Below are 54,270 nucleotides of genomic sequence, written 5' to 3'. Positions count from 1 at the left end.
CACCCTCGGCCGGGCGCTGCGCGCCGCCGAGCGCCCGCCGGTCGCCGTGGACCTCGGCTACGGCGCGGCGCCGTGGACCGCCGTCGAGCTGGCCGGGCGGCTGCGCGCGGTGCGGCCGGACGTCCGGGTGGTCGGGATCGAGATCGAGCCGGAGCGGGTCGCCGCCGCGCTGCCGTACGCCGAGCCGCCGCTGCTCACCTTCCGGCGCGGGGGCTTCGAGGTCCCGCTGGACGGCGGGGCGCCGGCGCAGCTGATCCGGGCCGCCAACGTGCTGCGGCAGTACGAGGAGTCGGCGGTGGCCGCCGTGTGGGAGCGGCTGTGCGCGCGGCTCGCCCCGGACGGACTGCTGGTCGAGGGCACCTGCGACGAGATCGGGCGGCGGCACGTCTGGGTCGCGCTCGGCCCCGAGGGGCCCCGGACGGTGACCTTCGCGGCCCGGCTGGGCGGCCTAGGCCAGCCCTCCGACCTGGCCGAGCGGCTGCCGAAGGCGCTGATCCACCACAACGTGCCGGGGCGCCCGGTGCACGCCTTCCTGACCGACTTCGACCGGGCCTGGGCCGCGGCCGCGCCGTACGGGGCTTTCGGGGCGCGGCAGCGCTGGGTGGCGGCCTGCACGGCGCTGGCGGGCAGCTGGCCGCTGGTGGACGCGCGCGGGCGGTGGCGGCAGGGCGAGGTCACGGTGCCCTGGTCGGCGCTCGCGCCGTAGGCGGCGGGAGACGGCGGGGCGGCGGGAGACGGCGGGGCGGCAGGGGCCGGCGCGGGGAGGCTCCCGGCCCCCGTGCGGGCTGGCGAGCGACCTTATGGATTCACTAGAACGAGTTATCGAATAACTCTGGCGTGTTGACGCCCCGACAGGCCACCATGGACCCACCCGAGCGGCGGCGCCACACCCCGCCCGGTCCGCACCGCGCCGAGCCCCGCCACCGGGCCTGCCGTCAGCCCGCCCACCCGGGCAGCTCCCGCCGGGCCTGTTCGAACACCTCGTACATGTCCGACCCGAACAGCACGAACAGCACCTCCGCCAGCTCCGAGCCCGCCTCCGCGTCACCGCTGTCCAGCACCTCCGCGACGGTGCCGAGCGCGATCCGGGCCGCGTCCGCCGGCGGCCAGCCGTAGATCCCGGCCGACACGGCCGGGAAGGCCACCGTGCGCGCGCCGAGCCCCGCCGCGGTGCGCAGCGACTCGCGATAGCAGGAGGCCAGCAGCTCCGCCCGCTCCTCGTACTCCTCCGCCCGGTACACCGGCCCGACGGTGTGCACCACCCACCGGGCGGGCAGCCGCCCGGCCGTCGTCGCCACCGCCTGACCGGTGGCCAGCCCCTTGCCGTAGTGCGAGGCACGCAGTCGGCGGCACTCCTCCAGGATCTGCGGCCCGCCCTTGCGGTGGATCGCGCCGTCCACCCCGCCACCACCCAGCAAGGACGAGTTGGCAGCGTTCACCAGGGCGTCCGCGGGCTGCGCCGTGATGTCACCCTCCACCAGGGTGATCCGGTCCACCGCGGCCACTTCCACCACTCCCCTTCCAGGAGCCGGCCGGCACCGCCGGGGCGGGAACCGAGCCATCGTCCGAATCCGTCCATCACACCGCCATCGTCGTGGCAATGACCACAACGGCCCGGTCGGCCACAGAAATCCCCGGAGATCACGTTATGGTCGCGAGAAGTTCCCCGACGCCCGGTCGGGCACTGCGGACGGGCGCCGACCGTTCAGCAGTCGGGGAAAGGGAGGAACCACCGATGCCCGCAACGGGAGACGGGCGGGCACCTGGTGCCGCGGACCTGCCGGGCGCCCATGGCGGCGCCCCCGTCGGCCATGCCCGCAACCGCACCACGACCGGCCGGGCCACGGCGGTCTCCCCGATACCCCACCCCCGCTCACGGGCCGCGCACGCCGGCCACCCGTCCCACATCTCCGAGCCGGGCAGCGGTCCGGCGGAGGGACCGGCCGACGGCGGGCCGCTGCGGTTGCTGGTCATCGAGGACGACGCCTCGGACGTCCAGCTGATCAAGGCCGCGGTGGCCGACAGCGGCACCTCGATCGAGATCCACTGGGCCCGCGGCCTGGACCAGGCCACCGAACTGCTCGCCCCACCCGCCCCCTGGGCCCGGCGCGGGCGCTCCCGCACCCCCGAGTTCGACTGCGTGCTGCTCGACCTCGCCGCGCCCGCCGACCTGCCGAACCAGCCCTGGGGGCAGCTCCCGGCCACCCAGGCCGGGGGGAGCCCCGACGGGCTGGAGGGGCTGCACGAGCTGCTCCGCCGGGCCCCGCACGCCCCGGTCGTGGTGCTCACCGACGCCGCCGGGGCCGAACTCGGGGCTGCCGCCGTCGCGGCCGGCGCCCAGGACTTCCTGCTCAAGCACGACACGGACGGCCCGCTGCTCGCCCGCGCCCTGCGCTACGCCGTCGAGCGCAAGCGCGCCGACGAGTCCCAGCGGCGCCTGGTCGAGGCCGAGCTGCGCGGCCAGGAGAACGCCCGCCTCCAGCGCCACCTGCTGCCCACCCCGCTGCTCGACGGCGCCGGGCTCTCCTTCACCCGCCGCTACCGCCCCGGCCGCCGGCGCGCGCTGCTCGGCGGCGACTTCTACGACGCCGTGCGCACCGACGACGGCACCGTCCACGTGGTGATCGGCGACGTCTGCGGCCACGGCCCGGACGAGGCCGCGCTCGGCGTCGCGCTCCGGATAGCGTGGCGCACCCTGGTCTTCGCGGGCCTCACCGGCGAGGCCCTGCTCGGCACCCTCCAGCACGTGCTGGAGCACGAGCGGCGCAGCGACGAGATCTTCGCGACGCTCTGCATGCTGGTCATCGAGCCCGGCGGCAGCGGTGCGGCCGACGGTTCCGGGGGCGGTGCCGCTGACGGTTCCGGGGGCAGTTCCGGCAGTTCCGGCGGCAGTTCCAGGGGCGGCGGCCTCGACCCGCTCGGCGCGGGCGAGCGGGCCCGGCTCTACCTCGCCGGGCACCCGGCCCCCCTGCTGCTCGGCCGCGACCACGCGCCGATCACCCTGCCCTCCGACCTCGCCGGGCCCGCGCTCGGCCTGCTGCCGTGCCACGACGGACAGTCCACCTGGCCCGCCCAGGAGATCGAACTCCGCCCCGGCTGGCGGCTGTTGCTCTACACCGACGGGCTGATCGAGGGGCGGATCGGGGCCGGGTCGCGCCGGCTGGGCCAGGACGGGCTGGCCGATCTGATCGGTGATCACCAGGCCGCCGGGCTGACCAGGGGGCGGCTGGTCGACAGCGCCATCGCGGAGGTCGAGGAGCTGAACGGCGGCGCGCTGACCGACGACGTCGCGGTGCTGCTGCTGGAACGCAGCCCCGCGCAGCTGATCCTCGGCTGAGCGGCCCCGGGCCCTCTCCCCCGCCGGACGTGCGGCGGCCCGGGCAGACGTGCGGCGGCCCGGGCAGATGAACTCCCTGCCCGGGCCGCCGTGTTGTCCGCTGCCCCGGTCACCAGGGGCCGTACGGGCCGGTGTTGCTCCGGCCGCCCCGGCCGCCGCCTCCGGTCAGCGCCCGGATCGCCGGGCGGACGTCCACCACGTAGACGATCGAGGCGACCAGGCCGGCCAGGGTGCCGATGCCGGTGAAGAAGTTCACCCCGAACAGGAAGTCCCAGCCGAAGGAGATCGCCAGGATCGCCACCCAGAAGCCCTTGGTCTTCTTGTCGGCCGCCCGGTAGGCGTCCTCGCGGCGGGTGACCGCGTCGACCAGGGCGAACAGCTTGTAGACGAGGATGGCGACCGTCGCCCACCAGATCGGATTCAGATAGGAAAAGGCCAGAATCTGCAACACTCCGACCATTTCGATCTCCTCTGCTCTCTGCTCCGACGCTGCGACCGCCGTCCATCCTGGCATGACGACCGCCCGCAACCGGGTCAACGTCCCGCGGTCACCGGATGTGCCCCGGGCCGGACCCGGGGCCCGGACTCACTCCGCGGTGTCGGCGCCGCCCTTGCGCGCCCGGCCGGACTTCTTCGGGGCGGGCTCGGTCTCCGCCGGCTCCACCTCGGCCGGCTCGGCCGACTCGGCCCTGACCGGCTCGGCCTGGCCCGACTCGGCCTCGACCGGTTCGGCCTCGACCGGCTCCGGCTCGCCGGCCAGTTCGCGGGCGCCCTGCTCCGGGCCGCCCGGACGGGCCTTCTCCACCACGACCTTGCCGCGCTCGGCCAGCTCGTCGTACGTCTCCTTGGCCTTCACCGCCAGCTCGACCGCGCGGGCCACCTGCTGGAGGGCGAAGCCCTGGGCCCGCTCCTGGAGCGCCTTGAGGTCGGTCGGCAGCGTGGTGACGGTGTCGGCGACCTTGGCCTGGGCCCCGGTCAGCAGCGACTGCGCCTCCTGGAGCTTGGCCGTGGCCTTCTCCTGGGTGCCCTTGCGGTCCGCCGCCAGCGCCTCGACCTTGCCCGGCACCTCGCGCAGCTTCTCGTAGGCGAGGTCGCCGGCGCCGGCCAGGGCGTACAGCGGGGTCGGGTCGGTGAGGGTCTTCTTGATCTCGTCGGTGATGGGCATCGTTACCGGTCCTCCCGGTGGGTGTTCTGGGTGGCTGGGCCGTCGGTCGCCGAACGGGGGGCCGACGCGGCGTTCTCCTTCAGGAAGGCGTCGTAGACCGCGAGCAGCGCCTGCTTCTGCTGCTCGTTGATCAGCGGATCGGCCAGGATCGAGGCCCGCAGTTCCAGGCCCTCGCCCCGCCGCTCCTCCAGGATCCCGGCCTGGACGTACAGCGTCTCCGCCGAGATCCGCAGCGCCTTCGCGATCTGCTGGAGGATCTCCGCGCTCGGCTTGCGCAGCCCGCGCTCGATCTGGCTGAGGTACGGGTTGGACACGCCGGCGGCCTCCGCCAGCTGCCGCAGCGAGTACTGGGCGTTGCGGCGCTGCTCGCGGATGTACGCGCCGAGCGAGCCGACGTTCAGTGAGGCCATGCGGCCAGCGTGCAACACCCTGCTTGCAAATGCAAGCAGGGTGCTAGCGGGAGCAAACGCGCGACCCGGGGCCGGGCGGGCGCGGCCCAGGGAACCGGGGGGAGCCGGGGGAGGCGGCTAGGCCAGGTGGGTGAGGAGGAGGTCGGTGAGCCGTTCGGGGGTGCGCAGCGGGAGGTAGTGGTCGGCGTCCGGGACGAGGTGGCCGCGGGCGCCCGGGATGTCGGCGGTCAGCCGCCGCGCGATCGCCGCGATCTCCGGGTGGTCGCGGTCACCGTGGACGACCAGGGTGGGCGCGGTGACCGTGCCGAGCAGCGGCTCGGCCGCCCGGGCCGGGGCGCCCGCGAGGTAGTGCTCGCTGACGATGCGGCGGGCGGAGTTCTCCTCGACCATCGTCGCGATCAGCTCGCCGCCCGGTGCGCCGCGGCCCATCGCGGCCCAGACGGAGAGCTCCAACTCGGCCAGCGCCGCCGCGTCGCCGCGCCGCCGGGCCTCGGCGTAGGCGGTGGTCTCCGGGGACGGCGGCCAGTCGTGGCCGCTGACCGAGGCGCCGACCAGGCCGAGCGCGACGACCCGGTCGGGGTGGGCCAGGGCGAAGTCCAGAGCCGTCTCCCCGCCCATGCTCAGGCCGACCAGCGCGGCGCTGCCCAGCCCGAAGTGGTCCAGTACGGCGCTCAGATCCGCGACGTCGTCGAACGGCTGCGCCGGCCCGCCGGAGCGGCCGAGGCCGCGCGCGTCGTAGCGGATCACGTCGTGGTGCCGGGCGAGGGCCGGGGCGACGGCGTCCCACAGCCGGGAGTCCATGCCGGCGCCGTGCAGCAGCACCACCGGAGTGCCGGAGCCACGGCGCTCCGCCCACAACAGGTCACCGCCGGAGACGGGGACGTGGACTTCGGTGGCGGGGGGATCGATGTGCGGGCTCATTCGGTGATCATCGCAGGCGCGCCTCGGCGGGCCGGACGGGCGGGCGGGCGGGCGGGCTCGGGCCGAGGACTCGGACGGGCTCGGGCGGGCTCAGGCGGACTCGGGCAGCCGGACCGGCATCAGGACGGAGAAGGTGCCCGTGCGGCCGGGGGTGCGGACGGCCAGCGGGGCGATCGGGCCGCCGAGTTCGAGGAGCAGTTGCCCGGGCTGTCCGGGCCGCCCCGCGTCGAGGGCGTCGAGCAGGAAGTCCCGGTTGACGGCCAGCCGGTAGCCCTCGGGGGCCGGGTCGTCGGCGACGGTCAGGCGGCCGTCGCCGGTCAGGGTCAGGACGGTGACCTCGCAGTCGGCGCCGTCCGGGCCGGAGGGCAGGGTGCGGGTGGCGCCGGACTCCACGGCGGCGCGCAGTTCGGCGGCGGAGAGGGTGATCCGGTGCTCCGGTTCGAGCCGGGTGAGGGCGCGGTGGTCGGGGTAGTCGAAGTCCAGCGCGGCGCCCTCGATCCGCTGCTCCCCGAGGTCGGCGCGGACCAGCCCGCCGCCCAGGGTGAGCGCGACCGCGGGGGCTCCCCCGCCGAGCAGCGCGCGCAGCGCGTCCACCAGCGCGGTCGGGACGACGGTGCCGGCCACCGGCGGGCCGGCCGGGTCGGCGGCGACAGCCGGGTCGGCCGGGGCGGCGGGGTCCGCCGGATCCGCGGCGACGGCGGGCACCTCGGCGAGGGCCATCCGGTAGCGGTCGGTGGCGACCAGGCGCAGCACCGGGCCGTCCGGCTCGAAGAGCACCCCGGCGAGCGAGGGGAACCCGGGGTCGCCGCCGACCGCGAAGCGGACCGCGTCCAGGGCGGCGGCGAGGCCCTCGGCCCGTACGGTGAGCCTCAGTTCGGCGGGGGTGGTGGTCATCGGCTGCTCCCTCTGGTCGATCATCGCGTGGATCAGGGAGAGCTCGCGGCGGGCGTCGGCGAGGCCGTCCTCCAGCCGGCGCAGGTGCGCGTCGAGCACCCGTCGGGCCTCGCCGCCGCCGGGTTCGGCGCCGAGGACGGCGCGGATGGCCGGCAGCGGCAGGCCGACCCGGCGCAGCCGGGCCAGCAACCGGGCGTCGGCGAGCTGGCCGGGCCGGTACCAGCGGTAGCCGGTCTGCGGATCGACCCAGGCGGGGGTGAGCACCTCGGCGCCGTCGTAGTAGCGCAGGGTGCCGACGCCCAGGCCGCTGGCGCGGGCCAGCTCACCGATGCTGTGCAGCTCGCTCTCCATGGCGGTGACTCTGCGGGCTCGACCTGGTCGAGGGTCAAGCGGAGCGGTCGGCGGGGCGGTCGGCGGGGCGGTCGGCGAGGTGGGTCAGCTTCCGAGGGTTGCGGACGGCGCGGATCTCGGAGATCCGCGCGGTGCCGTCGGGCTGCTCCTCGAACTCGAACACCGAGACGGAGTCGATCGCGCCGCCCACGGTGATCAGCAGCCCCGGGTCGCCGTTGACCAGGACCGGCCGGGCGCCGGCGGTCTCGCCGAGCCGGCCGAGCACCCCGAGGATGAAGCGGGCGACGTTCTCGGCGCCGGTGATCGGCCGCAGCGCGGCGCGGATCACGCCGCCGCCGTCCGTCCAGCCGGTGACGTCGGGGGCGAGCAGTTCGAGCATCCGGTTGAGGTCGCCGCCGACGCAGGCCGCCAGGAACTCGTCGGTGGCCCGGCGCCGCAGCTCGGGCGGGGCGTCGTAGCGGGGCCGGCGGGCGCGCACGTGGGCCCGGGCCCGGCTGCCGACCTGGCGGCAGGCGGCCTCGGTGCGGCCCAGGGCCTCGGCGATCTCCTGGTAGGAGAAGCCGAAGGCCTCCTTGAGCACGAACACCGCCCGCTCCAGCGGGGACAGGCTCTCCAGCACCACCAGCAGGGCGACCGAGACGGTCTCGGCCTGCTCGACGCCGTCGGTCGCGTCCGGCTCGGCGACCAGCGGCTCGGGCAGCCAGGGGCCGACGTAGGACTCCCTGCGGACGGCGGCCGAGTCCAGCTTGTTGAGCGCGAGGTTGGTGACCGTCCGGGCCAGGAAGCCGCCGGGGCTGGCGACCGGGCCGGTGACTCCGCTCCAGCGCAGCCAGGTGTCCTGGACCAGGTCCTCGGCGTCGGCGACGCTGCCGAGCATCCGGTAGGCGATGCCGAAGACCATCCGCCGGTGCTGCTCGAAGTCGGCGAGGCGCGTGTCAGGGGTGTCCGTCACGCCCGGGACGCTACCGCACGGTAGGGGTCAGGAGCGGAAGGCCCGGTACGCGGGGGCGAGCACGGTGGCGAGGTCGCGGCCGTACGCGGTGATGCCGGCGCGGCCGAGGCGGCGCAGCGAGGGTTCGTCCTGGTCGTCCTCCCGGGGAGGGGCGGGGCGCAGGGTGAAGTCGCCGCGCCAGTAGGCGGCGACGTTCACGACGGGTGCGGGCTGTTCGGTCACGCGTCCTCCTCGTCGACGGTGTCCTCCTCGGTCACGGTGGCGTCCTCCTCGTCGAAGGCCTCCTCCTCGGCCACGGCGTCCTCCCGGGTGAGGGCGACCAGTTCGCGCAGCGCCTCGACCGGCAGGTCGGTGAGCCAGTGCTCCCCCTCCCCCACCACCGTCTCGGCCAACGAGCGTTTGGCGGCGAGGAGTTCGTCGATCCGCTCCTCGACGGTACCGACGCAGACCAGCCGGCGGACCTGGACGTCGCGGCGCTGGCCGATCCGGAAGGCCCGGTCGGTGGCCTGCTCCTCGACCGCCGGGTTCCACCAGCGGTCCAGGTGGATCACCTGGTTGGCGGCGGTCAGGTTGAGGCCGGTGCCGCCGGCCCGCAGCGAGAGCAGGAACACCCTTGGCCCGTCCGGGGATTGGAAGCGATCGACCAGCTCCTCGCGGCGTGCCCGGGGGAGGCCGCCGTGCAGGTACAGCACCTCCTCGCCAAGCCGGCGCTCCAGGTACGGGCGGAGCATCGCGCCGAACTCGGCGTACTGGGTGAAGACCAGCGTCCGGTCCCCCTCGGCCAGCGCCTCCTCCAGCAGTTCGGCCAGCCGGGCGACCTTGCCCGAGCGGCCGCCCACCGCCGAGCCGTCGTGCAGCAGTTGGGCCGGGTGGTTGCAGACCTGCTTGAGCTTGCCGATCGAGGCCAGCACCGTGCCGCGCCGCTCCACGCCTCGGATGCCCTCGACCCGCCGCAAGAGGTCGGCGACGACGGCCTGGTAGAGGCCGGCCTGCTCGGCGGTGAGGTTGCACCACACCGTCATCTCCTGCTTGGCGGGCAGTTCGGCCGCCACCGCCGGGTCGGACTTGACCCGGCGCAGCACGAACGGGGCGGTGCGGCGCCGGAGTTCGGCGGTGCGCTCGGGGCTGCGGTGCAGCTCGACCGGGATCGCGTAGCGCTCCTTGAAGCGCTCCGCCGGGCCGAGCAGACCGGGGTTGGCGAAGTCCAGGACGGCGTGCAGCTCGGAGAGCCGGTTCTCCACCGGGGTGCCGGTGAGGGCGATCCGGTGGCCGGTGACGGGCAGGGAGCGGACCGCCCGGGACTGCGCGGTGCCGGTGTTCTTGATGTGCTGGGCCTCGTCGGCGACCACCCGGCGCCAGCGGATCGCCCGCAGCGCGGCGTGGTCGCGCTGGACCAGGCCGTAGGTGGTGATGACGAGGTCCACGCCCCGTACGGCTTCGGCGAGTCGGTCCGCACCGAGGCGGCCGGCGCCGTGGTGGACGTGGCGGCGCAGGCCGGGGGCGAAGCGTTCGGCCTCGCGCTGCCAGTTGCCGACCAGGGACATCGGGCAGACGAGCAGGGTGGGGCCGGGGGCGTACCCGGCGGGCCGCTCGGTGGGCTGCTCGGTGGTGTGCTCGGCGGCCTTCTCGGCGGCCAGCAGGGCGAGGGTCTGGACGGTCTTGCCGAGGCCCATGTCGTCGGCCAGCACGGCGCCGAGGCCGAGCCCGGCCATGGTCCACAACCAGGCCAGCCCGCGCTCCTGGTACGGACGCAGCACGGCCCGGAAGTCCTCCGGCAGCTCCGGTGCCGGGGCGGCACCGGCCCGGCCGGCGAGCAGGTCGCCGAGCGGGCCTTCCGCGTGCACGGAGGTGACGGGCAGCCCGCCGGCCGTCGGCTCCGGATCGAGGGCGAGCCGCAGCAGCTCGGAGGCGGCGAGCACGCCGTCGCGCCGGTCGGCGAGGAAGGCGAGCGCGGCGGCGATCTGCGCCGGGTCGGCCTCCAGCCAGGTGCCGCGCACCCGGACCAACCCCTGTTTGGCGGCGGCGAGTTCGGCGAGCTCCTGGTCAGTGAGCGGCGCCCCCTCCGGGTCCAGCGCGGCCTGCCAGCGGAAGGCGACCACGGTGTCCCGGTCCACCTGGCTGGTGACGGCGAGCGAGCCCGGCGCGGGCGGGGTGGTGGCGCGCAGCGCGAGCCCGAGCCGGGGGCGGCGCCGCCACCAGGCGGGCAGCAGCACCCCGAAGCCGCCTTCGGCGAGGGCGGGCGCGGCGGTGCGCAGGAAGTCCAGGGCGCCGGCCCGGTCGAGCGGCAGGGCGGAGGGGCGGGAGCGGTGGCGCAGCCCGTCCAGGGCGGGCCAGCGGTGGGCGGCGCGGGCCAGTTCGGCGACCAGGACCTCGACCGGGTCGGCGGCCTTGCGGGCGAGCGCGGCGTGGGCGGCGCCGCCCTCGTGCAGGTCGGCGGCGCGGACCAGCAGCGAGGGTTCGTCGACGGCCTGGAGCAGGAACTCCAGCTGCCAGGCGTCGTCGGAGGGGCGGCCCTCGGGGTCGTCCGGGTCGGGGCCGAGCGGCTCGACCAGCCGGAAGCAGAGGCGCAGCGCCGGGTCTGCGGGCTCGGCGGCGGCGTACCAGGCGCCGATCCGGTCGCGCAGGTCGGCGAACTGCTCCGGCGGGGCGCCGTCGAGCCGGCCGTCGGGGGTGGTCAGCGCGTGCAGCCAGCGCTCGGCGAGGGCCTCGCCCGGCTCCGGGAAGGGCGTGTCGGCGAGGGCCGCGCGGGCCTCGGCGTCCACCAGCGCGCCCAGCGCGGCGCCCAGCAGCGCCTCCCCGCCGCCGGGGCCGTGCGCCCCTTCCCCGCCGCCGGGGCCGTGCGCCCCTTCCCCGCCGCCGGGCCCGTGCGGCCACTCCCCCAGCAGGACGGGCGGGCAGCCGGCCGCCAGGGCGGCGGCCTCGCGGCGCCCGGCCGGGGTGGGGTCGGGCCGCCACCGGGCCTGCGGGCGCCCGTCCGCCAGGACCGGCAGCGGCAGCACCCGGCCCCGGCCGACCGCCCGCCAGGCGAGGTCGTGCACCGCGGTGAGCCAGCGCAGCGAGGGGCCGTGGACCACCTCGACCTGCCCCGCGCCGGGCAGGTCGGTGCTGGTGACGGCCCAGACCGGGTCGAAGACCTCGCCGAGCAGCTGGGCGGCGGCCGCGGCGTCGAAGAGCAGGGCCGGCACCCGCCAGGGGGTGAGGACGGCGCTGCCGCGCGGCGGGGTGACGGGCAGGTCCGGCGAGGGCGCGGGGACGGTGCCGACGGTGGGCAGCAGCAGGGTGGCCCAGCGCTCGGGGGCCTGCCCGGCGAGCCAGCCGAGGCCAGGGCCGATGCCGCCGAGCACGGCGGCCAGCTCGCCGGCCGGACAGGCGTAGGGGTGGGCGCGCGGGGCGGGCCGGCCGGGGCTCGGTTCGGCGGCGCCGGGGTGGGCGCGGGCGTCCTCGGCCCAGAGCGCCAGCTGCCCGTCCGCCCGCCAGAGCGCGTGCAGGACGAACATCGGGGGCCTTCCGGGCGGGGTGGGACCGTCCTTCGCAGCCTAACCGGGAGGACCGACAGGGCCGGTCCACTGAGCCGTTCGGGGGAAGCCCCGGGAGCTGTGGTTGAAAGTTGAACGAAGTTGCCCTACGCTGGAGCCAACAAGTTGAAGCCTAAACAACTGGCTTCGAACCAAGGAGGAAGCCATGGGCCTGTTCAACCGCACCAAGACCGTCACCGCCCCCGCCGCGACCGCCGTCAAGGCCCCGGCCGGCCCGGACCTCGCCCACCTGACCGGTGACTGGACCATCGACAGCACCCACAGCGAGATCGGCTTCTCGGTCCGCCACGCGATGGTCACCAACGTCAAGGGCCGCTTCACGGAGTACGACGGCAAGCTGCACCTGGACGGGACCCACCCGGGCAACTCCTCGGCCGAGCTGGTGATCAAGGTCGCGAGCGTCGACACCAACCAGGCCCAGCGGGACGAGCACCTGCGCACCGGCGACTTCTTCGCCATCGACACCCACCCGGAGATCCACTTCCGCAGCACCTCCGCCGAGCTGGTCCACGGCGACTCGTACCGGATGACCGGAGACCTCACGATCAAGGGCACCACCCGCCCGGTCGTGCTGGAGCTGGAGTACACCGGCAGCGCCACCGACGCGTACGGCGCCGACCGGGTCGGCTTCGAGGGCAAGGCCGTCGTCGACCGCACCGAGTTCGGCCTGACCTACAACGCGGCGCTGGAGACCGGCGGCGTGCTGATCGGCGAGAAGGTCAAGCTCAACTTCGACATCTCCGCCGTCAAGGCCGGCTGAGGCCGCCCCCACGAGCACCGCCCCTGCCCACCCCCGGGGCAGGGGCGGTTCCGGCGGTCCGGGGCGGTCCGGGCGGTCCGGGGCGGCCCGTCGTTTCGGCGGCCCGGCGTTTCGGCGGTCCGGCGTTTCGACTTCGGGCGTCCGGGGCGGTCCGGCGGTCCGGCGTTTCGGCTCGGGCCGGCCGGGCGTCACCCCCCGGGCAGCAGCGCCGCGTCCGCCGCGGGCAGCCAGCTGCCGGGCGGGCGGCGCAGCCAGCCCTCGGCCGCACCGAGCGCCCCCACCGCCCCGGCCAGCGCCCGAAGCCCCGGGTGACGCTCGCCCGGCCGGTGCACCAGGCTGACCAGGCTCAGCGGCACCGGCTCCACCAGCGGCACCGTCACCGTCCCCGGGATCCGCGGCCCGCCGACCGTGGTCATCATCGGATCGCCGTGCCGGGCGAGGTAGCGGGCGGTCTCGTCCACGCCCACCGGCGGCACGTGCGGCGGCGCCGCCGTCAGGCCGTGCTCGCGCAGCAGCCGGGCGCCGAGGTCGGCCCACTCGGTGGTGGCCGGGTTGCCCGCGCAGACGTCGACGGGGTGCCCGGCCAGGTCGGCCAGGCGCAGGACGGAGCGGCCGGCGAGCGGGTGGGTGTCCGCCATCATCACCGAGATCCGGTCCAACCGCACCGGAATGTGGGCGAGTTGGCCGCGCACCGGGGCGGGCAGCCCGGCGAAGCGGCCGAACGAGGCGTCCAGCCGGTGGGCCAGCAGTTCGGCGGCGGCCGCGGCCAGCCCGCCGTGGAAGCGGGCCAGCAGCTCGCCCTCCGGCCAGTCGGCGCGGGCCCGTTCGAGCACCCGGTCGGCAGTCAGGTCCGGGCCGGTGACGTCGCTGTTGAGGTCGACCAGCAGCGGCCGGGCGGCGGCCCCGGTGCCGGTCGCGGCCTCGGCGAGGATCTCGTCGTGCAGCGCCAGGAACCGGCGCGCCCGGGGCAGCAACCGCCGCCCGGCCGGGGTGAGTTCGACGCTGCGGGTGGTGCGGGTGAACAGCGCGTCGCCGAGCAGCGCCTCCAGCGCCCGGACGTCCCGGCTGAGCGCCTGCTGGGCGATGTGCAGCCGCTCGGCGGCCCGGCCGAAGTGCAGGGTCTCGGCGGTCGTGACGAAGCCGCGCAGCAGGCGGGGGTGCAGGTCGCGGGGCATGGGCGGCAGACTAACAACAGCGCGTTGTGAATGCGGCGAACCAGGTGTTGGACGGCCCCCTACGGGCGGCACCAGGCTGGGGGCACGCCCTCCGCCCCGCTCAGCCGGGCGCTCCCTTCTGCCCCGCTCACAGGAGCCCGATGTCCCCCCGCGCCCTCCTCACCTCCTACCGGCGGCTGTTCGCGGCCCCCGGCGCCGTCGCCTTCACCCTGACCGGCCTGCTCGGCCGACTGGCGCTGTCGATGTACGGCGTCTCGCTGGTCGTGCTGCTCTCCGAGCGGCGCGGCTCGTACGGGCTGGCCGGGGCGGTCTCGGCGGTCGGGCTGGTCACGGGCGCGATCGGGATGCCGCTGATCGGACGGCTGGTGGACCGGTACGGGCAGGCCAGGGTGACGGTGCCGGCCGCGCTGTACAGCGCCGTCCCGATGGCCGCGCTGCTGCTCTGCGTCCGCCTAGGCGCACCCGGCTGGACGCTCTTCCTCAGCTCCGCGGCCTGCTCGGCCATGCCCAACCTCGGCGGCATGGCCCGCTCCCGCTGGGCGCACCTGCACCGGGACGACCCGGCCGCCCGGCACCTGGCCAACTCCTTCGAGCAGGCGCTGGACGAACTCTGCTTCATGGCCGGGCCGGTGCTCGCGATGCTGCTCTGCACGACGCTCGCCCCGGAGGCCGGACTGATCGCCACCGGCGCCCTGGGCACCGCCGGCGCCCTGCTGTTCGCCGCCCAGCGGCGCACCGAACCGCCGCTGCCCGTCCGGGAGTCCGCCGAGCCGCGGCACGGATCGCCGCTGCGGACGCCCGGGCTGCGGGTGCTGGTGCTGACCTTCCTGGCGACCGGCATGGTCTTCGGCGCGACCGAGATCACCACCGTGGCGTACGCCGACGCGCTCGGTCACAAGGCCTCGGCCGGCCTGCTGCTGGCCCTGGTCGCGGGCGGCTCCTGCGTGGCCGGGCTGCTGTTCGGCCTGCTGACGCCGCGCCGGGCGCCCGGCACCCGCTTCCTGATGTGCGCCGCGGCGATGACCGCGGTGCTGCTGCTGCCGCTCGCCGCCGGGCTGGGCGAGGCCGGGCTCGGGGTGCTCGGGGTGGTGCTGTTCACGGCCGGGACCGCCACCGCGCCGACCATGGTGACCGGGATGACGCTGGTCCAGGAGCTGCTGCCGCGGCGGCAGTTCAACGAGGGGATGGCGATGGCGGTGTCGGGCATCGTGGTCGGCATCTCGGCGGGGGCGGCGATCGCCGGGACGGTCGCCGAGCGCGCCGCGCCGGGGACCGGGTACGCGCTGCCCGCCTCGGCGGCCGGGCTGGCGCTGCTGATCGCGCTGGCGGGGCGGCGGCACCTGGCGAGGCGGCCTCGCTCGGCGAGGCGGCCTCGCTCGGCGGGGCGCGGGGCGGCGAACGGGCTGGCGGACGGGCCGTCGGGCTGGTCTGCGGGCGGGGCGCCGGGCGGGGCCGGGGAAAATGGCGAGCCGATTGTCAGTGGCACCCTCTAACGTCGAGGCATGGGGGAAATCACCTACGTCCGAGGCGATGCCACCACGCCCCAGGGCAAGGGCGTGAAGGTGATCGCGCACGTCTGCAACGACCTCGGCGGCTGGGGCAAGGGCTTCGTGCTCGCGCTCTCCAGACGCTGGCCCGAGCCCGAGGCGGCGTACCGACGCTGGCACCGGGAGCGGGCGAAGAACGACTTCGGCCTCGGCGCCGTCCAGCTGGTGCCCGTCGATCCGCACACCTGGGTGGCCAACCTGGTCGGCCAGCGCGGCATCCGCACCGGGCGCTCCACCGGGGTGCCGGTGCGGTACGAGGCGATCGACACCGGACTGGCCGCGCTCGGTGAGCACGCGCTCCGGCTCGGCGCCTCCGTCCACATGCCGCGGATCGGCTGCGGCCTGGCGGGCGGGCGCTGGGAGAAGGTCGAGCCGCTGGTCACCGCCCGGCTGACGGCCCGGGGCGTCCCGGTGACCGTCTACGACTTCGACTGACCTGGCCTGACCTGACCGGCCCGGACCACGTTTCGGGCTTTCCTTCCACCGACCTCCTACCGGCCCGCCGTCGGCCTCGTGCCGGCTACCGGCCTCCTACCGGCGCCTGCCGATCCGCCGGCTCCGGCCGGTCGGATCCGACCGCGACCCGCCCGGCCGGCCAGGCGTACACGTACTCGGGCAGCAGGAACCCGCCGGGGAACTCCCCCACCTGCGCCCGAACCCGCTCGGCGCCCTCGCGCTCGTAGAAGGCGATCGCGCGGGTGTTGTCCCGGAGCACCTCCAGGGAGAGTCCGGCCCCGGGGTGCCGCTCGGCGACACGGGCACGGGCCGCCGCCAGCAGCTCGCGACCGATGCCGCCACCGGTCAGGCCGGGGCGCACGTGCAAGTTGTCGATCAGCACCCCGCCGTCCGGTTGCGGGACGAGGTAGATGAACCCGACCGCCTCACCGGCCCGTTCGGCTACCAGGAGCTCGGGCGTGTTCTCCGGCTCCCCGTAGTCGGCGGCCAGGCGCAGACTCCACAGTTCACGGCGCTGGGCGACCATCCCGTCGCCCAACCCCTCCTCCGGGACGATCCCCCGGTAGGTGGTGCGCCAGCTGTGGGCGTGCAGCTCGGCGACGGACTCGGCGTCCCGTGCGTCGCCACGCCGAATGACGGTCTGCCCTGAACTGATCATCTGACCAGCCTCCCACAGAGAGATGGAGTTGAACATGTTCAACCGATGCGACTACAGTTCCGTCCAACTTTTGAACGCGTTCGAATCGATGGGGGTGGTGTTCGTGGCACCGAGTGCGGAGGGGGCATCCGGTAACACGAACACCGACACCGGCTGGAACGTCGTCTCCGACTAGGCTCGTGCCCGTGGACGACCTGGCAGCGACGAACCGAACGGACGGCGAGAACGGTACGGCCGAGGCTTCGGCCGTACCGGCACCGGGGCAGGGGCCCGCCCCGGAGGGTGGGCCCCTGCCCGGCGGCCGGGCGCAGCCGAAGACCGACAAGAGCGAGGCGACCCGGGCGCTGATCCTGGAGACGGCCATGCGGCTGTTCCAGGAGCGGGGCTACGAGAAGACCACCATGCGCGCCATCGCCACCGAGGCGGGCGTCTCGGTGGGCAACGCGTACTACTACTTCTCGGCGAAGGAATTCCTGATCCAGGGGTTCTACGACCGGATGACCTACGACCACGCGGCCGACGCCAGGCGCCGCATGGCCGGCACACGGGACTTCGCCGAGCGGTTGCAGATCGCGCTCGCCTCGTGGCTGGACACCGCCGCGCCGTACCACGAGTTCTCCGCGCAGTTCTTCCGCACCGCGGCCGACCCCAGCAGTTCCCTGAGCCCGTTCTCCAATGAGTCCCACCCGGCCCGGGCCACGGCGGTCGAGCTGTTCCGCGAGGTGCTCCAGGGCTCGGACCTGGCGCCCAAGCTGGACGCCGAACTGGTCGAACTGCTGCCGGACGTGCTCTGGCTGCACCTGATGGTCGTGGTCCTCTACTGGGTCTTCGACCGCACCGAGGACACCGAGCGGACACGGGAGTTCGTCCGCAGGTCGACCCCCATGGCCGCCCGGGTGATCAACCTGTCGCGCTACCGGGTCTTCCGGCCGATCGTCCGCGATGCCAAGGGGCTCATCCAGGACTTCATCCTGCCCACCATCGGCAAGACCGCCGTCAAGTAGTCGGAAATCCCGGCCGCCTGTCCCGTTTCCGGGACAGGCGGCCGGTCATGCCTTTCGGTGGTCGCGCCAGGTGCGTGCGGCAATGACCATCCGGGCCGTCCACGGGTCGGGGTCGTCCCCGCCGATTTCCTCCCACATGTTGGCGTTGGCAGCGGCGAACGCGTCGATCCCGCAGGCAGGAGCTGCCCGCCACGTCGGAACGCGGGAGGCCCATTCCTCGGCCGAGTCGGGATCGTGCCCGAACGCGATCAGCCAGATCACCCAGTACCCGGGGTCAAGCCACGGGGCACCCTTGGTGGCCCAGGCCCAGTCCACGAGTTGGGCGCCCTGGTCGGTCACGAGGACGTTCGTGTGGTGCCAGTCCGTGTGGAGCAGCGCGCCACCGGCGAACTGGTCGAGGTCTTCCGGCCGTGCGGCATAGCGGGCCAAGCGCTGTTCGGCGTGCCGCAGTTCGATCGGCGGACAGGGGATCTCCGCCAGGCGTCGCAGCGCGGCCACGACCTTCGGCAGGTCGGGCGAGCCCGGCCGGTAGTCGGCGTGGTGCCCGTCGACCGCCTCGAAGATCAGCAGGTCCCACCCGTCGGACTCGACCCGGGCGACCAGGGCAGGTGCGATCCCTCGCACGTACGGGTTCACCTCCGCTTCTCGGGCCTGAGTCCACACCCGCCGGTGGTCGGCCCGGAGCCCCTTCACGTGGTACGTGCCGCTCGGCGACGTGAGGCGGGCAGCGACTGAGCTGTTGAAGCCCTCGGCCTCCGGCTCCGCGTTCAGGACCGGGCCAGTATGCGCTTCGACGGCCCTGCGCACCGCAACGGGAAGGTCTGCGTAGGGGGTTCGAGGTGTGGTCAAGGTCGTCCGTTCGTCTCACGTGGCAGGCCATGGGTTGGACGGCCGGGCGCTCCCGGGGTTGGGAGCGCCCGGCCATCGACGCTCGGCGGCTCGGCCGCGTCGGCGGGCATCAGCTTCGGAGCGGCACCGGGTGGTCCGGGGAGTCGAGCCACACGGTGTGGCCTTCGGGCCCGACCGTGAGGCCGAACCGGTCGAAGCCGGGGCGACCGTGCCCGTCCCACCAGTGCCAGGCGGCCTCCACCTCGTCCCAGAGGTTGCGGGGGCCGGACTGTCGGACCTCGAACCGGGATTCCCCGGGTACGGAGTCGACCGTCGCCCAGGACGTGACGGCCGTGTCGAACAGCCACCACGTCCAGCCGCCCTCACCGAACCCGTTGCGCCGGTAGTACACATCGGGCAGGGCGAGTGCGCACGCGAACTGCGCCAGCCAGTCGTCCCCGAGGGCCGCCTCGGGGTCGAGCTTCGTCCAGGACTGCTCGGAGCCGCCCGGCCAGTCGCCCGGCAGGTAGTCCTCCACCGGCTCGCCCTCGTAGCGCTGCCGGCGCAGCATCATGAACGCGGACGACCGGGTGAACCGGCCGCTCGCCGTACCGTCTTCGGCCACGGTGAGCCGCACGATCGCGCCGCCGCCGAACAGGGGCGAGACGGGGCTGACGATCACCCCGCCCGGCATGGTCTGGGCGAGCCAGGCGGCCGGGATGTCCCGAACCGACACGGTGGAGATGATCCGATCGTACGGCGCGCGCACGCCCCACCCGAACGAGCCGTCCACGCACACCACCTCGGGTGCGTAGCCGACACCACGAAGCGCCGTGCGGGCCTGGGCGGCGACCCGGGCGTCGACTTCGACCGTGGACACCATCTCGGCGCCCAGGCGGTGGGCCAGCAGGGCGGCGTTGTAGCCGGTGCCCGTCCCGATTTCGAGCACCCGGTGCCCTGGTTCCGCGCCGAGGTCGGACAGCATCTCGGCCACCATGGTCGGCATGGACGCCGACGACGTGGGCGCGGTGTGCTCGGCGTTCTCGGTGCCGTCGTCCCACTGCGTGATGATCGGCAGATCACTGTAGGCAAGCCGCATCCACCGTTCGGGCTCCTCGGATCGGCTGCACTCGGGGTCTTCATCTCCCTCGTCCGTCCAGACGGTGTCCGGGAGGAACGCGTGTCGCGGCACGCTGTTGAAGGCAGGGGCCCATTCGGCGGACAGGGAACCGGCGTCGGTGAGTGCCGTCGCCAGTGCGGCCCGCCGCTCCTCGGGGGTCACGGCTTCTTGTGCTTCGGCTCCGGGGCAGGCTTCTGCCTGTCCGGGATCGGCTTGGGGCCGATAGCTCCGCCGCCGGGGCTGGAGTGCTTCCCACCCGCACCGTCGTTCGGGCCGCCCTTGTTCTCGTCTCCCACGTCGGCTTCCTCTCTCTCGGATCGGCCTGTCGGGCCGATCGGTTCTCCAACCGCGCCCGGACCCATCAAGTACCGGCCGCAGCAGGCGTGGTGCCCCGCCCAGGGCCTGACTCCGGCCTCGCCTGGGCGGGGGTCCATCAGTGAGCGGGGCTGTCCGCACTCACGCGGTGTGGCGACGGCTCCGCACCCAGCGGCGACGTCGCGGCCCGTCCCGGGGCGGATTCCCGGTCACGCCCCGGGACGGGGGCTTGGGGCGGCCCTGCCCGTCCCGCCGGGGGGATTCGGTCGGGGCAGGGCCGTGGAACCCGCCGGAGACCGGGGGGGGAAGAACCCCTCTCCGGGCCTCTGGCGGGGGCTAGTTGAGCCGGTTCGGCGGACGGCCGGCGGCCCGGTGGCGGCGATGCGGTATCGCGAGTACCTCATCGACCAGGCTGTAGAGATCCGCTGCGCGCCGCGCGTGCCACATCGCCTCGTCGACCTGCGCCAGGACCGCCTCGCGGGCCGCTTCCGCGAGCACCTGTCGAGCCTGCCGTTCGTCGTCGCGCGCCTGCTGCGCCCGGGCGAGCGCCTGGCGCCGTTCCGGGCTGAACCACAGGACCGGGGGCGTGAACTGGAGGTACGCGCCCCAGATCCACGACCACGTCACCCGGGGCTCGCGAACCAGGCTGCGGACCGCCCGACCGAGGAAGGCGAGCCGGCCGCGCAGGCTCACGCCGCGCCGAGGGGCGCCGACGCCTCGGGGAGCTCCTCCGAAGGCGGCGACGGGTGGTAGACGAACTCCAACTCGGGTGCGTCTTCGACGGGTTCGACGTTCCACGGCATGGTGGAGAACTCGACGCCGCCACCCGGGGGACGGAGGTACGCCTCCTTGTTGTAGGTGGCGGTGTAGACGCCCGTCCTGCCGGTGGCGATGTCCTTGACCAGTTCGCCGACCTTGGGGATGTACACGCGCTTGTAGGGGGGCTTCCTCATGCTCACGCCGTCGGCTCCTTTCCGTAGTTGGCTCGTTACAAGAATCGACAGCCGGAGCTAGCATCGGAAGAGCCGCCGTGTTTCCAACGTGGACGGCGCCGAGCGTGAAACATCGGAGGCAGCGTTGGGCTGGCAGGAACGGGAGCTACACCCGGAACGGTCACCAAGGCACTTCTACGGCGCGGAGATTCGGCGACTCCGCAAGCTCCACGGCAACATGTCGCTCGGTCGACTGGCGGTGATCCTCAACTTCTCGAAGGGGCACCTCAGCCGAATCGAGGGCGGCGAGTCGAAGCCACCCGAAGGCCTGTCCGAGAAGTTGGATGCGGCCTTCAACACCGATGGTTCGTTCCAGCGCTACTACGCGCTTGCGAAGCGTGAGCCGTTTCCCGACAAGTACTCGACGTTTCTCAAGCTGGCCAGCACAGCCATCGGTCACGCTTCGTACACGATGACCGTTCCGGGACTGCTCCAGTCGAGAGCCTTCGCGAGTGCGGTACTCAGTGCGGGTGAGCCGTTCGCCAGCCCGGAGGAGACAGAGGATTGGCTGACCACCCGCATGGGGCGCCAGGCCAGAGTCTACCAGGTGCCTCCCCCGTGTAGATATTGGTTCATCTTGGATGAGTGGGCCCTGCGGCGGCCGGTCGGTGGAGCAGCAGTCATGGCCGAGCAGTTGGCGTTGATCCTCGCGGCGTGCGAGCTCCGGCACGTCACGGTTCAAGTGCTCCCCCTTGGCGCTGGTGGACACTCGGAGCTGGGCGGGTCATCCCTGATCTTGTTGACCATGCCTGATCGCGAGGTGATCGCCTATGAGGAAGGCAGCCGCTCGGGCCATCTGTTCGATGACCCACAGGACGTGGCGCACCGACAAGCGCTCTACGATCTGCTGAGGGCCCAGTCCCTGCCTCCACTGGACTCTGTCGCCATGATCAGATCGGCTTGGGAAGGATTCACCGATGCTCTCCGAGGAACAACCGGCCCGGTGGCGGACGAGTAGCTATACCAACGGTCAAGGCGGAGACTGCGTCGAAGTGGACGACGCCAACCCCGGGACGGTCCGTGACTCCAAGGACCCCGAGGGCCCCTGGCTCCGCTTCACCCCCGACGCGTGGACGGCGTTTGTCCGGGCCACTGTGGACGGCGAGTTCGGGGGCGTGTGAGCCCATGAGGAGGCCGGCCCGCAGTGAATGCGGGCCGGCCTTCGGCGTCTGTCCGCCGGGTCAGAACTCCGTCGGGGTCCAGGCCTGGGCCGGGGTGCGGAGCAGCAGATCAGCTGCCGCCGCCGCGCCGGGGCGCAGCTCGGTGAGGAGGGCGGCCGAGGCGAGCCTCGACGCCGTCTCCGCTCCCAGGTAGAGGGAGCCCAACTGCGAAGCACCGAGGGCGAGATCGGCACTGTCGGTGGTCCGCACACAACGGCCGGATCCGTCCTCCGCCGCCTCCAGGGCCCAACGGCCCGACGCGTAACCGATCTTGTCCTCGACCTCCAGCACCACCCGGCCCGGGGCGCCGTACGTCCGGGCGGCGAAGGCGGCCTCGACGTCCAGCAGGCGGAGCCACATGAGGTCGGAGTTGTCCTCGTGCGGGGTGGCCGCACGCGGGTCCTGGAGCAGCAGCGGCAGTGGGTCGCTCGGGCCGAGCTTGCGCGCCGAGACCCGGGCCACCCAGTCCACCGACAGCACCAGGCGCCAGAGTTCGACGGCGGTGGGCAGGTCGAGGGCGATGAACTCCTCCACGCTGAGCGTGCAGTCGGGGAACGAGCCGTCCCACTTGTTGTCGACCCGGTAGGTCACCAGGCCGGTGACCGTGCCGTCGGCGTCCCGGTGGACGGCGGCGAACGGCTCCTTGAACTCGTCGCCCGGCACCCGGATCTCGCCGACGTAGCGCTCCCACCAGATCGCCTGGCGGTCGATCGCCCCCGGCTGGGTGCGGCGCCAGCGCTCGTACAGCTCGGCGCCGAGCTCGCGCAGTTCGGCCATGGTCACGAAGTCGATCCGGCCACCGGGCACGCCCGGGAGGCCCTCGCGCAGACCACCGCTGCGGCGCAGGTCGATGTTCCAGCCGCCGCCCCGGGTGGCCGGGCCGAAGCCGAACCGGCCGTAGATGTTGTACTCGGCGGCGATGAGGATGGCGACCGCGCAGCCGCGCTCGGCGGCGGACGCGAGGTCCCGGCGCATCATCGTGCTGAGCAGGCCGCGGCGGCGGTGGGTGGAGCTCACCGTGACGTTGGTGACGGCGTCGGCCGGCACGACCGCACCGCCGGGGACGGTCAGCTCCGTGTCGAAGCTGCGGAAGGTGGCGATCTGGCGCTCGCCGTCGAACCCGGCCAGCATCCGGCCCGGCTCGAACCGCCGCCGGAGCAGCTCCGACGCGGGAGCCACATCGGGGCGCAGGAAACCGAAGTTGAGCGCCCGGCTCCACTCCGCCACCTCGTCCAGCGAGACGGCCCGCACCTGGACCCCGCCCACGGTGTCGACGGTCGTGTGATCGATGCTGTTGCCCATGGAGCCACGGTACGGCGGCCGTTGGGCCGGGGGCATCCGATTTATTCCGTGCCCGACCCGAGGTGCTCGCCCGGCACCACCACCCAGTGGTTGACCCGCAGCACGCGGTCCGAGAAGTCCACGTCCCGTTCGCCGAGCAGCCGGAAGCCCAGCGCCCGGCAGATCCCGTTGGACGGCCCGTTGGTGACCCCCGGGTTGGCGTGCACCTCGCCCCAGCGGCCGTCCGCGGCGGCGGCGTCCAGCACCCGGCGGACGGCCTCCTTGGCGAGGCCGCGCCCCTGGTACTCGGGCAGCACCATCCAGCCGATCTCGGAGACCGCCTCGCCGTCCTCCTCGTCCGACCAGAGCGTGACCGTGCCCACCGCCTCGCCGTCCTCGGCGCCGTCCGGCACGATCATCCTGATCCACGAGCGGTCGGCGGCCACCTCGGCCACGTCCTTGCGCAGCCGCGCCTCCACCCCGCTCCGGGGCAGCGGTCCGCCCAACTCGGCCATCATCACCTGGTCGCAGCGCATCCGGACGTACGCCTCGACGTCCTCGGCCCGCACATCCCGCAGCCGCATCGGCCCCTCCTCGGCACCGGTCCGGACGACCACGCCGGCGCGGCCCACCGGCAGTGGCGTCCGGCGGTGCGGACTGGCATCCTCGTGCCGGTTCAGATACAGACGATCCTACTTTCGGGGGCCCCATGGAGGACCAGTACTTCCGGACGATGAAGGAGTACGAGAGCCGCTCCCTGGCGGCGAAGCTCACCGGCGGGCTCACCGTCGCCGGCTGGCTCTGGGCACTCTGGCTGGTCTTCTCCCCGGGCAACGGGCTCTGCGACGCACCGGCCTTCTACGAGCCGACGGGCTTCCACATGCAGGAGGCCTGCAACGGCGAGACGATCGGCCGGATCGGCAGCGCGGTCGCCGTGCTCCTGGTCTCGCTCCCGCTCGCCGCCGTCTGGGGCTGGACCTTCGTGCGGCTGCTCGACAGCCGCAAGGCCCTGGCCGCGCTGAGCGACCGGTAGCCGACGGGGCGGCGTGGTCGGACCCCGGGACGGACCCCGGGCTTCAGGGCCGGGCGTAGAAGTTCGGGGTGCCCATGATCCAGAGGCTGGCCTGCTTGATCGGCTTGCCGGCCCTCGGCGCCTCGATCATCTGGTCGTCGCCGATGTACAGCCCGACGTGGAAGATGTCGGCGGCGCGCCCGGTGTCGCTCCAGAAGACCAGGTCGCCGGGGCGCAGGTCGCGGTAGCCGACGGGGGTGCTCTCGGCGTACTGGTCGGCGGCGAAGTGGTTGAGCCGCCGGCCGCCCTCGCGCCAGGCCATCATGGTCAGCCCGGAGCAGTCGTAGCCGGCCGGGCCCTCGCCGCCCCAGACGTACGGCAGGCCGATCTTGGACTTGGCGAAGGCGACGGCGGCGGCCGCGCCCTCGGCGGACCACGGGCGGGTGGCGGGCGGCGGCGGGGCCTGGGCGGCCTTGGCGGCCGCCTCCTCGGCCTCCCGGGCGGCCCGTTCGGCGGCGGCGCGGGCAGCGGCCTCGGCCTCCCGGGCGGCGATCGCCTCCAGGGCCTCGCGCCGCTGACGCTCCAGCTCGACGGTGGTGTCCCGGGCGGCGGCCAGTTCGGCGAGCAGTTCCTCGCGGCGCCGGTCGGCGGCGGCCACCTCGCCCTGCCGGGCGGCCAGCCGCTGCTCCGCCCGGGCCTTGGCCGCGCCGACCTCGGCGGCGGCCCTCCCGGCGGCCTCGGCGGCGGTACGGGCGGCGGCGGAGGCCGCCCGGGCGGCGGCGGCCGTGGAGGTGGCGGCGTCCAGGATCTGCCGGGTGCGCTCGCTGACCTGGCCGATCGCGGCGGCGCGGTCGCCCGCCTCGCGCGGGCCGTGGGCGCCGAGCAGCGCGTTGAGGGCGGACAGTTCGGCGCCCGCCCCCTGCCGGTACGTCTCGGCGGCGAGCCGGGCCGCGTCCTCGGCGGCGGCCGACCGCTCCGCCTCGGCGACGGCGGCGCGCCCCGCGGCGGCGGCCTCCTCGGTACGGGCCCGGGCGAGCGCGAGCTGAGCGCCGTTGTAGGCCTCGACGGCCCGTTCGGTGGCGCGCTCCGCCTGGTCCAGCTCGGCCCGGGCGGCGGTGAGCGCGGCCTCCAGGGCGGCCACGGAGGACGCCTTGCCGTCGGCCTCGGCGCGGGCCCGGTCGATCTCCTCGGTGGTCGGGTAGGCCTCTTCGCCGCCGGCGGGGCCCGCCGGTCCGGCCGAGGATCCTGGGTCCGCCGGGGCCGGGGCCGCCGGGACGGCCTGGGCTGCGGGGAGCAGCCCGAGCACGGCGGTGAGGGACAGCAGGAGGGTCGGCAGGAACCTGCGCGCCACGGGACGCCCCCTTCTGACGGGTCCGGAGGGGACGGCGTCGGACGGTGCGGCCTCGGGCGGTGCTCGGCGTAGGCGTCGGCGCCGGGAGGGGGTGGCGGGGTCCGATGAATCATCCCATCACGTGACAGAACGGTCACATGACGCTCATGTTCTCAATTCCGGCGGGCTTCACACCTGGAACATGCGCCGCCGGTCGAGTGACTGTCAGATCATCTGATGAATCGCCGGTTCCAGGGACCCCGGCTCCAGGGACCCCGGTTCCACGCCCCCTGGACGGGGGCGCGCGTCCTACCGGCCGATCCGTCGGGTGCGGGTCCGCAGCCGGGGGTGCCGCTCGGGGCGAGCCTCCAGCCCTGTCGGGCCGACCACGACGGCCCGGCTGCGCCCGGCCCGGACGGTACGGCGGCGCTGCTGCGCCAGGCGGGAGCGGGCCGCACCGGCGCCCCCGTCCGTCTGGTCCGCCGCGTCCGCGGGCCGCCCCTCCGCGCCGGCCGCCGAGCGGCGGTCGACCAGTCTGGCCCGCCGGCGGGCCAGCGCCCGGGCGGCGTGGGCGTCCAGGTGGGCGGTGGCCCGGGCGGCCATCCGCTCGGCCACCCGGTGCGCGGCGGGGTGGTTGGCGGGCACCTTGTCGGGAGCCCCGGCGATCAGGTCGAAGAGCCAGGTGCGGGCCCGGTCCGCGCGCCGGTGCAGCAGGCGCTCGCGCCGCAGCGCACGCGCCCGGCGGCGGGGGCGCTCGGCATACCGCCAGCGGGCCCACGGGCTGCTCGGCCGGGCCAGCCGGACCGCCCCGATCCAGGACAGGCCGGGGACCATGATCCCGAGCAGGCCGGTCCACACCTTGCCCTTGAACAGGGTGATCACCGAGGCCAGGAAGTTCACCGAGATGATCGTGACCAGGCCCCACCTGGTCTCCTCGCCGGGCACCACGCCGAGCGGCACGTACCCGACCAGCAGCAGGGAGGTGAAGAGGATGCCGAAGATCACCGCGTCCACCGACTTGCGGCCCTGCTCGCTCCAGTACACGTCGTCCAGGTGCAGGATCAGCGCGAACTCGTCCAGCACCAGGCCGCAGCCGATGCCGAAGGCCAGCCCGAACCAGTCCATCCACGGCTGCCCGCCGTAGGTGGCGAACACCCCGATGCCGCCGAGCAGCAGGAAGCCCAGGCCGAAGACCATGTGGTGGATGTGCAGGCCGCCGGGGGTCACGTTGCCGGGCCACCAGCGCACCTGGGCGCGGATCATCCGGACGCTGAAGCGGATGAAGACGAAGGAGGTGATGAACCCGACCAGCAGCAGGAACAGCGGTTGCTTGTGCGTGTTGACGATGTGCTCGCGGTAGCTGTCCAGCAGTGTCGTCATGGGTCTTACCTTCGTTCCTGGTCCTGCGTGCGGCGGCCCGCGTGCTGCGGGGCGCGTGTTGCGGGCGCGTGTTGCGGCCCGGGCGCCCTGACGGGGGCCGGCGCCCGGTCAGAACCCCCGGGTGCGCTTGGCCGCCCGGCGCGGCATGGCCGGGTAGAGCGACGGGCGCTCGGCGCCGACCGGCAGCTTCATGAACAGCCGGGCGATCTCCCCACCGAGGTTCACCCCGACCGCCAGCGCCATCGCGATCGCCGCCGCCCGGAAGACGGACACCAGACCGGCGCTGGAGTGCCCCTGGGCGAAGGCGAGCATCCCCAGGTAGAGCGCCGAACCGGGCATCAGCGGGCCGATCGCGGCGGTCACGTACGGCAGTGCCGAACCGTTTCGGTAGCGCGCCATCAGCTGGCCGAAGAGGCCGACCAGCCCGGCCGCCACGCCGGTCGCCGCGATCGGGTTGACACCCGCGTTGTACACCAGCGCGCCGTAGCTGGCCCAGCCGATCCCGCTGTTGACCGTGACCAGGGCCAGCGAGCGGCGGTCGGTCTGGAGCAGGGTGGCGAAGGCCAGAGTCAGCAGCATCGCGGCGACCATCTGGACCGGCGGGTAGTTGGCGCCCACCAGGCTCTCGTCGGGGCGCAGGTTCGCCTCGAAGCCGACCCCCAGGTAGAGGATCACCATCACCCCGATCACGATGCCCGCGACCAGGTAGACCACTTCCAGCAGCCGGGCCGCGGCGGTGATGTAGAAGCCGGTCAGGCCGTCCTGCACGGCGGCGACCAGGGCCCGTCCGGGCAGCAGGGCGAACAGCCCACCGGTGATCACGACCGAGCCGCGCAGGCCCCAGTCGTTGAACGAGAGGATGATCCCGGAGGCGGCGGCCGGCATCGCGGCCGCCACGAACTGGTAGAACTCCGGCAGCCGGCGCTTGGCCAGCGCCGAGGCCAGCCGGTCGCCGAGGACGGCCGCGACGAAGGCGCTCGCGAAGACCAGCCAGCCCTTGTCGTCCATCTTCCCGCCGACCAGGAAGGTCGCCGCGCCCGCCAGCAGGCCGGTGGTCAGGGCGAGGAACCAGGCCGGGTACGGGTGCCGGTTGCGGCGGATCAGGGCCAGCCGGCGGTAGGCGTCGTTGACCGACACCTTCTCCATGGTGATGTCCGCGACCAGCTCGTACACCGCGTCGAGCCGGGTGTAGTCGGAGGTGCGGCGGCGCACCACGCGGTCGGCGGTGACCGGGGGCTCGACCAGCGAGGGCTGGTACGAGATGCCGATCAGGGTGAAGGTGACCTGCGGCTCGCAGCGGTCCAGGCGGTAGGCGTGCGCGATGCCGAGCATCGCCGCCTCGACGTCCTCGGCGGCCTCGCCGCTGGCCAGCAGGAGTTCGCCGATGCGCAGCGTCAGGTCGAGGATGCGCGGGACGTTGCGGGTGACGGCCGAGGAGGGGTGCAGCTCGCGGGCGGTGCGCTCGAAGGCGGGGCGCTCGGACATCGGGGTGCGCAGCAGGGTGCGCATCCGGTCCGGCCAGGGCGCCTCGCCGGGGGCGCCGGCGGTGAGGTCCGGGATCGGTATGCCGGTGGGCGGGGTGTAGCCGGCCGCCCGCCACTCCTCGGGGGTGAGGGTGTCCTCGGCCACCGAGCGGCGGCGGACCGGTGGCTCGGCCTCGGGACGGGCCACCGGCTCGGGCGCCGGTTCGGGCACCGGCTCGGGCTCGGGGGACAGCAGGCCCTTGGTCTCCGGGACGGGCGGGGCGAGCGGGACGACGGTGGTGGGCTCGACCGGCGGCGCGGGGTGGCCGAGCAGACCCTCGGTGGGCGGTGCGTCGGCGGGGTGCACCGGCGTCGGAGGTGCCTGCCGCGTCTGTCGTACCGCCCGGCCTCCCCTCGCCCGCTTGCCCGCACCCGGTCGGCCCCGCTTAGGCACTTCCGCTCCTTGCCGCCCCTGGTGGCCTTCGGCCACCGTTCGATCTCGGGTTACACCTTGCCTGATCAGGCGGCTTGACGCACATGTACGCGACGTCCCGTGGAGGGGGCGGGGAGTGCCTACCCGGCGCGGTGGCCCGCGGTGGAGGAGGTGCCGGAGCGGCGGGCCCGCAGCAGTTCGATCGCCACCGGGATCACCGAGACCAGCACGATGCCGACCAGGATGGCCTCGATGTTGTCCCGGACGAACGGGATCCGCCCCAGGAAGTAGCCGAGCACGGTGACGCCGCCGCCCCAGAGCACGCCGCCGACCAGGTTGAACACCACGAAGACGCGGTAGTTCATCCTGCTCACCCCGGCCACGATCGGGGTGAAGGTTCGGACGATCGGCACGAAGCGGGCCAGCACGATCGCCTTGGGGCCGTGCCGGTCGAAGAAGGCGGCGGCCTTCTCCACGTTCTCCTGCTTGAAGATCCGGGAGTCGGGGCGGCGGAAGAGGCTCGGGCCGACCTTGCGGCCGAAGAGGTAGCCGACCTGGTCCCCGGCCACCGCGGCGGCCACGACCAGCGCGCAGACCAGCCAGAGCGGCTGGTGCAGGTAGGTGCCGCCGGCCACCAGCAGACCGGTGGTGAACAGCAGTGAGTCACCGGGCAGGAAGAAGCCGATCAGCAGGCCGGACTCGGCGAAGACGATGGCCAGGATGCCGATCAGGCCGAAGGTGGAGATCAGGGTGGTCGGATCGAGCCAGGACGGGCCGAGGGCGAGGCTGGTCACGGTGCGGGCACTCCGGAGGTCGAGTCTTGGCAATGGAAGGGTAAAGCATTGACAAAGACTCGACCGGGGGCCGGAAGGTTCCCGGGGCGAGCGGGACGAGCGGGCTGGCGGGGCGGGGCGGACGGGGTGGGCAGGCCGGCGGGATGGGCGGGACGCGGCGGGGTGGGCGGAGGTGCCGGGAGCGCGAGCGGCCCCGGGAGCCGGCCCGGGTGGTGTCCTGGGCCGGCCCGCCGGGGCCGTGTGCTCGGGGTGCGCGGTCGGAGGTGTGGTGGTCGTGGGTGTGGCGGTCGGGGTCAGAGCCCGTAGCGCTCGACGATCTCCTCGTGCCGGGCGAGGTCCACACCGGCCGCCTTGGCCAGGGCCGGCCAGGCGAGCGGGTGCGGCCAGTCGTCCGTCAGCCGGTGCAGCAGGGCGTCGGCCTCGGCCGCCGAGGCGGTCGGCGGGACACCGAGGGCCGCGTAGACCCCGGGCAGCGTGTCACCGTCCTGTGCCGGATCGGTGATCCGGTACTGGTCCCCGCTGTACGCCCAGACCGCGTAGCCCTCCTTGGCGAGGTCCTCGCGCAGGCGGAACCAGGGATCGTCGCCCGGCCAGCCGCCGTCGATCCAGTACGTGGTGTACCCGGCCGGGTCGAGCAGGGTGAGGAACCCGAACACCGGGCGCCAGCGCTCCCGCTCCTCCTCCGGGGCGTCCTCGGCCGGCGGGCTCTCCAGCAGGGCCGGGGCGAAGACCACCACGTCGCCGTGGTTGAGCGTCAGCTCGTCGCCGAGCACCGGCAGGATGCGGGCGGTGGCCGGGCCCGTCCGGACGGCGGGCAGGTCGGCCGTCGTGCCGTTGGTGCGGGTGGCGCGGATGGTGACCAGCTGCCACTCCTCCTCCACCGGGCCCTCGGGCTCGTCGAACTCGATGCCGAGCAGCGCGCCGGTGGAGCGGACCACGGCCCAGTCCCGGTTGGCGGTGGCGGCGGTGATCAGGTGCCACAGGTCGGGCACCTGCACCGCCCCCCGGCCGTCCTCCTCGTCGGCGGCGTCGGCGGCGGCGCCGGTGTCGTCGGCGGCGTCGGTGTCGGAGGTGCCGGCGCCGTCGGAGGCGTCGGCGGCAACGGAGGCGTCGGCGCCGGCCGGGGTGGCGCGCTCCAGCAGTTCCAGGTAGTACCGCTGCGCGGTGGCGTGGTCGCCCAGCTCGGTGGCGGCGTGGGCGGCGAGGCGGCGGGTGTTGAGCACCTCGTCGTCCAGCGCCAGGATCGCCCGGCACTGCTCCAGCGCCTCGGCCCAGCGGCCCTCGGCAGCGGCCCAGCGGGCGCGTATCCAGTGCCCGTCGGCCGGGGCCGTCCGGGAGACCAGGTCCGCGAGGCGGCGCACCCCCTCGTCGTCCCGGGCCCGGATCAGCATCTCGCCGAGCGCGCCCGTCAGCTCCTCGTCCCCCGGGGCGGCGTCCAGGCCCCGCCACAGCAGCTCGGCGGCGGCGCGGGCGTGGCCGAGGCTACCCAGCACGGTGGCCAGGAGCACCGTCAGGTCGGTGGCGCCGGCCTGCTCACCCTGGTACCGGTCCAGGGCGACGGAGAGCAGGTCGGCGCCGGTCTCGAAGGGCACCTGGGCCTCGGCCAGGTGCGCCGCCAGCTCGCCCGGCGGGACGGGCAGCTCGGGCCTCGGCAGCGCCTCGGCGGCCGCGCGCAGGGCGGCGACCTGCTCCGCCACGCCGTCGGTGCGCCGCAGCCGGGCGAGCTTGCGCTCCCCCGTCGCGGCGAGCGTCAGCGCCACCGTGCGGGCGCCGCGGGCGAGCGCGAGCCGGCCCGCGGCCAGCAGCATGTCCACGCACGGGCGGTGCGCGCCGACGTCGTCCAGGTAGCCGACCCAGCCGGCCAGCACGGCGCCCAGCTCGGTGTCGTTCTCCCAGGCGCCGGCCGCCACGAGCAGCTCCACCGTCTGCGTCCAGGTGCCGCGCAGGTCGGCGTGGAGCTCGGCCTCGGACCGCTCGGGCAGCAGGGCGAGCGCCTCCTCGGTGCGGCCGAGCGCGGCGAACGCCCGGGCCCGCAGCAGGGCGCCCCAGCGCTGGTCGCGCTCGTCCAGCGGGTTCCCCTGCGCCTGTTCGGCCCGCTCGGCGGTGTCCAGCAGCTCCAGCACCTCCTGGTGCCGGCCCAGCAGGTGCAGGGTGCCGGCCCTGGCCTGCTGGAAGCGCAGCGAGACCTGCTGGCCGGCCGCGCGCATCCGGTTGGCCGCGGAGTCCAGGTACGCCAGCGCCTCGGCCGCCCGGCCGTCGTCCTCCAGGGCGTCGGAGTACTCGCGGGAGAGGCAGTCGTAGCAGGCCCGGGCGGGCTCGATCCGCTCCAGCGTCTCGCCGACCACGGCGAGGCGCTCGGCGACGTACCCCGGACCGTCGACCCGGGCGTGGCAGATCGCGAAGTCCTGCACCACGCAGACGGACTGCGGGCAGCTCGCCGTCTCCTCGCGGTGCGCGAAGTCCAGCAGGTCGACCGCCTCGGGAAGCACCGCCTCGCCCTGCTGGCGCTTGTTCAGCAGGTTCTGCATCCGCCAGTGCCGCAGGTAGACCTCGACCCAGGGCAGGTCGAGCGAACGGGCGGCGGCCACCGCCTCCGGGTAGAGCGCGTCCAGCTGCTCGTTGCGCCCCTGGGTGGCGTGGCCGGGCAGCTCGACGATGGCGTCGGCCAGCCGGTGGTGGCCGGCCTCGGCCAGCTGCCGGTGGGCGTCCCGCACCCAGGCCCAGATGTCGGTGGTCATTCCCGTTCCCCCTGCGTCGTACTGATGAGTTGTCTACCGCACCCCACTGACAGTCCGTCCGTCACGGCTCCTCCGAGAGGGCTCCGGGGCTGTCCGGGACGTCCGGCAGACCGGCCGGCACGGCGGCGGTCAGGGCGGAGACCGCGGTGCCGATGCCGGCCAGCGCGGCGGTGAGGTCGCCCTCGGACGGGCCGGCCGAGGCCGCGGCCATGATCACCTTGAGCGAGCGGAGCAGCCCGGCCGCCGTCGCGCTGCCGGTGTGCCCGGTCCGGTAGGCGGCGAGCAGGTCCCGGACCGCCGGGCTGTCCAGGTTGAGGTAGAGCCGGGCCCGGACCTCGCCGTCGGTGCGGGCGGTGAAGGCGCGGGCCAGCCGCAGGGCGGCGGAGGGGATCCGGGCGTCCGCCTGGTCGTCCTCGATCCGGGCCTTCAGCTCGGCCTCGCGGTCCGGCACCAGCACCAGCGGCAGGCCGGGCGGGTCGAAGCGGGCCGGCACGAGCTGCTCGCCCGGGTCGGCGAGGGCGCCGGCCAGCCAGGCGGACTCGTGCTCCGGCAACGGGCGCTCCGGGTCGCGGAACAGCTCGCGGTTGCCCTGCTCGCTGCCCAGCTCGACCAGCCGGCAGCCGCGCAGCTGGGCGTAGCGGCGCAGGAACGGCAGGACGGCGTAGCGGTCGCCGCGCGCGATCGGCACCCGCATCGCCCGGTACAGCATCTCCTCGAAGCCGCCGCCGCTGCCCAGCGCGACGTGCACCGCTCCCCCGCCGGCCGCCCGCAGCGCGCCGGCCGTGAGGTCGCCCTGGGAGGTGGGCACCGGGACGTCGTCGGCGAGCAGGGTGAACAGCCGCTCGTCGCAGAGCGCGGCCCCGAGCAGGTCCTGGCCGTGCCGGGTCAGGACGCGGCGCCAGGCGGCGGGCCGCAGCCGGGCGGTCTCGTACAGGCCCTCGACGATGGCGTCGCCGAGGGCCTGCTGGAGCGCGCGGTAGTGCTCGTCGCGCTGGAGGTCCTCGCGGCTGGCGGTGGGGGTGAGCCAGCCGGACTCGACCACGCCGCCGATGAACCCGGCCCAGCTGGGCAGCAGGTCGCGGGCGTCCTCGGCGAGCAGCATGCCGCGCAGGTACACGGCGAGGTCGCGGTTGTCGCTGCTGCCGTAGGTGCCGCCGTCCTGGACCCAGAGCAGGCCGACCGCGTCGGTGGCGCCCTCGACCGGCTGGACCGGGAAGGCGGTGAGCGGCTCGAAGCGGCGGCCGAAGGCGGTGGCGAAGCGCATCCGGGCGGCGTACTGGTCGCCGTCCACGCGCTGCCGCCAGGGCACCTCGACGGAGTTGACCGGCCGCTCGTCCTCGCCGACGAAGACCGGGATCGGCAGCAGCACGCAGTAGCGGGCGAGCACGTCGCGCAGCACGTCCTCGTCGGCGAGGTGGCCGTGCTCGGCCTTGAGCGCCAGCTCGACCACCGTGCCCGGGAGCGGCCGGGCGGGCACCGGCTCGACCTGGTACTGCTCGCCGCCGCGGCTGCGGTAGCGGTGGCCGAGGTGCGGCTCGCGGTGGGAGGTGGTGGTGACGGTCACCTCGTCGGCGACCGAGAAGGCGGAGAGGAAGCCCAGGCCGAAGGCGCCGATCAGCTCCTGGTTGCCGGTCAGTTCGCGCAGCATCCGGGTGTATCCGGTGCCGACGGTGGCCAGGTAGGAGTGGATCTCGGGTTCGGTGAGGCCGGCCCCGGTGTCCTCGATGGAGACCGTCCGGCGGACGGCGTCGGCGCGCACCCGGATCAGCGGGCGGTGGTCGCCGTCCGGGTCCTCCAGGAGCCGGCGGGTGTGCGAGTCGTGCGCGTTCTGGACCAGTTCGCGCAGGGCGACCAGCGGGGTCGAGTAGAGGTGGGTGGCGAGGACGTTCACCAGGCCGCCGAGATCGACCTCGGTCGTCCGCAGCTCCTCGGCGGGAATGGGCTCGGGCGGGACACCTTCAGACATGGGTCCTCAGTGTGCCAGTGCGACAATCCGTCGACCATTTCTTTCTCCCTATTGCCGTCCCCCAGGTGCCTTCCTGCGGAAATGACGGATTGCCGTCAACTCGAAATCGACCCGGTCTCCACCATCGGGCGAATTGCCACCCGTTCGGTGGAGTTCGTCCACATCGCGGGTGAATGCTGAGCGGGCGCCTTCAGGCCACGGCCCTCCGGAGCGGACGCTCCGGGCGCCGCCACAGTTCGCACGCCCAGCCAGGGAGACCACGTGTCCCGTCATCGCGCAGCCGCCGCCGTCACCGCCCTCGGGGCCTTCCTCCTGGCCGGCCTCGGCGCCGCCACCGCGCACGCCGACCCGGGCGCCGGCTCCGGCACCTCCGCCCCCGCCAGCGGCAGCACGGTGAACAACGCCGGCTCCGGCAACGTCCTCGGGCCCGTGCACGGCAACGTGGTCAACAGCCAGCAGACGGCCACCGGTTCGGGCGCGAGCAACCAGCACAACGGCCTCGCGGCGGTCGGCAACACCGGCAACGCCGGCGCCTTCCAGGGCAAGGGCGACATCGGCGTGCAGTTCCACTGAGCGGGGTGGGGCCTGTCGCGGCGCCCAGGCGGACGGAACGGCGGCGCCGGGGGAACGGCGGCGCGAGCGGAGCGGAACGGCGGCGCGAGCGGAGCGCGGGGCTTCGGCGAGCATGGACAGCCGAAGCTACTCCCGATTAACTTGTGGGGCCATCACCAGGCACGTTCCGCCCCGGCCGGCCCTCCCGGCCGGAGCCGTCGAAGGGAGCGACGCCGTGCGCCGCACCGTGTTCAACGAGGACCACGAGGCCTTCCGGGAGACCATCCGGGACTTCATCGCCAACGAGGTCGTCCCGGTCTACGAGAGCTGGGAGGCCGAGGGCCACCCGCCGCGCGACTTCTACCGGCAGCTCGGCGCGCTCGGCGTCTACGGCATCGAGGTGCCGGAGGAGTACGGCGGCGCGGGCGAGAGCGGGTTCAAGTACCAGGCGGTGATAGCCGAGGAGACCGCCCGGGCGGGCGTGAGCTTCGGCTCCTCCGGCGTGCACACCGGCCTGGTCCTGCCGTACCTGCTGGAGTACGCGAACGAGGAGCAGAAGCGGCGCTGGCTGCCCGGCTTCGTCTCCGGCGACATCATGACCGCGATCGCGATGACCGAGCCCGGCGCCGGCTCCGACCTCGCGGGCATCACCACCACCGCGCGGCTCTCCGAGGACGGCACCCACTACGTCCTGAACGGTGCCAAGACCTTCATCACCGGCGGGGTGCTCGCCGACCTCGTCCTGGTGGTCTGCCGCACCGCCCCGTACGACCCGGAGAACCGCCGGGCCGGGCTGTCCATCCTCTGCGTGGACACCACCTCCGAGGGCTACACCGTCGGCCGCAAGCTCCAGAAGATCGGCCTGCGCACCTCGGACACCGCCGAGTTGGCGTTCAACGACGTCCGGGTGCCGGTGGAGAACCTGCTCGGCGAGGAGGGGCGCGCCTTCTCCTACCTGACCCACAACCTGGTGCAGGAGCGGCTGGCGATCGCCGTCGGCGCGTACGCGGCGGCCGCGGCGGCGGTGCGGTTCGCGGTGCAGTACGTCAAGGACCGCAAGGTGTTCGGCAAGGCGGTGGCCGAGTTCCAGAACACCAAGTTCAGCCTGGCCGACTGCGAGGCCCAGGTGGTGGCGCAGCAGTCGATGGTGGACCGGGCGCTGGAGCTGTACCAGAACGGCGAGCTGACCGTCGCGGACGCGGCCGCGGCGAAGCTGTTCTGCACCGAGTCGGCCTCCACCGTGATCGACAAGTGCCTCCAGCTGCACGGGGGTTACGGCTACATCCTGGAGTACCCGATCGCCCGCCTCTACACCGACAACCGGGTGTTCCGGATCTACGGCGGCACCAGCGAGGTCATGCGCAGCATCATCGCCAAGTCACTGGGGCTGTAGGGGCGTTCGGTCCGTCCGGGCCCGCCGGGTCGTCGACTCGCGGGCCCGGATGCCCAGTTGGCCCGCGGGTCGGGATGCACGGTTGGCCCGCGAGTCGGGATGCTCAGTTGGGCGAGCCGTGCTCGGCCCGCCAGGCCTCCCAGCCGGCCGTGGACGCCACCCGCGCCTCGTGCAGGGCCCGTTGGGCGAGGGCGGTCGGCGTGGCCTCCAGGTTGCGCACCCACCTGCGGCCCGCGGTGGCCAGCGCCACGCAGACCATCGCCACCCCGGCCGTGCCGATCACGGTGCCGATCACGGTGAGCACCGCGCCGCCGGTGAGCACCGTGCGGTTGACCTGGAGCCCGCTGAAGACTTTCTGGTTGGTCGACATGCCTCCACGATGCGGGCAGTCGTCGGGGGCCGCACCCCGGGCTACTCGCGTCGGGCGGCGCGGCCGTACCCGGCCGACGACACCGGGCCGTACCCGGCCGACGGCACCGGGCCGTGCGCGCCCACCGGCCCCGGGCCGTGCGCCCGGCGGTCGGGCGGCTCCGGGTGCGGGCCGCCCCCGCGTCCGCGACCCTGGGCACACGGAGTGCACCCGGAGCGAGGAGGAGGCGCGGTGCCCGATCTCGAACAGCTCGCCGTGGAGCACGCCGCCCGGGCGGCCGAGAGCCCGCACGGGCGCAGCGCCCACCTCGTCCTGCACGACGGGATCCTGCGCCAGACCGTGATCGCGCTGACGGCGGGCACCGCGCTGGACGAGCACAACCCGCCCACCGCGGGCAGCGTCCAGGTGCTGCGCGGCCGGGTCTCGCTGACCATCGCCGGACGGCGGCTGGAACTCCCGGCCGGACGGCTGGAGCCCGTCCCGCAGGAGCGGCACGGGCTGCTGGCGCACGTGGACTCGGTGGTGCTGCTGACCGCCGTCACGGCGTAACCACCCCCGCGCTACGCGGGGTCGAACACCCCGTCGCCGACCAGCCGCAGCCCGCGCAGGAAGTCCTGCCCGCTGGGGGCGAGTTCGGGCGCGGCCAGCCACTGGGCGCAGTAACCGGTCAACAGCGCCTGGTAGAACGCCCCGCAGGCGATGTTCTCCTCGGTCTCCGGCACCTCCGGCAGCCCGCGGAACACCGCGGCCAGGCCGAGCCGGCCGTCCTTCTGCGCCCCCGCGAAGGCCTCCGCCAGCTCGGGGGCGTGCCCGGCCAGGGCGAGCGCCTCGAACTGGGCCGCCCAGAGCCCCCGGTGCTCGACGAAGACGTCCCGCAGGCCGTCCCAGACGGCCGCGAAGCGCTCCTCCGGGTCGTCCGACACCTGGTTGGCGTCGACCACCACCTGACCCATGGCCTCCCCCAGGTCCCCGATCGCCTCGATCATCGCGGCGTTGAGCAGCGCGTCCTTCGAGCCGAAGTGGTAGCCGATCGCGGCCAGGCTGACGCCGGAGGCGGTGGCGATGTCGCGGGCGGTGGTCCGGGCGTAGCCCTTCTCGTACAGGCAGCGCTTGGCACCGGCCATCAGGTCTTCGCGGTTTCCCATGGCCCCGATCCTACGGAACTCCTGGACGAACGTCTCGAACGTCCGTCTTGCACAATCGTACTAGACATATGTCTGACACACCCGTACCGTCTTGCCCATGACCGCAACCACCGGCCGCGCGGGCCGTCGTGAATGGATCGGCCTGACCGTCCTGCTGCTCCCGACCCTCGTCCTCACCATGGACATGGGCGTGCTCTTCTTCGCCGTCCCGTACATCGCGACCGCGCTCGCGCCGAGCGGCACCCAGCAGCTGTGGATCCTGGACATGTACTCGTTCCTGCTGGCCGGGCTGCTGCTCACGATGGGCGCGCTGGGCGACCGGATCGGCCGCCGCCGGCTGCTGATGATCGGCGCCACCGGCTTCGCGGCGGCCTCGCTGCTGGCCGCCTGGTCGCAGGACGCCGGCCAGCTGATCGCGGCCCGCGCGGTGCTCGGCGCCACCGGGGCCACCCTGATGCCCTCGACCCTCGCGCTGATCCGCAACATGTTCCACGACTCCAGGCAGCGCCAGCTCGCGCTCGGCCTCTGGGGCGGCGTCCTCACCGCCGGGGCCACCCTCGGCCCGGTCGCCGGGGGCCTGCTGCTGGAGCACTTCTGGTGGGGCTCGGCCTTCCTGCTGGCCGTCCCGGTGATGGCCCTGGTGCTGCTGGCCGCGCCCTTCCTGCTCCCCGAGTACCGCTCCGCCGAGCGCGCCGGCCGCTTCGACCTGCCCGGCGCCGCGCTCTCGCTGGCCGCGATCCTGCCGCTGGTCTACGGCGTCAAGACCGTCGCCGTCGAGGGCTGGAGCCTGCTGCCAGGGATCGCCGTCCCGGCCGGACTGCTGATGGCCGCCGCCTTCGTGTGGCGCCAGCGCACCGCCGCCGCCCCGCTGCTCGACCTGAGCCTGTTCCGGATCCGCACCTTCAGCGGCGCGATCAGCGTCAACACCATCGCGATGTTCGCGATGATGGGCTTCACGCTCTTCACCTCGCAGTACCTCCAGCTGGTCAAGGGCATGAGCCCGCTGACCGCCTCGCTCTGGTCGCTGGTGCCGAGCGTCGGCGTCGGCGCCTCCGTCGGGATCAGCTCGGCGCTGGCCGGCAAGGTCCGCCCGGCGGTGCTGATGGCCGGCGGGTTCCTGATCGGCTCGGTGGGCTTCGCGATGATGACGCGGGTCGGCGCGCACTCCCCGCTGGCGCTCATCCTCACCGCGGCGGGCGTGCTGGCCGCCGGAACGGTCGGCACCATGACGATGACCGCCGAGATGGTCGTCTCCGCCGCCCCGCCCGAGCAGGCCGGCTCCGCCTCCGCCACCTCCGAGACGGCGGTCGAGCTCGGCAGCTCGCTCGGCATCGCCCTGCTCGGCGCGGCCGGCGCCGCGGTCTACCGCCACCAGCTGGACGGCGCCCTCCCGGCGGGCCTCGACGGCGAGGCCGCCCGGGCGGCCCAGGACACCCTCGGCGGTGCGGTCACCGTCGCCGCCCAGCTGCCCGACCGGCTCGGCGCCGAGCTGCTGGAGACCGCCCGCGCCGCCTTCACGGACGGCCTGCACGTCGCCGCGGTGGTCGGCCTGGTCTTCGCCTTGGGGGCCGCCGCCCTGGCCTACCGACTGATGCGCCACCTCCCGGCCGCCGCGCCCGCGCCGGGGCTGGAGGCGGAGGCGGAGGCCGAAGCCACGGCCGAGGCAGAGGCCGAGGTCGAGGTCGCGCCTGCGCGGGAGCAGGAGGCCGAGCCCGCGGCCGAAGCCACGACCGAGGCCGCGAGCGCGCCCTCTGCCGTCTGACCCCGCCCCGGCCGGTCCCCGCGCGTCAGGGAGAGCTTCAGCCCACCGAGCGGGGGCTCTGCGCCGTACCAGGGCTCGGTCGGTCTCCGCGCGCACGGGTCAAGGCCTCCGTCCCCGGCCAGGCCGGCCCAGCCGTCGCGCCCCTCGGCCTCCGCCTCGTCCGCGAGGCGGCTGGGCCACCCGCCCCCGCCCTGCGCGGGGTGCCGCGCTTCGTCCACGCCGTGACGGCAGCGCCAGAACCGATGAGCGCGACGCGGTGCGACGCCCGGCGCCGGCGCCGGGGCTCCACCCGGAGGTGGAAAGCAGCCGGTCCACCTCCGGGTGGGTGCGGCCTGGGCCCCGCGGGCGGACCGTGGAGACGTACCTCGGAAACGACCGCCGGGAGCCCCCGATGTCCCTGCCCGCCCTCCTCTCCCTCCTCGGCCTGCTCTGCTGGATCGCCTACGAGCTGCTGCTGCGCCGGCGCCGGGACGCCTCCGCCGGGACCTGGCACGCCGACCGCCGCGACCGCGGGTCGACCCGGCTGCTGATCGGCTGCTACCTCGCCTCGGTCCTCGCCGTGGTGCTGCTCGACAACGCCTCGGTCGGCGAACTGCCCGGCTGGGCCCGCTGGTTCGGGGTCGCGGCGGTGGCCGCCGGGCTCGCCCTGCGGGCCTGGGGCATGCGCACCCTGGGCCGCTACTACACCCGCACCCTGCGCACCGTGGACACCCAGCGGCTGGTCCGCACCGGCCCGTACCGGCTGATCCGCCACCCCGGCTACGCGGGCAGCCTGCTGGTCTGGGTCGGCTACGCCCTCGGCACCGGCAGCTGGGCCGCCGCCGTGGTGGTCGCCGCGCTGCTGCTCGCCGCGTACGGCTGGCGGATCTCCGCCGAGGAGCGGCTGCTGCTGGACGCCTTCGACGGCGAGTACGAGGAGTACCGTCGGGTGTCGAAGCGCTTGGTGCCGTTCGTCTACTGATCGCACCGGCGCGCGCGGCGGATGTGAGCTTCGGCACCCGCATCCGGCCAGGTGGGCGGTCCCGCCCGCCACCGGCACCCCCGCCACGTCCTCGCGACCCGCTCGAACGGCACCTGGTTTTTGGCCAGCGTTTCCCGGGTGGTGTATCCGTTCGCCGTCAGGTCCAGGCATACTGGCCAGCACGGGCGCTAGCGCCCGCCATGCCTCTAGACAAGAAGGGACCGGTGGCCAGGGATGCTGCGTAACGGTCTTGAGCCCTGGCACATTCTCGTGGTGCTGGCGGTCGTAGTCCTGCTGTTCGGATCGAAGAAGCTGCCGGAGATGGCCCGAGGCCTCGGCAAGTCCATGCGCATCCTGAAGGCCGAGACGAAGGCCATGCGCGAGGACGACGCCCCGGCGGACGCCGGCACCGCGCAGAGCACCGAGCGCCCGGCCGTCACGCCGACCAACGTGACCAAGGCCGCCGACGCCGCCGACGCCAAGCGGCCCGAGACGACCGCCTGAGTCACCCCGTTCCTCCGGAGAGCCCCTGGTGAGCCACCAGGGGCTCTCCGCTGTTCCGGCCCCGTCGCGGGCCCCGTTCCGGCCCGGTTTCCGGCCCCGTTCCCGTCACCGTTCCCGTCGCCGGTCCCCTCGACTGGCCGCCCGATCTGATCCGTTGTCTCCTGGTACGCACCCATCGGAGGAAACGGAGTCCCGGCATGCCGACCGACCAGCCCGAGGACGAGCGTCATGACGGGCGTCGTGACGGGCGTCGCGGAGGGAGTCATGACGGGCGTCGCGGAGGGAGTCCTGGCCGGCCGGCCGAGGAACCGGCCGGGCCTCGGGCCCGGCCGGGCGCCGTCGAGGCCCAGGGGGCGGAGCCCGCCGGGCAGTTGACGGCCGGGCCGGGGCGGGGGCCGCAGGGCCCGTCCCGACGCCGGGTGCGCTCCTTCCTCGCCGCGCTGCTGATCGTGCTGGCCTGCGTGCTCACCCCGCTGAGCGCCCTCGCCCTGTGGGCGAGGTCCGAGATCAGCGACACTGACCGCTACCTGGCGACGGTGGCCCCGCTCGCCCGGGACCCCCGGGTCAAGGCGGCCGTCACCGACCGGGTGACCGCCGAGATCATGAAGAAGCTCCCGATCGACTCGCTGTTCGGCGGCACTCCCCTGGGCGGCATCGGCCAGACCCTGGACGAGGGGCTGACCGGCTTCGTCCACGGCCAGGTCGGACGGTTCGTGGACAGCGAGGCCTTCGTCAGCGTCTGGACGGACGTCAACCGGGACGCGCACGGCGCCGTCGAGAAGATGGTGACCGGGCGGGGCGGCGGCGCGGTCGAGGTGCGGGACGACACCGTGCTGCTCGACCTCGCCCCGGTGATCGCCCGGGTGAAGGCCTCGCTGGTGGACCAGGGCGTCCCGCTGGCCTCCCGGATCCCGGAGATCCACACCTCCTACCCGCTGGTGCGCTCCGACGCCCTCCCCCGGGCCCGCACCACCCTGCGGGTCCTGGACCTGGCCGGCTTCTGGGTGCCGGTCCTGGCCGGGGCCTGCGCGCTCGGCGGGGTGCTGCTCGCCCGGCGGCGGCGCCGGGCGGTGGTGGCGGCGGCCCTGGGCATGGCCGGCGGGGCGCTGCTGCTGGGCGTCGGGCTGAGCGTGTTCCGGGCCCTGTACCTGGACGGGCTCCCGGCGGACGTGGACCAGCCGGCCGCCCAGGCGGTGTACGACGCGCTGGTGCGCTACCTGCGGTCGGCCGTCCGGGTGGTGGTCACGCTCGGCCTGCTGGTCGCGCTCGGCGGCTGGATCAGCGGCGGCGGGCGGTGGGCGCGCACCGTCCGCCGCGCCTGGCGCGCCGGGCTGGGCGCGGTGCGGCGGGTGGCGGAACGGGCCGGACTGCGGCTCGGGCCGGTCGGCCGGTTCGTCCACCGCCGGAAGGCCGCGCTGGGCTGGCTGGCGGTCGCGCTCGCGGCGCTGGGCTTCGTGCTGTGGAACCGTCCGACGGTGCTGGTGACGCTCTGTCTGGCGCTCGGGCTGGTGGCCGTCCTGGCGGTGCTGGAGCTGCTGGACGAACCGGGGCGACGTGGGGGCGTCGGGCAGCCCGAAGGAGGGGCCCGGGTCTCGTCCTGAAGGGTGATCACGCGGGCGTCGAGGGCTCCTGGGGTCGGTGGGGTCGTTCGGTGGGGTTTCGGTGAGGTCGTTCGGTGAGGTGTTCGGTGGGGTGTGGGGAACGGCGTGGGGGCGGCGCACGGCTGCTGCGGCCCGCGCCTGAGCGGAGCAGCCCGGCGAGCAGGCGGAGCCACCCTGGGACAGGCTGGGCGGGATGTCCGAGAACCCGCCTCCGCCCGCCGAGCTGCGCGCCTGGCTCTGGCTGCTGGGCGCGTTCGCGCTGCTGATGGCCGGGTACTTCACCGTGCCGCTGGAGTGGCTGGGCGAGCGCCGGCCGCTGGTGAGCTGGACGGTGTTCGCGGTGGCGCTGGTCGCCCTGACCTCGCTGCTGCTGGCCAAGATCGCCGGGGTGGTGCGGGGGACGGCCAGACGGCCGGTGCACTGGCTGACCTTCCTGATCGGCCTGGCGGTGGTCGTCTTCGCGGGGACGTACTACGTGCTGGGCGCGCACAAGGCGGAGTTCGCCGGGCTGGAGACCCGGCTGGACGCGCTGTACTTCACGGTGGTGACGATGGCGACGGTCGGGTACGGCGACATCACCCCGGCCGGACAGACGGCGCGGCTCGTGGTGGTGCTCCAGATCGGGTACAACTTCGTGTTCCTCGCGGCGGCGGCCGGGACGGCGTCCCGGGCGGTCCGGGGGAACGTGGAGCGGAGGATTCGGGGCGGCCAGGGCTGATCCGGGCCGTCCGGCCCGGCGGGCCTGTGCACGCGACCCGCCGCGCGTTGCCGGTCGTCGGTCGTCAGGCGGTGTCGCGCTCGATGTCGAGGAGGAGGACGAGGAGGTTGAGCAGGGTCGACGCCGGAGCGGTGTTGAAGCGGACGAGGACGCGGCCGTCGATGGTCTGGTCGGTGGTGGCGGAGGGGAAGATCAGACCGTACTTCCGGCCGCGCTCCTGGACTTCGGCGAGGAGCGTGCGGATGTGGTCGTCGGTGTAGTTCCGGATGCGGGGATCGGTCGGCAGCATCGGGAAGCGGCTGCTGGTCATCGGTGGGCCGCCCCGTCCAGCTCGAACCAGACGGATTTGGCCTGGTCGTGGGGGTCGACGCCCCAGCGGTGGGTGAGGCCGGCGACGAGCTGGAGGCCGCGGCCGGACTCGGCGAGGAGGGACAGCGGCGGGGTGGAGGGGAGGACCGGGCTCTCGTCCGTGACGGAGACCCGGAGGTTGCCGTTGTCGGAGATGATGCCGACGAGGGGGGCCGGGGTGTTTGCGTGGCGCCACGCGTTGACGAGGAGCTCGACGAGGGCGAGCTGGGCGTCGGAGATGACGGCGGGCGGCCAGCCGATGCGGGTCATGGTGTGGTGGAGGGTCTGACGCGCGATGGCGAGGGTGGGGGTGTTGATGTGACGCATGGGAGTTCTCCCGAGGCGTGAGGTGGGGAGGATCCGGCGGAACACGTGTCGCCGTGAGCCAGGCCGTGGATGAGGACACGGCTGCTCTGCGGCGCCTACTGACAGGACTTACTGACGATCCGTCGGATCGATGTGAGATCGACCATACCCCAGTGGAATCACATGTGATCCCAGATCCGGATAGATTCATCCTCAAGTGGACCCCGCACGCGGCAGCGCGGCAGACTTGGGACATCTCGGCGAGGAAGGGACCCATGCCACCACGAGTCAACCCGACGCTTCGCCAGCGCCGCATCGGAACCGAGCTTCGGAAGATGCGCGAGGCCGCCGGGCTGTCAACGTCGGACCTCAGCAGAGCCCTCGGCATCGACCGGACTCAGGTCAGCCAGATAGAGGCGGCCAAGGTCGGCGTGAGTCCGGAGCGGCTTCGGTCCTTCGCCGCTGCCTGCAAGTGCATGAACGAACCCTTGATCGACGCCTTGGAAGCCATGGTCCTGGACCGTTCCAAGGGGTGGTGGGAGGAGTACCGAGGTTCAGTCCCGGACGGCATCCTGGAAAACGCGGAGCTGGAGAAGACCTCTCGCAAGTTCATGTTGTGGGTTCTCACTCACATGCCTGGCATCTGCCAAACCCTCAGCTACGCCTCTTCCGTCTTCGGGCGTGTGGTCCCTCCGCTTCCCCGCCATGAACTGGAGATCCGTACCGCATTCAGAATGCAACGCAAGGCTGACCTTCGCCGCGATCCGAAGCCGGTGACCTTCTTCATCTACGAATCGGTGTTGTGGACGAGGTTCGGTGGCACGCAGATCCTCAGGGAGCAACTTGCCTCTCTCCTCGATGACTCCGAGTTGCCCTGGATGACCATCCGAGTGGTGCCGTTCGACGTCGACACGTTCCCTGGAGCCGTCGAAAGCCTCACCTACGCGTTCGGCGCCCTCCCCGAACTTGACACTGTCGAACGGGAGTCTTCCCACAGCACCGAATATCTCGATGCTGCCAGCGAGCTAACCAGCTACCGTCACATCTTCGACCGCATCGAATCGGTCGCCCTGAGCGAAAGCCGATCTCGCGATCTGATCGGCAAGATCGCACGAACCCTGTGAAGGACCCAAGATGACCGACTCCGACTGGCAGAAGTCCTCGTTCAGTGGCAACGCCGAGAACTGCGTGGAGGTCCGCACGGTCGCTGGAGCGGTCGAGCTCCGCGAGTCCGACGAGGACCACCTCGCTCTCCGCGCCGCTCCCGCCGCCCTCGCCTCCCTCCTCCACGGAGTCAAGGCCGGCGAATTCGACCACCACGCTTGAACCCCCACGCAGGAAGTCGGCCCGTCCGACTTCCTGCGCGGACACCACCGCTCTTCGGCCCCTCGCGCCCGGCTCGGCGCGAGGGGCCGCTGCTATGCCCGCCCGGGGTTCAACTCGCCTCGGCATCCCCCTGGTTACCCGGCGACCCGATGTCCTTGATCCCACCCGGCGTCCCGTCCGGGGCGAACGAGTGGTGGAAGGTGAAGGCGTGCGGTGAGACGCCGTGCTCGTGGAGGTGTTCCAGCCTGGAAACCCCGTCCTGCCAGGTCGGTGTCACGCCCTCGGAGACCCACCAGAACGCGTACAGCGGGTGCTCTGCCCTCTCGAACCAGTCGTAGCGCCTGTTCAGCGCCTCCCGATGGAGACCGGTGTAGATACCGTCGAAGGCAGAGCGCAGATCCGTCCAGAGCGACAGCGTCGCGGCCAGCGCGATGGTGTCCGCCGTACGGCCCTTGTCGTACCAGGCCGGTACGACGAACTCTCCCCATGCTCCCCAGTCCAGATCGAAGTGAGTCCTCCGGGCGCCCTCCGCCGCTTCGGCATGAGCGAGGTACCCGGGGTGCCGGCTGATCGACCGGTAGACGTCCTCGCCGCTTTCGTGGAGTTCACGCGTCAGCGGACCGGGATCGGCGAGAGGCGACTTCAGGACGCCGAATGTGTACAGCGCGAGATGGGGCATGCGTCTCTCCCTGTCGAAGGTGCCTGGTGCGGACCGGTTCGGGGCATGACCGACTCACCCCGTGACGGGGCGGCTCAGCACGACGGAATCGGTGGGCGTGCGACCGTGGGCGATCGCCGAAGACCAGGTGAAGGTAACCGCCTCCGCGAGCGATGTCGAAGTTGCAATTCGGCTGCCCACATGGCCTCTTGCGCACAGCTCGGCCGCCGAACGCACAGGAAGTCGGCCCGCCCGACTTCCTGTGCGGGCACCACTCCCGCCGGCCCGCTGGGTCTCCCCCTTGGGGGTAACTCGCCCTGCGGGCGGCGCGATTCGCCCTTGATCTTTAATCCGATACAGGAATACGGCCCCTCCTTCGTGGACGGCCGTCGACCGACCCTCTAGCGTGGTCCGTCGATGGCCCAGCAGGGCCACACCCCATCCACTCCGCCCAGCGGCGAAGGCCTGGCGGAGATCCCCGAGAGCATGCTTCTGGAGGCAGCCCGTGCGCTTGGATGGTGAGGCCTGGCAGGCCAGGTTCCGCGAGTTCGAGTCCGAGGCGTGGCGGCTGGAGACGCTCCCCGCCTACAACGTCCCGCAGGAGGAAGAGGACCTGCGGGCGTTCCGAGCGGGTGAGCGGATCGACCCGCACACGCATTCCAACGCGTACACGGACGACCTCAAGCGCGTTCGACGCGAGGGGAAGCTGAAGGGGCGGGTACACATCGTCACGCGGCCCCTCTCCGAGTACCTCCGGTACGAGTTCATGTACTACCTGCCCCACGTGTGGGCCGGCGAAGACGTGCGCATCATGGACGTCACCGACCGCCCCAATCCTCTGGCCGGTGTCACCGACTTCTGGATGTTCGACAAGCGGGAGGTCGTGCTGATGCACTACCTCCCCGACGGGACTCAGATCGACCGCTCCGTGTTCGAGGGCGACATCAGCCCGTTCATCGAACACCAACGGATCGCCCTCGCGGAATCAGTGCCCTTCGAGGAGTACGTGCGAAGCATTGGCACTTGACCCACAGGAGCTGGGTCAGTCCCACTCCGACCTGGCGGCGATTCTTCAAGAGCTGCGCGAGCGAGCTGGACTCTCCGGGGTCCAGCTCGCCAGGCGTCCTGCGCGCACTTGCCCCGCCACCGGGCGGGACATCACGTCGCCGCTTTCAGAGCGACGAATCCGCCTGAGCCCGGAACTCCGCGTAGCGCACCGCGTGGTGCCAGGCGGCATCACGGGCCTGGCAGGCGAGGAGGACCTCCAGCGGGTCGGTGACCAGCTCCATCCCGACGGTGCGCTCCCCGTCGAAGTGGAAGCGTGCGACCGTGCGGGAGTCGAAGAGCCAGAAGTCCGACAGCCCCGCCAGGCCCGAGGCCTCGGCGTCCGAGCGCCACATGTACCGGATGTCCTCCCCGGCCGCCACGTTGGTCCGGGCGCACGCCAGCAGGTACCGCTGCCCCTCGGTCGGCGGCTTGTCCACCAGACGCACCCGCTCGAACCGCTTGCCCTTGTCCACCATGCGGCGCACGTTCTCGAACCAGGGGTGCCCGACCTCGCCGGCGGTGTCGCCGGTGCGGAGGAACTCGGCGTAGGAGGGCATCTGCCGGTCGGACAGGTAGCCGGTCCGCGTCTCCAGCCGCCAAGCGGTGTGCTCGAAGCCGTCGTTGATGAACTCGGTGATCTTCTGCTGAGGCACGAACTCGGGCACTGACGTCGACTCCCTCGGTACGAGCCTCGCGAGGACGGATCGCGAGGCGTGTCTACGAAGTCCCCATCCTCCTACCTGACTTGCACCACGGTCTCGGCTTGGAGGAGGGCTCTCAACCGCCGCAGGAGAATATTCGAGAATCGGCGCTCACTCCGCGTGGTTCTCCGGGCATTCTGAGTCAACCTGACCGACTTCGAAGGGACGGCTATGAGCCGACGGCTGCGGTACATCGGGAGCACCTCGGACAGCGACGGATGCCCCACGCTCTACGAGGACGTGGAGACCAAGGAAGTGGTTGTGCAGGGTGACCTGGTGACCGACCCCGACGAGATCGCCCAGTTCCGCAACATCAAGCCCGGCGAGGGGTTCGTGACCGTGCCGCGCGTGCTGCTCGCGGACTTCGCGCCGCGCGACATGAACCGGGAGCGCGTTCTGGTCAGCTGGGACGAGTTCGAGGACATGTTCGTGAGCTGCCAGCACACGGCTTTCCGCTTGGAGACCCGACGCGAGTACCGTTCCGACGAATCCTCCGAGGACTACCGACGCTTCGTCGCCGGGCTGGCCCCCGAGTGGGACCTGGACCACCCCTGGTGCCGCACGCGCCGCGAACAGACCGCCCTGGGCAAGCGGTTCGAGCGGGTGCGGATCATGGACAACCCTCCCACCCTCGGGCAGCGGTACCTGCTCCAGAACGCCGAGCGGAACGGCCTGGTGGGCGAGGACATTCGCTACCTCTGGCGTGCCGACGCTGAGAAGTTGGGCCTCGCCCAGGAGGACGCCTGGTTGTTCGACTCGCGTTACCTGGCCCTGCTGCACTTCGACGCCGAGGACAACGTCACCGAGATCGAGGTGATCACCGACCCGGTCAAGGTGGCCCGCGCCTGCCAGGAGCGGGACGCCGCCTGGCACTACGCCGTCCCCCACAGCGAATTCCGTGCTGGGGTACCGTCCGACGTGTGAGCACCGACTTCCAGCAAGCCAGAATCGCCCTCGGCCTGCGGCTCCGTGAGCTGCGCGCCGAGGGCGGTTTCACAGGCCGACAACTGGCTGACCGACTGGGCTGGACACAGTCCAAGGTCAGCAAGCTGGAGACCGGCCGGCAGACGGCCACCCACAACGACCTCAAGGCCTGGGCCGAAGGCACCGGTCGGCCCGAAGCGGCGGCCGAGCTGTCCGCCAGGCTTCAGGCCTTCGAGTCGGGAACCCGTTCCTGGCGGCGGCAGTTGGCCGCCGGACACAAGCCAGTACAGGACACGCTGACCGCCGAACACGACCGCACTGCGGTCGTGCGCGCGTGGGAGGGTTCCATGATCGCCGGAATTTTCCAGACACCCGACTATGCCAGGCATATCTTCAGCGCGTTCGTCGACCTTCACCAGTCGCCACGCGACATAGATGATGCCGTGCGAGCCCGCATCCAGCGGCAGGAGGGCCTGTACCGGCCGGGCAAGAAGTACCACGTCGTCATGTGGGAGGCGGCCCTGCGCGCACTGGTCTGCCCGCCCGCCGTGATGGCCGCGCAGCTCGACCGGCTGAGCGGCGCGATCGGGCTGGACACCGTTTCGCTCGGGATCGTGCCGTTCGAGGCCTCGCTCAAGCTGCCGCCGGCCAACGGCTTCTGGATCCACGATGACCGGCTCGTCATCGTGGAGGACTGGCACGCCGAGCTGTGGCTCGACCAGCCGGACAACGTCGCGTTGTACCGGCGCGTTTGGGACACCCTTGCCGACGCGGCCGTGTACGGCGCCGATGCCCACCGGGTCATCGCGCGCTGCCGCAGGGCGCTCGGGGACGTCTGAGGAATCTCCGCGAACCACGCCCCCAGCGGCTCGAATAGTCGAGAATCGCGCGCCCTTCGCCGACGCCATCGCCCGTAGCGTCCTCATCAGCAGGAGAGTTGACCACCAGCGAAGGGGAAGACACATGCCCATGCTCGACAGCGGCAAGCACGGCGGCGGCCAGGGCGACGGCAAGGGTGGCGGCCAGCAGGACGACTCCAGCAGCGGCAACAAGCACGGTGGCGGCGGCAGTGACGAGGGTGGGAACTCCTCGGACGGCCGTGGGCCGGCGTCGGGCCGCTGAGGGATGAGCGAGCAGCACGAAGCGGAGGCCGGCCGGGCCCGGCTGGCCTCCGCGCTCAGCGCGAACGGGGCGCTCGGCTCCGACTGGCTGGAGGCCTACCAGGCCGTGCCGCGCCACTGGTTCGTCCCGGACCTCATCTGGCCGGGCCAGGCGGACGGGGTGCGGCAGGGTGAGTCCGTGCACCGGCTGGCCGATCCGGCGAGGTGGTGGCAGGCCGTCTACTCCGACGTTCCGCTCACCACGCAGTGGGACGACGGGGAGCACACCGGGGACGGCAGGGGAACCGTACCGACCTCGTCCAACTCGATGCCGACGATGGTGTTCTCGATGCTCGCGGCCCTCGACGCGCGACCCGGCCACCGGGTGCTGGAGATCGGAACCGGAACCGGGTGGAACGCCGCCCTGTTGTCGCACCGCGCCGGTGCGGGGAACGTCGTCACGGTGGAGGTGGACGAGGAGAGCGCGGCAGCCGCCCGGCTACGGCTCGCGCGGGCCGGGTACGAGCCCCGGCTCGTGGTGGGCGACGGGTCGAAGGGCTGCCCCGACGCCGCCCCCTTCGATCGCGTCATCGCCACCTGTTCGGTCCGCCGGGTGCCGTACGAGTGGGTGGCGCAGGCCCGGCCGGGGACCGTGATCGTCGCGCCGTGGGCGCCGGAGTACGGCGGGGAGGCGGTGGTGCGGCTCACCGTCGGCGAGGACGGGACGGCCAGTGGCCGGTTCGTCGGGTCGTCGGCGTTCATGCGGCTGCGCCGGCAGCGGGCCGAGCGGCCGGACAGCCTGGCGTACCTGTCCGGGCCGTGGCCGGCCGACGGAACGAGGTCGTCGACGACACTGTCCCCGGAGGAGGTCGGCGGGTGGCTGGCCATGTTCGCCGTCGGCACCCGGGTGCCCGACGCGTTCCCGCTGGTCGAGCGGTACGCCGACGGCTCGTACACGCTGTGGCTGCACGACACGGCCGTCACGTCCTGGGCCACCGTCGACTGGGAGCCCGGCCGGGCCTCCTACGAGGTGGTGCAGTCCGGCCCCCGCGGTCTCTGGGACGAGGTGGCCGCCGCGTACCGCTGGTGGCGTGAGCGGGGGCACCCCGGCTTCGACCGGTTCGGGCTCACCGTGACGCCCGAGGGCGAGACGGTCTGGCTGGACAGCCCGACGCTGGGCGGTCCCACGCCGGGCAGTCCCACGCCGGGCAGCCCTCCGAAGTGAGCGGAGCAGGAAGTCGGCCCGCCCGGCTTCCTGCTCCGCGCGCTCAGGCCCGGACGCGGCGGACGGCGGCTTCCAGGACGGACCAGGGGTCGGTGGGCTCCAACTCGCCCTCCGCGGCGCGGTCGACGAGTTCGGCGAAGCAGGCCTGGTAGAGGAGTTCGCGGTGGGGCGTGCCGGTGTCCTTCTCCAGGCGGCGGATCACACCCTGCTGGAGGCCGCCGCCGTGGTGGACGGCGATCTTCCTGCGCCAGGCGATGGCGTCCGGCACCCGGGTGCCCATCGCGGTGCGCAGGTGGTGCTTCTCGCGGCCGTTGCGGACCTTGCACTCGGGGGCGGTGTCCAGGGCCACCCGCATCACCGGCCAGGCCCAGAAGGGGTGGTGGGTGGCGGTGCCGTAGGCGAGCGGCATCCGGTTGGAGAGTTCGTTGCTGCGGCGGGTGCGGTCGACGGCGGTGAGGCACTGGTCGATCAGGTCGTCGCGGTGGTCGAAGGGGCGGTAGAGCCCCGCGTTGATCAGGTCGCTGCCGTAGCCGGTGAGCAGCACCTTCTCGGGGGCGATGGCGCCGAGGCGCTGCACGGAGGTGGCCGTCAGGGCGACTTCGACCACCTCCGGGTCGGTCACGCCCAGCCAGCGCACCGCCTCCGGTATGGAGGCGATGATGTCGTCCTCGGTGAGCCGGACGGGCTGGAGGGCGACGCCGAGTTCGGCGCAGAGTTCGGCGGCGTCGTCGAGTTCGTCGCCCCAGGGGGTGGCCACGCTGTACGGGGTGACGGGCAGGCCGGCCCGGGCGGCGAGGTAGGTGACGGTGCCGGAGTCGATGCCGCCCGAGAGGAGGGTGGCGTAGCCGGTGCCCTCGGGGGCGGACGCGGCGATCCGGCGGATCTCCTCGGTCAGCGCCTCGATCTGGGCCTCGCCGGCGGCGAGCGGGTCGTCGCGGCGCGGGTCGCGGAACGAGGCGAGCGGGTCGTGCTCGTCGCGGGTCTCCGTCAGCCAGACGCCCCCGGTGCGGTGGGTGCGGGTGTGGATGCCGTGGCGCAGCCGGTGGACGCCGGCCAGGGTGCCCCCGGTGGAGTCGACGGGCAGGCCGAGGGCGGGCAGCACCAGGGGTGCGAGCAGCGGGTCGGTGAAGTAGGCGAACAGGCCGCGCAGCCGGTTGGCGGCGTAGTAGACCGGATCCTCGTTGAACGGGGAGACGTGCAGGGTGACGGCGTCGGGCTCGACGCGCAGGACGGTGGCGGTGGTGTCGTCCGGGCCGTCCGGGGAGGCGGTCAGGGTGCGCACGCCGAGGGTGAACGGGGTCGTCTCGGGGAGCGCGGCGCCGACGGGCCCCCGGTAGTAGGCGTTCAGGCCGCCGAGGTCGGCGTGCCAGGCCAGATCGGCCAGCCTCGGGACGGGGGCGTTGGTGACGACGCACCACTTGCTGACGGGGGTTCCCTGAACAGTCACGCTGATCACGCCTTTCCGATGATCCGGCGCATGCGCTGCTGCGCCTCGCCGGCCGAGAACGCGGTGCGGTGGGACCTCTTGCCCTCGTCGCGGACCCGGCGCAGGCCCTCCACGAGGGGGCCGTTGACCCGGGCGCGGGTCGACTGGACGGCGGCGGCGGTGTAGGAGGCGATCCGCCGGGCGTGCGCGAGGGCGGTGTCGAGCAGGTCCTCCGGGTCGGTGACCTCCTGGAGGAGGCCGTCCGTGAGGGCGCGGCCGGCGGACCACTCGGCGCAGGTGTAGAGCATCTGCTGCATGACGCTGCGGCCGACCACCGCCTCCAGCAGGTAGCCGCCGAAGTTGCAGGCGATGCCGACCCGGAACTCGGGCATCACCAGCTTGGAGACGTAGCTGCCGATCCGGAGGTCGCAGCAGAGCGCGATCTGGAGGCCGACGCCGATGGCGAAGCCGTCGATGGCGGCGATGACGGGCTTGGTGATGCCGGCGACGGTGGCGTACAGGTCGGTGATGTCGTCGATCCAGTCGTCGACCTCGTCGCCGCCGGAGAACTCCGAGACCTCGTGGAAGTCGCCGCCGGCGCCGAAGGACCGGCCGGGGCCGCCGTACAGGACGACGCAGCGGACCCGGGCGTCGGCGTCGAGGTCGGTCAGCAGTCCGGTCAGCTCGCGCATCCGCGCCCGGCTGAACGGGTTCTGTTCGTGGGCCTGCGAGAACTCCACGAGGGCGACGCCCTCGGAAAGCACCTCGCAGGTCATGGTCGCTGTCGTGGTGTCAATCGGCGACACGGCCCCTCACTCTCCATCAGATGGCATATTTATGCAGCAAACGTCGTGCGCCGTTGCACGATGACCGGTGACTGGCTGGAAACGCCCAAGGTCGTTGCCGCCCAAGTTGCTTGAATGTACGGTGGTCGGAATGTTCATTCACCGAGAAGGAATGTGAACCATGGCGATCACGGCCCCCAGGGGATTTCGCAGCGTGACCAAGAACATGGGGCTCAAGGACGTCGAGGACGACTTCGCGGTCGTCGTCTCCGAGGTGCCCGCCCGCTCCGCCGCCGTGTTCACCCGCTCGCGCTTCGCGGGGCCGAGCGTCGTCCTCAGCCGTGAGGCGGCGCCCCGGCAGCGCAGCCGCGGCATGGTCGTGCTCTCCCGGAACGCCAACGTGGCCACCGGCAAGGCGGGCGCGGACAACGCCGCCGAGGTCCGCCGCAGGGTCGCCGAGATCGTCGGCATCGACCCCGAGGAGCTGGTCATCGGTTCGACCGGCGTGATCGGCCGCCCCTACCCGATGGAGAGCATCCGGGCCGGGCTCGACGAGCTGTCCTGGCCGTTCCCGGAGGCGGACTGCCCGGCCGCCGCCGCGGCCATCATGACGACCGACACCCGCCCCAAGCACCTCAGCGTGCGGGTCGGCGACGCGGTCCTCACCGGCATCGCCAAGGGCGTCGGCATGATCGAGCCGAACATGGCCACCCTGCTGACCTTCTTCTTCACCGACGCCGACGTCCCGGCCGCCGAACTCGACGCCCTGTTCCGGCGCGTGATGGACCGGACGTTCAACGCCCTGAGCATCGACACCGACACCTCCACCAGCGACACTGCCGCGATCTTCGCCAACGGCCTGGCCGGGCCGGTCGACCTCGCCGAGTTCGAGCGGGCGCTGCACACCGTCGCGCTGCACCTGGTCCGCGACATCGCCTCGGACGGCGAGGGCGCCAGCAAGCTGATCGAGGTCCAGGTCACCGGGGCGCGCGACGACGCCCAGGCCAAGCGGGTCGGCAAGAGCGTGGTCAACTCGCCGCTGGTGAAGACGGCCGTGCACGGGGCCGACCCGAACTGGGGCCGGATCGCGATGGCCGTCGGCAAGCTGGAGGACGAGACCGACATCGAGCCGCCCCGCGTCCGGATCTCCTTCGACGACATCCCGATGCACCCGGAGGAGCCGAGCGACGCCCTGCTGGAGCAGGCCGCCCGGTACCTGGCCGGCGACGAGGTGGTCATCCGGGTCGACCTCGGCATCGGCGAGGGCGCGTTCACCGTCTACGGCTGCGACCTCACCGAGGGCTACGTGAAGATCAACGCCGACTACACCAGCTGAGCCGGCCGCGGCGGGGGGGGGGGGGGGGGGGGGGGGGGGGGGGGGGGGGGGTGCCCCGCCGGCCCCCCCCCTCTCCTGTGGAGGGGCGGGTAGTGACGCATGCG

At 73.4% G+C, this 54,270-nt stretch carries 56 protein-coding genes (1 of these 56 running past the window's edge); 25 read left to right on the top strand and 31 right to left on the bottom strand.

The genetic code is table 11. The annotated features are described in order from the left end of the window. A protein-coding gene (locus ACZ55U_RS16560) for a methyltransferase domain-containing protein (RefSeq protein ID WP_465526831.1) crosses the window boundary here: on the top strand, positions 1–706 show its 3' portion. Its footprint begins 128 nt before the window's first position; the window shows 706 of its 834 coding nt (coding positions 129–834); its start codon lies off the left edge, out of view; it ends in the stop codon at positions 704–706. Between the two features lie 229 nt (positions 707–935). On the opposite strand, the gene ACZ55U_RS16555 is transcribed toward ACZ55U_RS16560, so the two are convergent. Next, a complete protein-coding gene (locus ACZ55U_RS16555) occupies positions 936–1,496 on the bottom strand; it encodes an O-acetyl-ADP-ribose deacetylase (RefSeq protein WP_465526847.1) in 561 nt (186 codons plus the stop codon). A 239-nt stretch (positions 1,497–1,735) separates the two neighbouring features. On the opposite strand from ACZ55U_RS16555, the gene ACZ55U_RS16550 reads away from it, so the two are divergent. Beyond that, positions 1,736–3,337 (top strand): PP2C family protein-serine/threonine phosphatase, encoded by a 1,602-nt coding sequence (locus ACZ55U_RS16550; protein ID WP_465526830.1) that lies wholly within the window; start codon positions 1,736–1,738, stop codon positions 3,335–3,337. 109 nt (positions 3,338–3,446) lie between these two features. On the opposite strand, the gene ACZ55U_RS16545 is transcribed toward ACZ55U_RS16550, so the two are convergent. The 8 genes from ACZ55U_RS16545 to ACZ55U_RS16510 all read right to left on the bottom strand — a co-directional run bounded on the left by ACZ55U_RS16545 (position 3,447) and on the right by ACZ55U_RS16510 (position 11,527). Further along, positions 3,447–3,797 (bottom strand): DUF2516 family protein, encoded by a 351-nt coding sequence (locus tag ACZ55U_RS16545; RefSeq protein ID WP_465526829.1) that lies wholly within the window; start codon positions 3,795–3,797, stop codon positions 3,447–3,449. A gap of 126 nt (positions 3,798–3,923) precedes the next feature. Then, a complete protein-coding gene (locus tag ACZ55U_RS16540; protein WP_465526828.1) occupies positions 3,924–4,502 on the bottom strand; it encodes a hypothetical protein in 579 nt (192 codons plus the stop codon). A gap of 2 nt (positions 4,503–4,504) precedes the next feature. Next, the gene (locus tag ACZ55U_RS16535) at positions 4,505–4,912 is read right to left on the bottom strand and encodes a helix-turn-helix domain-containing protein (protein ID WP_465526827.1); all 408 of its coding nucleotides are present in this window, start codon (positions 4,910–4,912) and stop codon (positions 4,505–4,507) included. Between the two features lie 117 nt (positions 4,913–5,029). Continuing rightward, the gene (locus ACZ55U_RS16530) at positions 5,030–5,833 is read right to left on the bottom strand and encodes an alpha/beta fold hydrolase (protein ID WP_465526826.1); all 804 of its coding nucleotides are present in this window, start codon (positions 5,831–5,833) and stop codon (positions 5,030–5,032) included. A 90-nt stretch (positions 5,834–5,923) separates the two neighbouring features. Then, positions 5,924–7,078, bottom strand: coding sequence for a DNA polymerase III subunit beta family protein (locus ACZ55U_RS16525; RefSeq protein WP_465526825.1), 1,155 nt, complete (start codon positions 7,076–7,078; stop codon positions 5,924–5,926). 34 nt (positions 7,079–7,112) lie between these two features. After that, positions 7,113–8,030, bottom strand: a complete 918-nt coding sequence (locus ACZ55U_RS16520) for an RNA polymerase sigma-70 factor (protein ID WP_465526824.1) — start codon at positions 8,028–8,030, stop codon at positions 7,113–7,115. A gap of 27 nt (positions 8,031–8,057) precedes the next feature. After that, the gene (locus tag ACZ55U_RS16515) at positions 8,058–8,252 is read right to left on the bottom strand and encodes a hypothetical protein (RefSeq protein ID WP_465526823.1); all 195 of its coding nucleotides are present in this window, start codon (positions 8,250–8,252) and stop codon (positions 8,058–8,060) included. After that, entirely contained in the window at positions 8,249–11,527 is a 3,279-nt protein-coding gene (locus tag ACZ55U_RS16510; RefSeq protein ID WP_465526822.1) for a DEAD/DEAH box helicase, read from the bottom strand. Before ACZ55U_RS16510 ends, ACZ55U_RS16515 begins: the two co-directional genes overlap by 4 nt. A gap of 184 nt (positions 11,528–11,711) precedes the next feature. Here ACZ55U_RS16510 and ACZ55U_RS16505 point away from each other — a divergent pair, with 184 nt between their 5' ends. Further along, the gene (locus ACZ55U_RS16505; RefSeq protein ID WP_465526821.1) at positions 11,712–12,326 is read left to right on the top strand and encodes a YceI family protein; all 615 of its coding nucleotides are present in this window, start codon (positions 11,712–11,714) and stop codon (positions 12,324–12,326) included. Between the two features lie 188 nt (positions 12,327–12,514). Here ACZ55U_RS16505 and ACZ55U_RS16500 read toward each other — a convergent pair whose 3' ends face one another. Further along, positions 12,515–13,501: a LysR family transcriptional regulator gene (locus ACZ55U_RS16500; RefSeq protein ID WP_465526820.1), complete on the bottom strand. Its 987-nt coding sequence runs from the start codon at positions 13,499–13,501 to the stop codon at positions 12,515–12,517. A 140-nt stretch (positions 13,502–13,641) separates the two neighbouring features. Here ACZ55U_RS16500 and ACZ55U_RS16495 point away from each other — a divergent pair, with 140 nt between their 5' ends. After that, the gene (locus ACZ55U_RS16495) at positions 13,642–14,994 is read left to right on the top strand and encodes an MFS transporter (RefSeq protein ID WP_465526819.1); all 1,353 of its coding nucleotides are present in this window, start codon (positions 13,642–13,644) and stop codon (positions 14,992–14,994) included. A gap of 9 nt (positions 14,995–15,003) precedes the next feature. Next, the gene (locus ACZ55U_RS16490) at positions 15,004–15,483 is read left to right on the top strand and encodes a macro domain-containing protein (RefSeq protein WP_465526818.1); all 480 of its coding nucleotides are present in this window, start codon (positions 15,004–15,006) and stop codon (positions 15,481–15,483) included. An 85-nt stretch (positions 15,484–15,568) separates the two neighbouring features. Here ACZ55U_RS16490 and ACZ55U_RS16485 read toward each other — a convergent pair whose 3' ends face one another. Further along, entirely contained in the window at positions 15,569–16,162 is a 594-nt protein-coding gene (locus ACZ55U_RS16485; protein WP_465526817.1) for a GNAT family N-acetyltransferase, read from the bottom strand. Positions 16,163–16,347: 185 nt separating this feature from the next. On the opposite strand from ACZ55U_RS16485, the gene ACZ55U_RS16480 reads away from it, so the two are divergent. Further along, positions 16,348–17,166 carry a TetR/AcrR family transcriptional regulator gene (locus ACZ55U_RS16480; protein WP_465526816.1) on the top strand — a complete coding sequence of 273 codons (819 nt, stop codon included), beginning with the start codon at positions 16,348–16,350 and terminating at the stop codon, positions 17,164–17,166. A gap of 45 nt (positions 17,167–17,211) precedes the next feature. On the opposite strand, the gene ACZ55U_RS16475 is transcribed toward ACZ55U_RS16480, so the two are convergent. From ACZ55U_RS16475 to ACZ55U_RS16460, 4 genes are all read right to left on the bottom strand, one after another. Further along, on the bottom strand, positions 17,212–17,973 hold the full coding sequence (locus tag ACZ55U_RS16475) for an aminoglycoside phosphotransferase (RefSeq protein ID WP_465526815.1): 762 nt from the start codon (positions 17,971–17,973) through the stop codon (positions 17,212–17,214). 151 nt (positions 17,974–18,124) lie between these two features. After that, the gene (locus ACZ55U_RS16470) at positions 18,125–19,276 is read right to left on the bottom strand and encodes a methyltransferase domain-containing protein (RefSeq protein WP_465526814.1); all 1,152 of its coding nucleotides are present in this window, start codon (positions 19,274–19,276) and stop codon (positions 18,125–18,127) included. 489 nt (positions 19,277–19,765) lie between these two features. Continuing rightward, positions 19,766–20,122, bottom strand: a complete 357-nt coding sequence (locus ACZ55U_RS16465) for a hypothetical protein (RefSeq protein WP_465526813.1) — start codon at positions 20,120–20,122, stop codon at positions 19,766–19,768. Beyond that, positions 20,119–20,382, bottom strand: a complete 264-nt coding sequence (locus ACZ55U_RS16460) for a hypothetical protein (RefSeq protein ID WP_465526812.1) — start codon at positions 20,380–20,382, stop codon at positions 20,119–20,121. The genes ACZ55U_RS16465 and ACZ55U_RS16460 overlap by 4 nt, the downstream gene beginning before the upstream one ends. Positions 20,383–20,470: 88 nt before the next feature. Here ACZ55U_RS16460 and ACZ55U_RS16455 point away from each other — a divergent pair, with 88 nt between their 5' ends. Together ACZ55U_RS16455 and ACZ55U_RS16450 are read left to right on the top strand one after the other, a co-directional pair. Beyond that, complete coding sequence (locus tag ACZ55U_RS16455) at positions 20,471–21,379, top strand: helix-turn-helix domain-containing protein (protein ID WP_465526811.1); 909 nt, start codon at positions 20,471–20,473, stop codon at positions 21,377–21,379. Between the two features lie 34 nt (positions 21,380–21,413). Beyond that, positions 21,414–21,542, top strand: a complete 129-nt coding sequence (locus ACZ55U_RS16450; protein WP_465526810.1) for a DUF397 domain-containing protein — start codon at positions 21,414–21,416, stop codon at positions 21,540–21,542. 60 nt (positions 21,543–21,602) lie between these two features. On the opposite strand, the gene ACZ55U_RS16445 is transcribed toward ACZ55U_RS16450, so the two are convergent. Continuing rightward, complete coding sequence (locus tag ACZ55U_RS16445) at positions 21,603–22,883, bottom strand: GNAT family N-acetyltransferase (protein ID WP_465526809.1); 1,281 nt, start codon at positions 22,881–22,883, stop codon at positions 21,603–21,605. A gap of 41 nt (positions 22,884–22,924) precedes the next feature. Next, a complete protein-coding gene (locus ACZ55U_RS16440) occupies positions 22,925–23,446 on the bottom strand; it encodes a GNAT family N-acetyltransferase (protein WP_465526808.1) in 522 nt (173 codons plus the stop codon). Positions 23,447–23,571: 125 nt separating this feature from the next. Between ACZ55U_RS16440 and ACZ55U_RS16435 the strand changes: the two genes are divergently transcribed. Beyond that, a complete protein-coding gene (locus ACZ55U_RS16435) occupies positions 23,572–23,895 on the top strand; it encodes a hypothetical protein (RefSeq protein ID WP_465526807.1) in 324 nt (107 codons plus the stop codon). Positions 23,896–23,938: 43 nt separating this feature from the next. Here the strand turns inward: ACZ55U_RS16435 and ACZ55U_RS16430 are convergent, their stop codons facing one another. The 6 genes from ACZ55U_RS16430 to ACZ55U_RS16405 form a co-directional block, all read right to left on the bottom strand. Beyond that, positions 23,939–25,225 carry a C40 family peptidase gene (locus ACZ55U_RS16430; RefSeq protein ID WP_465526806.1) on the bottom strand — a complete coding sequence of 429 codons (1,287 nt, stop codon included), beginning with the start codon at positions 25,223–25,225 and terminating at the stop codon, positions 23,939–23,941. A gap of 288 nt (positions 25,226–25,513) precedes the next feature. Next, positions 25,514–26,584, bottom strand: coding sequence for a hypothetical protein (locus ACZ55U_RS16425; RefSeq protein ID WP_465526805.1), 1,071 nt, complete (start codon positions 26,582–26,584; stop codon positions 25,514–25,516). A 108-nt stretch (positions 26,585–26,692) separates the two neighbouring features. Then, positions 26,693–28,414, bottom strand: a complete 1,722-nt coding sequence (locus tag ACZ55U_RS16420; RefSeq protein ID WP_465526804.1) for a threonine/serine exporter family protein — start codon at positions 28,412–28,414, stop codon at positions 26,693–26,695. Positions 28,415–28,620: 206 nt separating this feature from the next. Beyond that, a complete protein-coding gene (locus tag ACZ55U_RS16415) occupies positions 28,621–29,274 on the bottom strand; it encodes a DedA family protein (RefSeq protein WP_465526803.1) in 654 nt (217 codons plus the stop codon). Between the two features lie 293 nt (positions 29,275–29,567). Next, positions 29,568–32,012: a tetratricopeptide repeat protein gene (locus ACZ55U_RS16410; protein ID WP_465526802.1), complete on the bottom strand. Its 2,445-nt coding sequence runs from the start codon at positions 32,010–32,012 to the stop codon at positions 29,568–29,570. A gap of 61 nt (positions 32,013–32,073) precedes the next feature. Further along, the gene (locus ACZ55U_RS16405) at positions 32,074–33,978 is read right to left on the bottom strand and encodes an ATP-binding protein (RefSeq protein WP_465526801.1); all 1,905 of its coding nucleotides are present in this window, start codon (positions 33,976–33,978) and stop codon (positions 32,074–32,076) included. 261 nt (positions 33,979–34,239) lie between these two features. On the opposite strand from ACZ55U_RS16405, the gene ACZ55U_RS16400 reads away from it, so the two are divergent. Then, positions 34,240–34,551: a hypothetical protein gene (locus ACZ55U_RS16400; RefSeq protein ID WP_465526800.1), complete on the top strand. Its 312-nt coding sequence runs from the start codon at positions 34,240–34,242 to the stop codon at positions 34,549–34,551. Between the two features lie 214 nt (positions 34,552–34,765). Continuing rightward, entirely contained in the window at positions 34,766–35,923 is a 1,158-nt protein-coding gene (locus tag ACZ55U_RS16395) for an acyl-CoA dehydrogenase family protein (protein ID WP_465526799.1), read from the top strand. Positions 35,924–36,026: 103 nt separating this feature from the next. Here ACZ55U_RS16395 and ACZ55U_RS16390 read toward each other — a convergent pair whose 3' ends face one another. Further along, entirely contained in the window at positions 36,027–36,293 is a 267-nt protein-coding gene (locus tag ACZ55U_RS16390) for a hypothetical protein (protein WP_465526798.1), read from the bottom strand. Positions 36,294–36,524: 231 nt separating this feature from the next. Between ACZ55U_RS16390 and ACZ55U_RS16385 the strand changes: the two genes are divergently transcribed. Then, on the top strand, positions 36,525–36,842 hold the full coding sequence (locus tag ACZ55U_RS16385) for a cupin domain-containing protein (RefSeq protein WP_380700260.1): 318 nt from the start codon (positions 36,525–36,527) through the stop codon (positions 36,840–36,842). An 11-nt stretch (positions 36,843–36,853) separates the two neighbouring features. Here the strand turns inward: ACZ55U_RS16385 and ACZ55U_RS16380 are convergent, their stop codons facing one another. Continuing rightward, positions 36,854–37,438, bottom strand: a complete 585-nt coding sequence (locus ACZ55U_RS16380) for a TetR/AcrR family transcriptional regulator (RefSeq protein ID WP_465526797.1) — start codon at positions 37,436–37,438, stop codon at positions 36,854–36,856. A gap of 97 nt (positions 37,439–37,535) precedes the next feature. Here ACZ55U_RS16380 and ACZ55U_RS16375 point away from each other — a divergent pair, with 97 nt between their 5' ends. The 5 genes from ACZ55U_RS16375 to ACZ55U_RS16355 all read left to right on the top strand — a co-directional run bounded on the left by ACZ55U_RS16375 (position 37,536) and on the right by ACZ55U_RS16355 (position 42,984). Continuing rightward, positions 37,536–39,200, top strand: a complete 1,665-nt coding sequence (locus ACZ55U_RS16375; protein ID WP_465526796.1) for an MFS transporter — start codon at positions 37,536–37,538, stop codon at positions 39,198–39,200. A gap of 391 nt (positions 39,201–39,591) precedes the next feature. Continuing rightward, complete coding sequence (locus tag ACZ55U_RS16370; protein ID WP_465526795.1) at positions 39,592–40,161, top strand: methyltransferase family protein; 570 nt, start codon at positions 39,592–39,594, stop codon at positions 40,159–40,161. 234 nt (positions 40,162–40,395) lie between these two features. Next, positions 40,396–40,665, top strand: coding sequence for a Sec-independent protein translocase subunit TatA (gene tatA, locus ACZ55U_RS16365; protein WP_465526794.1), 270 nt, complete (start codon positions 40,396–40,398; stop codon positions 40,663–40,665). A 419-nt stretch (positions 40,666–41,084) separates the two neighbouring features. Continuing rightward, positions 41,085–42,266, top strand: a complete 1,182-nt coding sequence (locus ACZ55U_RS16360) for a hypothetical protein (RefSeq protein WP_465526793.1) — start codon at positions 41,085–41,087, stop codon at positions 42,264–42,266. 193 nt (positions 42,267–42,459) lie between these two features. Continuing rightward, entirely contained in the window at positions 42,460–42,984 is a 525-nt protein-coding gene (locus ACZ55U_RS16355) for an ion channel (protein WP_465526792.1), read from the top strand. A gap of 64 nt (positions 42,985–43,048) precedes the next feature. Here ACZ55U_RS16355 and ACZ55U_RS16350 read toward each other — a convergent pair whose 3' ends face one another. Both ACZ55U_RS16350 and ACZ55U_RS16345 read right to left on the bottom strand, forming a co-directional pair. Continuing rightward, on the bottom strand, positions 43,049–43,294 hold the full coding sequence (locus ACZ55U_RS16350) for a hypothetical protein (protein WP_465526791.1): 246 nt from the start codon (positions 43,292–43,294) through the stop codon (positions 43,049–43,051). Further along, positions 43,291–43,659 (bottom strand): ATP-binding protein, encoded by a 369-nt coding sequence (locus tag ACZ55U_RS16345; protein WP_465526790.1) that lies wholly within the window; start codon positions 43,657–43,659, stop codon positions 43,291–43,293. Before ACZ55U_RS16345 ends, ACZ55U_RS16350 begins: the two co-directional genes overlap by 4 nt. A 254-nt stretch (positions 43,660–43,913) precedes the next feature. On the opposite strand from ACZ55U_RS16345, the gene ACZ55U_RS16340 reads away from it, so the two are divergent. Together ACZ55U_RS16340 and ACZ55U_RS16335 are read left to right on the top strand one after the other, a co-directional pair. Next, a complete protein-coding gene (locus ACZ55U_RS16340; RefSeq protein WP_465526789.1) occupies positions 43,914–44,762 on the top strand; it encodes a helix-turn-helix domain-containing protein in 849 nt (282 codons plus the stop codon). A gap of 10 nt (positions 44,763–44,772) precedes the next feature. Beyond that, positions 44,773–44,964, top strand: coding sequence for a DUF397 domain-containing protein (locus ACZ55U_RS16335; RefSeq protein WP_465526788.1), 192 nt, complete (start codon positions 44,773–44,775; stop codon positions 44,962–44,964). Positions 44,965–45,073: 109 nt separating this feature from the next. On the opposite strand, the gene ACZ55U_RS16330 is transcribed toward ACZ55U_RS16335, so the two are convergent. Next, on the bottom strand, positions 45,074–45,643 hold the full coding sequence (locus ACZ55U_RS16330; RefSeq protein WP_465526787.1) for a DUF3291 domain-containing protein: 570 nt from the start codon (positions 45,641–45,643) through the stop codon (positions 45,074–45,076). 484 nt (positions 45,644–46,127) lie between these two features. On the opposite strand from ACZ55U_RS16330, the gene ACZ55U_RS16325 reads away from it, so the two are divergent. Continuing rightward, positions 46,128–46,649 carry a DUF6879 family protein gene (locus ACZ55U_RS16325; RefSeq protein ID WP_465526786.1) on the top strand — a complete coding sequence of 174 codons (522 nt, stop codon included), beginning with the start codon at positions 46,128–46,130 and terminating at the stop codon, positions 46,647–46,649. A gap of 145 nt (positions 46,650–46,794) precedes the next feature. Here the strand turns inward: ACZ55U_RS16325 and ACZ55U_RS16320 are convergent, their stop codons facing one another. Next, positions 46,795–47,334: a DUF6879 family protein gene (locus ACZ55U_RS16320; protein WP_465526785.1), complete on the bottom strand. Its 540-nt coding sequence runs from the start codon at positions 47,332–47,334 to the stop codon at positions 46,795–46,797. Positions 47,335–47,541: 207 nt separating this feature from the next. On the opposite strand from ACZ55U_RS16320, the gene ACZ55U_RS16315 reads away from it, so the two are divergent. From ACZ55U_RS16315 to ACZ55U_RS16300, 4 genes are all read left to right on the top strand, one after another. Beyond that, positions 47,542–48,294, top strand: coding sequence for a DUF6879 family protein (locus tag ACZ55U_RS16315; RefSeq protein WP_465526784.1), 753 nt, complete (start codon positions 47,542–47,544; stop codon positions 48,292–48,294). Next, on the top strand, positions 48,291–49,133 hold the full coding sequence (locus ACZ55U_RS16310; protein WP_465526783.1) for a helix-turn-helix domain-containing protein: 843 nt from the start codon (positions 48,291–48,293) through the stop codon (positions 49,131–49,133). The genes ACZ55U_RS16315 and ACZ55U_RS16310 overlap by 4 nt, the downstream gene beginning before the upstream one ends. Positions 49,134–49,257: 124 nt before the next feature. Further along, a complete protein-coding gene (locus ACZ55U_RS16305) occupies positions 49,258–49,416 on the top strand; it encodes a hypothetical protein (protein WP_465526782.1) in 159 nt (52 codons plus the stop codon). 3 nt (positions 49,417–49,419) lie between these two features. Continuing rightward, the gene (locus ACZ55U_RS16300; protein ID WP_465526781.1) at positions 49,420–50,619 is read left to right on the top strand and encodes a methyltransferase domain-containing protein; all 1,200 of its coding nucleotides are present in this window, start codon (positions 49,420–49,422) and stop codon (positions 50,617–50,619) included. 43 nt (positions 50,620–50,662) lie between these two features. Here ACZ55U_RS16300 and ACZ55U_RS16295 read toward each other — a convergent pair whose 3' ends face one another. Both ACZ55U_RS16295 and ACZ55U_RS16290 read right to left on the bottom strand, forming a co-directional pair. Beyond that, positions 50,663–52,066: an asparagine synthase C-terminal domain-containing protein gene (locus ACZ55U_RS16295; protein ID WP_465526780.1), complete on the bottom strand. Its 1,404-nt coding sequence runs from the start codon at positions 52,064–52,066 to the stop codon at positions 50,663–50,665. A gap of 5 nt (positions 52,067–52,071) precedes the next feature. Further along, positions 52,072–52,851, bottom strand: a complete 780-nt coding sequence (locus ACZ55U_RS16290; RefSeq protein WP_465526779.1) for an enoyl-CoA hydratase/isomerase family protein — start codon at positions 52,849–52,851, stop codon at positions 52,072–52,074. Between the two features lie 160 nt (positions 52,852–53,011). On the opposite strand from ACZ55U_RS16290, the gene argJ reads away from it, so the two are divergent. After that, the gene (gene argJ, locus ACZ55U_RS16285; RefSeq protein WP_465526778.1) at positions 53,012–54,166 is read left to right on the top strand and encodes a bifunctional glutamate N-acetyltransferase/amino-acid acetyltransferase ArgJ; all 1,155 of its coding nucleotides are present in this window, start codon (positions 53,012–53,014) and stop codon (positions 54,164–54,166) included. The last annotated feature ends 104 nt before the right edge of the window (positions 54,167–54,270 follow it).

The organism is Kitasatospora sp. NPDC034533 (assembly GCF_055575155.1).
The sequence above is the reverse complement of the archived record's forward strand: the minus strand, read 5'-3'. Positions and strand labels throughout refer to the sequence as shown.

What these genes read in the sequence shown, in the direction of transcription:
- ACZ55U_RS16370 (WP_465526795.1), top strand. Translation starts at nt 39,592, where the DNA reads ATGTCCCTGCCCGCCCTCCTCTCCCTCCTCGGCCTGCTCTGCTGGATC.
- ACZ55U_RS16500 (WP_465526820.1), bottom strand. Translation starts at nt 13,501, where the DNA reads ATGCCCCGCGACCTGCACCCCCGCCTGCTGCGCGGCTTCGTCACGACC.
- ACZ55U_RS16405 (WP_465526801.1), bottom strand. Translation starts at nt 33,978, where the DNA reads ATGTCTGAAGGTGTCCCGCCCGAGCCCATTCCCGCCGAGGAGCTGCGG.
- ACZ55U_RS16300 (WP_465526781.1), top strand. Translation starts at nt 49,420, where the DNA reads ATGAGCGAGCAGCACGAAGCGGAGGCCGGCCGGGCCCGGCTGGCCTCC.
- ACZ55U_RS16330 (WP_465526787.1), bottom strand. Translation starts at nt 45,643, where the DNA reads ATGCCCCATCTCGCGCTGTACACATTCGGCGTCCTGAAGTCGCCTCTC.
- ACZ55U_RS16410 (WP_465526802.1), bottom strand. Translation starts at nt 32,012, where the DNA reads ATGACCACCGACATCTGGGCCTGGGTGCGGGACGCCCACCGGCAGCTG.
- ACZ55U_RS16345 (WP_465526790.1), bottom strand. Translation starts at nt 43,659, where the DNA reads ATGCGTCACATCAACACCCCCACCCTCGCCATCGCGCGTCAGACCCTC.
- ACZ55U_RS16445 (WP_465526809.1), bottom strand. Translation starts at nt 22,883, where the DNA reads ATGGGCAACAGCATCGATCACACGACCGTCGACACCGTGGGCGGGGTC.
- ACZ55U_RS16485 (WP_465526817.1), bottom strand. Translation starts at nt 16,162, where the DNA reads ATGATCAGTTCAGGGCAGACCGTCATTCGGCGTGGCGACGCACGGGAC.
- ACZ55U_RS16335 (WP_465526788.1), top strand. Translation starts at nt 44,773, where the DNA reads ATGACCGACTCCGACTGGCAGAAGTCCTCGTTCAGTGGCAACGCCGAG.
- ACZ55U_RS16315 (WP_465526784.1), top strand. Translation starts at nt 47,542, where the DNA reads ATGAGCCGACGGCTGCGGTACATCGGGAGCACCTCGGACAGCGACGGA.
- ACZ55U_RS16375 (WP_465526796.1), top strand. Translation starts at nt 37,536, where the DNA reads ATGACCGCAACCACCGGCCGCGCGGGCCGTCGTGAATGGATCGGCCTG.
- tatA (WP_465526794.1), top strand. Translation starts at nt 40,396, where the DNA reads ATGCTGCGTAACGGTCTTGAGCCCTGGCACATTCTCGTGGTGCTGGCG.
- ACZ55U_RS16380 (WP_465526797.1), bottom strand. Translation starts at nt 37,438, where the DNA reads ATGGGAAACCGCGAAGACCTGATGGCCGGTGCCAAGCGCTGCCTGTAC.
- ACZ55U_RS16545 (WP_465526829.1), bottom strand. Translation starts at nt 3,797, where the DNA reads ATGGTCGGAGTGTTGCAGATTCTGGCCTTTTCCTATCTGAATCCGATC.
- ACZ55U_RS16355 (WP_465526792.1), top strand. Translation starts at nt 42,460, where the DNA reads ATGTCCGAGAACCCGCCTCCGCCCGCCGAGCTGCGCGCCTGGCTCTGG.
- ACZ55U_RS16510 (WP_465526822.1), bottom strand. Translation starts at nt 11,527, where the DNA reads ATGTTCGTCCTGCACGCGCTCTGGCGGGCGGACGGGCAGCTGGCGCTC.
- ACZ55U_RS16435 (WP_465526807.1), top strand. Translation starts at nt 23,572, where the DNA reads ATGGAGGACCAGTACTTCCGGACGATGAAGGAGTACGAGAGCCGCTCC.
- ACZ55U_RS16505 (WP_465526821.1), top strand. Translation starts at nt 11,712, where the DNA reads ATGGGCCTGTTCAACCGCACCAAGACCGTCACCGCCCCCGCCGCGACC.
- ACZ55U_RS16550 (WP_465526830.1), top strand. Translation starts at nt 1,736, where the DNA reads ATGCCCGCAACGGGAGACGGGCGGGCACCTGGTGCCGCGGACCTGCCG.
- argJ (WP_465526778.1), top strand. Translation starts at nt 53,012, where the DNA reads ATGGCGATCACGGCCCCCAGGGGATTTCGCAGCGTGACCAAGAACATG.
- ACZ55U_RS16340 (WP_465526789.1), top strand. Translation starts at nt 43,914, where the DNA reads ATGCCACCACGAGTCAACCCGACGCTTCGCCAGCGCCGCATCGGAACC.
- ACZ55U_RS16350 (WP_465526791.1), bottom strand. Translation starts at nt 43,294, where the DNA reads ATGACCAGCAGCCGCTTCCCGATGCTGCCGACCGATCCCCGCATCCGG.
- ACZ55U_RS16495 (WP_465526819.1), top strand. Translation starts at nt 13,642, where the DNA reads ATGTCCCCCCGCGCCCTCCTCACCTCCTACCGGCGGCTGTTCGCGGCC.
- ACZ55U_RS16535 (WP_465526827.1), bottom strand. Translation starts at nt 4,912, where the DNA reads ATGGCCTCACTGAACGTCGGCTCGCTCGGCGCGTACATCCGCGAGCAG.
- ACZ55U_RS16440 (WP_465526808.1), bottom strand. Translation starts at nt 23,446, where the DNA reads ATGCGGCTGCGGGATGTGCGGGCCGAGGACGTCGAGGCGTACGTCCGG.
- ACZ55U_RS16490 (WP_465526818.1), top strand. Translation starts at nt 15,004, where the DNA reads ATGGGGGAAATCACCTACGTCCGAGGCGATGCCACCACGCCCCAGGGC.
- ACZ55U_RS16390 (WP_465526798.1), bottom strand. Translation starts at nt 36,293, where the DNA reads ATGTCGACCAACCAGAAAGTCTTCAGCGGGCTCCAGGTCAACCGCACG.
- ACZ55U_RS16425 (WP_465526805.1), bottom strand. Translation starts at nt 26,584, where the DNA reads ATGACGACACTGCTGGACAGCTACCGCGAGCACATCGTCAACACGCAC.
- ACZ55U_RS16460 (WP_465526812.1), bottom strand. Translation starts at nt 20,382, where the DNA reads ATGAGGAAGCCCCCCTACAAGCGCGTGTACATCCCCAAGGTCGGCGAA.
- ACZ55U_RS16540 (WP_465526828.1), bottom strand. Translation starts at nt 4,502, where the DNA reads ATGCCCATCACCGACGAGATCAAGAAGACCCTCACCGACCCGACCCCG.
- ACZ55U_RS16530 (WP_465526826.1), bottom strand. Translation starts at nt 5,833, where the DNA reads ATGAGCCCGCACATCGATCCCCCCGCCACCGAAGTCCACGTCCCCGTC.
- ACZ55U_RS16525 (WP_465526825.1), bottom strand. Translation starts at nt 7,078, where the DNA reads ATGGAGAGCGAGCTGCACAGCATCGGTGAGCTGGCCCGCGCCAGCGGC.
- ACZ55U_RS16305 (WP_465526782.1), top strand. Translation starts at nt 49,258, where the DNA reads ATGCCCATGCTCGACAGCGGCAAGCACGGCGGCGGCCAGGGCGACGGC.